Annotated in this window: 42 protein-coding genes and 1 pseudogene (1 of these 43 only partly in view); 14 read left to right on the top strand and 29 right to left on the bottom strand. The window is 61.9% G+C overall.

Annotated features, from left to right (window positions below; all coding sequences use genetic code 11):
* Positions 1-522: 522 nt before the first annotated feature.
* From GFM02_RS30585 to GFM02_RS30545, 9 genes are all read right to left on the bottom strand, one after another.
* A complete protein-coding gene (locus GFM02_RS30585; RefSeq protein ID WP_012756242.1) occupies positions 523-1,014 on the bottom strand; it encodes a F0F1 ATP synthase subunit B in 492 nt (163 codons plus the stop codon).
* Positions 1,015-1,017: 3 nt separating this feature from the next.
* Complete coding sequence (locus GFM02_RS30580) at positions 1,018-1,641, bottom strand: F0F1 ATP synthase subunit B (RefSeq protein ID WP_131666224.1); 624 nt, start codon at positions 1,639-1,641, stop codon at positions 1,018-1,020.
* Between the two features lie 77 nt (positions 1,642-1,718).
* Entirely contained in the window at positions 1,719-1,946 is a 228-nt protein-coding gene (locus tag GFM02_RS30575) for a F0F1 ATP synthase subunit C (RefSeq protein ID WP_003545854.1), read from the bottom strand.
* A gap of 67 nt (positions 1,947-2,013) precedes the next feature.
* A complete protein-coding gene (locus tag GFM02_RS30570) occupies positions 2,014-2,766 on the bottom strand; it encodes a F0F1 ATP synthase subunit A (protein WP_020048676.1) in 753 nt (250 codons plus the stop codon).
* Positions 2,767-2,828: 62 nt separating this feature from the next.
* Positions 2,829-3,161, bottom strand: coding sequence for an AtpZ/AtpI family protein (locus GFM02_RS30565; protein ID WP_020048675.1), 333 nt, complete (start codon positions 3,159-3,161; stop codon positions 2,829-2,831).
* A 271-nt stretch (positions 3,162-3,432) separates the two neighbouring features.
* Positions 3,433-4,662: a cell wall hydrolase gene (locus GFM02_RS30560; RefSeq protein WP_168323732.1), complete on the bottom strand. Its 1,230-nt coding sequence runs from the start codon at positions 4,660-4,662 to the stop codon at positions 3,433-3,435.
* 396 nt (positions 4,663-5,058) lie between these two features.
* Positions 5,059-6,957 (bottom strand): potassium transporter Kup, encoded by a 1,899-nt coding sequence (locus GFM02_RS30555; RefSeq protein WP_168323731.1) that lies wholly within the window; start codon positions 6,955-6,957, stop codon positions 5,059-5,061.
* Between the two features lie 18 nt (positions 6,958-6,975).
* Positions 6,976-7,953: a CorA family divalent cation transporter gene (locus GFM02_RS30550; protein WP_168323730.1), complete on the bottom strand. Its 978-nt coding sequence runs from the start codon at positions 7,951-7,953 to the stop codon at positions 6,976-6,978.
* 388 nt (positions 7,954-8,341) lie between these two features.
* Complete coding sequence (locus GFM02_RS30545; protein ID WP_168284070.1) at positions 8,342-9,520, bottom strand: Mrp/NBP35 family ATP-binding protein; 1,179 nt, start codon at positions 9,518-9,520, stop codon at positions 8,342-8,344.
* Between the two features lie 315 nt (positions 9,521-9,835).
* Here GFM02_RS30545 and GFM02_RS30540 point away from each other — a divergent pair, with 315 nt between their 5' ends.
* The gene (locus tag GFM02_RS30540; protein WP_168323729.1) at positions 9,836-10,147 is read left to right on the top strand and encodes a hypothetical protein; all 312 of its coding nucleotides are present in this window, start codon (positions 9,836-9,838) and stop codon (positions 10,145-10,147) included.
* Here the strand turns inward: GFM02_RS30540 and GFM02_RS30535 are convergent.
* The 3 genes from GFM02_RS30535 to GFM02_RS30525 are packed head-to-tail and all read right to left on the bottom strand — an operon-like array spanning position 10,140 to position 11,925.
* Positions 10,140-10,874 carry a helix-turn-helix transcriptional regulator gene (locus GFM02_RS30535; protein ID WP_168323728.1) on the bottom strand — a complete coding sequence of 245 codons (735 nt, stop codon included), beginning with the start codon at positions 10,872-10,874 and terminating at the stop codon, positions 10,140-10,142. The genes GFM02_RS30540 and GFM02_RS30535 overlap by 8 nt on opposite strands.
* Positions 10,874-11,131 carry a hypothetical protein gene (locus tag GFM02_RS30530; RefSeq protein WP_020048669.1) on the bottom strand — a complete coding sequence of 86 codons (258 nt, stop codon included), beginning with the start codon at positions 11,129-11,131 and terminating at the stop codon, positions 10,874-10,876. The genes GFM02_RS30535 and GFM02_RS30530 overlap by 1 nt, the downstream gene beginning before the upstream one ends.
* Entirely contained in the window at positions 11,128-11,925 is a 798-nt protein-coding gene (locus tag GFM02_RS30525; protein WP_168323727.1) for an IclR family transcriptional regulator, read from the bottom strand. The genes GFM02_RS30530 and GFM02_RS30525 overlap by 4 nt, the downstream gene beginning before the upstream one ends.
* Before the next feature lie 107 nt (positions 11,926-12,032).
* On the opposite strand from GFM02_RS30525, the gene GFM02_RS30520 reads away from it, so the two are divergent.
* The 5 genes from GFM02_RS30520 to GFM02_RS30500 all read left to right on the top strand — a co-directional run bounded on the left by GFM02_RS30520 (position 12,033) and on the right by GFM02_RS30500 (position 16,080).
* A complete protein-coding gene (locus GFM02_RS30520; protein WP_409999549.1) occupies positions 12,033-12,797 on the top strand; it encodes an SDR family NAD(P)-dependent oxidoreductase in 765 nt (254 codons plus the stop codon).
* Entirely contained in the window at positions 12,797-13,714 is a 918-nt protein-coding gene (locus GFM02_RS30515; protein WP_168323726.1) for a 2-dehydro-3-deoxygalactonokinase, read from the top strand. The genes GFM02_RS30520 and GFM02_RS30515 overlap by 1 nt, the downstream gene beginning before the upstream one ends.
* A 13-nt stretch (positions 13,715-13,727) precedes the next feature.
* Positions 13,728-14,369, top strand: coding sequence for a 2-dehydro-3-deoxy-6-phosphogalactonate aldolase (locus tag GFM02_RS30510; RefSeq protein WP_168323725.1), 642 nt, complete (start codon positions 13,728-13,730; stop codon positions 14,367-14,369).
* Positions 14,366-15,253: an SMP-30/gluconolactonase/LRE family protein gene (locus tag GFM02_RS30505; RefSeq protein WP_168323724.1), complete on the top strand. Its 888-nt coding sequence runs from the start codon at positions 14,366-14,368 to the stop codon at positions 15,251-15,253. Before GFM02_RS30510 ends, GFM02_RS30505 begins: the two co-directional genes overlap by 4 nt.
* A gap of 221 nt (positions 15,254-15,474) precedes the next feature.
* Positions 15,475-16,080, top strand: a complete 606-nt coding sequence (locus GFM02_RS30500; RefSeq protein WP_168323723.1) for a PRC-barrel domain-containing protein — start codon at positions 15,475-15,477, stop codon at positions 16,078-16,080.
* 53 nt (positions 16,081-16,133) lie between these two features.
* On the opposite strand, the gene GFM02_RS30495 is transcribed toward GFM02_RS30500, so the two are convergent.
* The 4 genes from GFM02_RS30495 to GFM02_RS30480 form a co-directional block, all read right to left on the bottom strand.
* Positions 16,134-17,498, bottom strand: a complete 1,365-nt coding sequence (locus tag GFM02_RS30495; RefSeq protein WP_168323722.1) for a putative bifunctional diguanylate cyclase/phosphodiesterase — start codon at positions 17,496-17,498, stop codon at positions 16,134-16,136.
* Positions 17,452-17,676, bottom strand: a complete 225-nt coding sequence (locus GFM02_RS30490; RefSeq protein WP_168323677.1) for a hypothetical protein — start codon at positions 17,674-17,676, stop codon at positions 17,452-17,454. The genes GFM02_RS30495 and GFM02_RS30490 overlap by 47 nt, the downstream gene beginning before the upstream one ends.
* A gap of 114 nt (positions 17,677-17,790) precedes the next feature.
* The gene (locus GFM02_RS30485; RefSeq protein ID WP_168323721.1) at positions 17,791-18,033 is read right to left on the bottom strand and encodes a transposase; all 243 of its coding nucleotides are present in this window, start codon (positions 18,031-18,033) and stop codon (positions 17,791-17,793) included.
* A gap of 66 nt (positions 18,034-18,099) precedes the next feature.
* The gene (locus GFM02_RS30480) at positions 18,100-19,842 is read right to left on the bottom strand and encodes a response regulator (RefSeq protein ID WP_168323720.1); all 1,743 of its coding nucleotides are present in this window, start codon (positions 19,840-19,842) and stop codon (positions 18,100-18,102) included.
* Between the two features lie 182 nt (positions 19,843-20,024).
* Between GFM02_RS30480 and mutL the strand changes: the two genes are divergently transcribed.
* Together mutL and GFM02_RS30470 are read left to right on the top strand one after the other, a co-directional pair.
* Positions 20,025-21,827, top strand: a complete 1,803-nt coding sequence (mutL, locus tag GFM02_RS30475) for a DNA mismatch repair endonuclease MutL (protein WP_168323719.1) — start codon at positions 20,025-20,027, stop codon at positions 21,825-21,827.
* A 170-nt stretch (positions 21,828-21,997) separates the two neighbouring features.
* The gene (locus tag GFM02_RS30470) at positions 21,998-22,228 is read left to right on the top strand and encodes a DUF2093 domain-containing protein (protein WP_003545832.1); all 231 of its coding nucleotides are present in this window, start codon (positions 21,998-22,000) and stop codon (positions 22,226-22,228) included.
* Between the two features lie 279 nt (positions 22,229-22,507).
* Here GFM02_RS30470 and GFM02_RS30465 read toward each other — a convergent pair whose 3' ends face one another.
* The 3 genes from GFM02_RS30465 to GFM02_RS30455 form a co-directional block, all read right to left on the bottom strand.
* Positions 22,508-23,425, bottom strand: coding sequence for a sugar ABC transporter substrate-binding protein (locus GFM02_RS30465; protein WP_168306392.1), 918 nt, complete (start codon positions 23,423-23,425; stop codon positions 22,508-22,510).
* A gap of 78 nt (positions 23,426-23,503) precedes the next feature.
* Complete coding sequence (locus GFM02_RS30460) at positions 23,504-24,268, bottom strand: ATP-binding cassette domain-containing protein (protein WP_168323718.1); 765 nt, start codon at positions 24,266-24,268, stop codon at positions 23,504-23,506.
* Positions 24,265-25,323: an ABC transporter permease gene (locus GFM02_RS30455; protein ID WP_205930530.1), complete on the bottom strand. Its 1,059-nt coding sequence runs from the start codon at positions 25,321-25,323 to the stop codon at positions 24,265-24,267. The genes GFM02_RS30460 and GFM02_RS30455 overlap by 4 nt, the downstream gene beginning before the upstream one ends.
* Positions 25,324-25,422: 99 nt before the next feature.
* Between GFM02_RS30455 and GFM02_RS30450 the strand changes: the two genes are divergently transcribed.
* Positions 25,423-26,307 carry a GntR family transcriptional regulator gene (locus tag GFM02_RS30450; RefSeq protein WP_168323717.1) on the top strand — a complete coding sequence of 295 codons (885 nt, stop codon included), beginning with the start codon at positions 25,423-25,425 and terminating at the stop codon, positions 26,305-26,307.
* Between the two features lie 50 nt (positions 26,308-26,357).
* Here GFM02_RS30450 and lpxK read toward each other — a convergent pair whose 3' ends face one another.
* The 6 genes from lpxK to GFM02_RS30420 form a co-directional block, all read right to left on the bottom strand.
* Positions 26,358-27,431, bottom strand: coding sequence for a tetraacyldisaccharide 4'-kinase (gene lpxK / locus GFM02_RS30445; protein WP_131624310.1), 1,074 nt, complete (start codon positions 27,429-27,431; stop codon positions 26,358-26,360).
* Between the two features lie 184 nt (positions 27,432-27,615).
* A complete protein-coding gene (locus GFM02_RS30440) occupies positions 27,616-28,338 on the bottom strand; it encodes an HAD family hydrolase (RefSeq protein ID WP_168323716.1) in 723 nt (240 codons plus the stop codon).
* Between the two features lie 9 nt (positions 28,339-28,347).
* Positions 28,348-29,667, bottom strand: a complete 1,320-nt coding sequence (waaA, locus tag GFM02_RS30435) for a lipid IV(A) 3-deoxy-D-manno-octulosonic acid transferase (RefSeq protein ID WP_020048653.1) — start codon at positions 29,665-29,667, stop codon at positions 28,348-28,350.
* A gap of 173 nt (positions 29,668-29,840) precedes the next feature.
* Entirely contained in the window at positions 29,841-30,089 is a 249-nt protein-coding gene (locus tag GFM02_RS30430; protein ID WP_020048652.1) for a DUF4170 domain-containing protein, read from the bottom strand.
* 62 nt (positions 30,090-30,151) lie between these two features.
* Positions 30,152-30,961, bottom strand: a complete 810-nt coding sequence (locus GFM02_RS30425) for a 3'(2'),5'-bisphosphate nucleotidase CysQ (RefSeq protein ID WP_168256737.1) — start codon at positions 30,959-30,961, stop codon at positions 30,152-30,154.
* A 78-nt stretch (positions 30,962-31,039) separates the two neighbouring features.
* Positions 31,040-32,386 carry a TldD/PmbA family protein gene (locus GFM02_RS30420; RefSeq protein WP_168323715.1) on the bottom strand — a complete coding sequence of 449 codons (1,347 nt, stop codon included), beginning with the start codon at positions 32,384-32,386 and terminating at the stop codon, positions 31,040-31,042.
* Between the two features lie 119 nt (positions 32,387-32,505).
* Here GFM02_RS30420 and GFM02_RS30415 point away from each other — a divergent pair, with 119 nt between their 5' ends.
* The 4 genes and pseudogenes from GFM02_RS30415 (at position 32,506) to GFM02_RS30400 (ending at position 36,743) form a co-directional block, all read left to right on the top strand.
* Positions 32,506-34,320, top strand: coding sequence for a monovalent cation:proton antiporter-2 (CPA2) family protein (locus GFM02_RS30415; protein ID WP_168323714.1), 1,815 nt, complete (start codon positions 32,506-32,508; stop codon positions 34,318-34,320).
* 91 nt (positions 34,321-34,411) lie between these two features.
* A pseudogene (locus tag GFM02_RS30410) lies at positions 34,412-34,818 on the top strand (DUF2946 family protein).
* Between the two features lie 85 nt (positions 34,819-34,903).
* On the top strand, positions 34,904-36,277 hold the full coding sequence (locus GFM02_RS30405; RefSeq protein ID WP_168323713.1) for a PepSY-associated TM helix domain-containing protein: 1,374 nt from the start codon (positions 34,904-34,906) through the stop codon (positions 36,275-36,277).
* 13 nt (positions 36,278-36,290) lie between these two features.
* Positions 36,291-36,743: a copper uptake system-associated protein gene (locus GFM02_RS30400; protein WP_168323712.1), complete on the top strand. Its 453-nt coding sequence runs from the start codon at positions 36,291-36,293 to the stop codon at positions 36,741-36,743.
* Positions 36,744-36,748: 5 nt separating this feature from the next.
* On the opposite strand, the gene GFM02_RS30395 is transcribed toward GFM02_RS30400, so the two are convergent.
* The 3 genes from GFM02_RS30395 to GFM02_RS30385 are packed head-to-tail and all read right to left on the bottom strand — an operon-like array spanning position 36,749 to position 40,262.
* Positions 36,749-37,630, bottom strand: a complete 882-nt coding sequence (locus tag GFM02_RS30395; protein ID WP_094086644.1) for a patatin-like phospholipase family protein — start codon at positions 37,628-37,630, stop codon at positions 36,749-36,751.
* A gap of 12 nt (positions 37,631-37,642) precedes the next feature.
* On the bottom strand, positions 37,643-38,203 hold the full coding sequence (gene rsmD / locus GFM02_RS30390) for a 16S rRNA (guanine(966)-N(2))-methyltransferase RsmD (protein ID WP_017959156.1): 561 nt from the start codon (positions 38,201-38,203) through the stop codon (positions 37,643-37,645).
* Complete coding sequence (locus GFM02_RS30385; RefSeq protein WP_168323711.1) at positions 38,184-40,262, bottom strand: pseudouridine synthase; 2,079 nt, start codon at positions 40,260-40,262, stop codon at positions 38,184-38,186. Before GFM02_RS30385 ends, rsmD begins: the two co-directional genes overlap by 20 nt.
* A 90-nt stretch (positions 40,263-40,352) precedes the next feature.
* Between GFM02_RS30385 and GFM02_RS30380 the strand changes: the two genes are divergently transcribed.
* Entirely contained in the window at positions 40,353-40,790 is a 438-nt protein-coding gene (locus tag GFM02_RS30380; protein WP_168323733.1) for a nucleoside deaminase, read from the top strand.
* A gap of 49 nt (positions 40,791-40,839) precedes the next feature.
* Here GFM02_RS30380 and GFM02_RS30375 read toward each other — a convergent pair whose 3' ends face one another.
* Positions 40,840-41,046, bottom strand: partial view of a hypothetical protein gene (locus GFM02_RS30375; RefSeq protein ID WP_168268799.1) — the end only. The gene runs 423 nt beyond the window's last position; only the last 207 of its 630 coding nucleotides appear in the window; its start codon lies beyond the right edge, outside the window; it ends in the stop codon at positions 40,840-40,842.

The following is a 41,046-nucleotide window of genomic DNA, read 5'->3' as shown; positions in this document are numbered from 1 at the left end:
CAGGCTCATCCACGGTTGTAACCGGAGGGGGTGCGGGCGACTTCGTCACGCCTCTGGCCGGGTGGCCACCCGGCCAGAGGCTCAATCGCTTCCATCGCACGAAATTCCTAACGTGCAGATACAAGGGGGCCGCACGGCACGTTCTTCACGCAAAACCTATTCCGGCACGCCGACGGTAACGCCGTTCCCCAGCGCCCTGAATACGGTCGAGACGATATCATCGCGGCAGAAACCTGCATGGACGCTATTGGGAAAGACCGGCTTCGCCGGCCCCCTCATCCGCCCTACGGGCACCTTCTCCCCGCTGGGGAGAAGAGGGAATCGAGACGTTGCGGCTGCCTTCGCTCTGTTTAAGACGGTCCGAAGGACGGCGAGAGACACGTGGCCCGGCCCAGACAGAGGTGGCAATGCCGGATCAACGGCACCACATTGTCCTCCGCACGAGGAGTAGAGACCAAGCCTTGCCAATAAAGAAAAGGCCGGGACATGCCCGGCCTTCCCTCTCAATCTTTTCGAAACCGCTCAGTTCAGCCGCGTCTTGACCTGGCCGACGGCATTGCCGAAGAGCTCGGACTGGATTTTGGTGTCGGCCCGCTTGGCAAGCACGGTTTCAGCGGCCGCGATTGCGAGATCGACAGCAGCGGAACGCACCGCCTTCATCGCCTCAACCTCGGCCTGCTTGATCTTCTGCTCGGACAGGGCCGTGCGGTTGGCGACGAATTCTTCCGTCTTCTTCTTCGCTTCAGCGGTCAGCATTTCGGCTTCGCGTTCGGCGGCGGCAACGATGTGGGCCGCTTCGGCTTCCGCTTCCTTGCGCTTGCGCTGGTATTCGGCAAGCAGGTGCTGGGCCTCCTCGCGCAGACGCTTGGCTTCGGCCAACTCGTTGCGGATCTGGTCGGCGCGGTCGTCGAGCGACCGTGCCATCATGCCCGGAACCTTCAGGTAAACGACCAGCGCCAGGAAGAGGACGAGGCCGACAAAGGCGAAGAAAGTCGCGTCAAAGGCAAATTCCATCGATCAAGCCTCCTTCTTGGCAGCCGCGACGGCGGCGGCGACATCGGCCTTGGCGACGGTGCCGCCGATCAGCTGATCGACCACGGCAGCCGCCGTTTCCTCGGCAATGGTGCCGACGTCGGCGAAGGCCTTGGCCTTGATCTCGCCGATACGCAGCTCGGCAGCCTTGATCTTTTCCGAAAGGCTCGCCTCGACAGCGCGGCGTTCCTCTTCGGCCTTGGCCTTGGCGGCGTCGCGTGCGGCAGAGCCGATCGCGTTGGATTTGGCGCGGGCGGCGGCCAGTTCACCTTCATAGGTCTGGACGGCGGCGTCGGCTTCGGCCTTCAGGCGGCCTGCCTCTTCCAGATCCTGGGAAATGCGCGTGTGACGCTGATCGAGGATGGTCCCGATGCGCGGCGCGATGACCTTTTGCATGAGCAAATAGAAGACGCCGAACGTGATCACCAGCCAGAGCAGCTGGGACGCGTAGGTCGTCGAATCGAAAGGCGGGAAAGGGCCGCGGGCGTGTTCGCCTTCGGCAACACCAGTCTCGGTATGGACCTCGCCTGCGGCCGGAGCGGCATGCGCATCCGTACCCGTCGCTGCCGCCGGTGCTTCCTCAGCGTAAGCCGGGGTCACAAAAAACATGCTCACCTCCAGGTGGACTGCAAATGCAAAGGATCACGGCTTGCGGTCGCAGGCCGTGATCCATCTATTCGCCGATATCAGACGGCGAAGAGGAGGAGGAGAGCAACGAGCAGCGAGAAGATGCCCAGAGCTTCCGTAACGGCGAAGCCGAATACCAGACGGCCGAACTGGCTGTCAGCGGCAGACGGATTGCGCAGAGCGCCGGAGAGGTAGCTGCCGAAAATATTGCCGAGGCCGAGAGCCGTACCGGCCATACCAAAGCAAGCCAGGCCTGCACCGATGTACTTTGCTGCTTCCGCTTCCATGTTGAACTCCTTTGAAATGGTTGTTGCGGCGAATGACTGACGCCCTTTGACGTCGATGTCGTTATCCTTAGTGCCCGCCCGGATGGATTGCATCGTTGAGGTACATGCAAGTCAGCACCGCAAAGACGTAAGCCTGAAGGAAGGCGACGAGGAACTCGAGACCGGTCAGGGCGACGGTCATGATGAGGGGAAGAACGGCGCCGCCGATACCCAGAGCACCCATGGTTCCGAGCGAGGCGACGAAGCCTGCGAACACTTTGAGTGTGATGTGACCGGCGAGCATGTTGGCGAAAAGACGAACCGAGAGTGAAATCGGTCGCGACAGGAAGGAGATGATTTCAATCGTGACGACCAGCGGCAGCAGAATGCCCGGCACACCCGAGGGCACGAAGACATTCAGGAAGTGGAAGCCGTGCTTATAGAAACCGTAGACGAGAACCGTACCGATAACCAGAATCGCGAGCGCGAAGGTGACGATGATCTGGCTCGTCACCGTGAAGAAATACGGGAACATGCCAAGCAGGTTGGCAGTTAGGACGAACATGAAGAGCGAAAAGACCAGCGGGAAGAACTTCATTCCCTGCTTGCCGGCGCCTTCCTTCAGCATGTTGGCGATGAATTCATAAGACATTTCCGCAACGGACTGCGAACGGCCCGGCACGATGGCGCGGTTCGAGGTCGCGAAATAGAGGAAGCCTGCGGCAGCGGCAGCCGAAACGGCCATGAAGAGCGATGCATTGGTGAACGAAAAATCAATTCCGCCGATTTCGATCGGCACAATCTTCTGGATCAGGAACTGATGAGTCGGATCGTTAGACACCGCTTGTTCCCTCTCTTTGGCCCGCAGGACGCGGGGTCATTGCACTGGACCGGGGCCGGTCCTTATTTCTTGTCGTCGTCCAGGGGATGGGCCACCACCCCCGCAGAACGCAGCACGTTCAGAACGCCGGCACAAAATCCGAGAAGCAGAAGAACAATCAAACCCCAAGGCGCCGTGCCAACAAAACGGTCGAGGAGATAGCCAAGGAGAGCACCGACGACGATTGCGGAAATGAACTCGCTGGAAAGCTTCATCGCCTGGGCATAACCTTTGCGGCTTACCTCGGCGCGGGCTTCCCTAGCCTCGTCCTGTCCCGTCTCGACGCGCTTGGTCGCGAGTTTCGCTTCCAATTGCGCACGGCGCTTCTCAAGACTTTCCTCGCGGTCATCCGCCATGGATCTCTCCTCGCCTGCCCGTCGCCCGCACTCCCGCTACCCCGGTCATTCGGACCCCGGACGCGAAGGTTAAGACCCTTCCGGCCCGTTCTGAAGTCGCGCGCAACATAGTTTTAGGGATTAGCATAGTCAAGGCGTAGACAGCTTCTGTCCAGCGAGAAAATAATTCCATCAAATCAAAGAGATAAATCGGTTCTGGGTCGATCGCGCAAATTCGACGGAAAGAATCCGCTTTTCCGGGCCGGAAATCGGCTTGCCCCAGCGATTTATCTCAGCTCCAGCCGCCGCCATAGGTGCGATAGAAGACATGAAGACCGATGCGGCCGACCTTTTCCATGGTCTTTGCCCATTTTGGTCTGACATAGACGGCATGGTAATGCGTCGCCGAACCCACCTGCGGCAGCCAGATCTTGCCTGATGTCACCGCCATCGCCACGTCGCGGGCGACTCGCCAGTGATATTCCGAGTTCACCCTGTCCTTGATGCTGTCGCAGGCGAAGGAAAACTGGCAGCGGTTGCGCCAATCCTCGTTCTGATAGACGACGCCGCAGATGGTCTTCGGATAGGAGGGGTTGCGGACGCGGTTGAGGATGACCTGGGCGACAGCCGCCTGCCCCTTCACCGATTCTCCCCGCGCCTCGAAATAGATGCCGGAGGCAAGGCACTGCTGTTCGCGAGCGGAAAAGACGCTCGGCGCCAGCACGCTTGCGGCCCAGGCATGATCGCGAGGGCCGATCTCCGGAACGAAGCGGCCGCTGTCCTGTTCGGCCAGGATGGAATCGAAGGGCGATTGGCGGGCATAGTCGGGTGCGGCCGGTGCATAGGCGGTGGCCAGCACATCGGCCTTGTTGCTGGTGACGAGGCTTGCGAGCATGGCCGGCACGCCATTATCGGTCACAACCGGCTGCGTCTTATAGAAAGATGTGGCGATCTCGATTTCCTTGCCCTGGATCTTCGGTTTGACGAACGCCGACCGGTCCTTGAGATCGAAGCTCGGGGTGAAGAGCATCTTGGTGCGCTCGAGGATCGAGCCGGCGGAAAAGTCCTTCGGCGGCTGCATCTTCTCGACGGCGACGACGCGGCCTTTCTTGCTGCCACGGTTGACGCGATCCTCGTCCGGCGTGTCCTCGTGGCCCCTATCCTTGGCAGTGCCCTTGTCCTTGGCATTGAAGGCGACCTTGCGGCCATCGGGCAGCACCATGCCAGCACCGGCGGAGATCGAACCCGTGACCATCGGCTCGGCGAAGGCGAGTTCGGCCTGGTGGATGGAGCCGGCCGGCGAATTGGTCAGCACCATGCGCCAGTTCCCACCCTCATGATCGAGGCCGGCGAGCATGGCGGCGAGATCGGCATGGGATACGGCGCTCGGGAAAAACAGCCAGCCGGCGAGACCGAAGATTACGGGCGACACCCAATTCTCGGGAATAAGACGCAGCTTGCTACGGGAAGGGCTCTTTCGACGCAACACGGACTCCGGGCATGGAACGCAGGAACATTCCATTAAAAATCCCGCATTAACCTTGATGTCCGGTTAACAGGCTGTGCCGAAATGTGAGCGTGAGAAGTTTTGGATGTTCTAATGTGAGGGATAATTTCGTGTGTTTGGGAACAGCGGTGCGGCACCTCCGGCCTCGATCCCAAGGGATGTCAATGATGAAGCAACAGCAACTTGGTCCAATCTCTCTTGCTCCGGCTACGGAGAAAGGGACCAAGGCGCCACGACCGTCCTCTTCTCCCCAGCGGGGAGAAGTGCCGGAGCGATAGCGAGGCGATGAGGGGGTGAGCGGCAAAGCCGCGAATGCGCTGAGCGCAAGCGAAGGGCAATGAATGGTGTACCGTGTGGCCCCCTCATCCGACCCTGCGGGCCACCTTCTCCCCGCTGGGGAGAAGAGGGAGCTCAAATAATAACGTGTGAGCCGAGTTCCACCACCCGGTTCGCCGGCAGGCGGAAGTAATCCGAGGGGTTGGCGGCGGCGTTGGCGAGCGCGATGTAAAGCCGGTCCTGCCAGTAGGGCATGCCCGACTTGGCGTCCGGCACCAGCTTGCGTCGGCCAAGATAGAAGGAGGTCGACATGATGTCGAACTTCAGTCCGGTCTTGCGCAGTGTCGCCAAGGCCTGCGAGACGTTTTGCGATTCCATGAAGCCGAACAGCAGTTCGACGCGGGAGAAACGCTCGGAAATCTGCTCGACCCTGTAGCGGTCGTGGCTCGGCACGCGCGGTTTGTTGACCGTGCGGATCGTCAGGATGACGTTGCGGTCGTGAAGCACATGGTTGTGCTTGAGATTGTGCAGCAAGGCGGCGGGGGCGGATTCCGGATCGCTGGTCAGGAAGATCGCCGTGCCCGGGACCTGGGCCGGCGAATGCTCGCTCTTGCGCTCGATCGAGCTGACGAAGGAGGCAAGCGGAATATCGGTATGGCGGGTCTTTTCCATCAGGATCGCCGTGCCGCGACGCCAGGTCCACATGACGACGGTAAAGGCCGTGGCGATCAGGATCGGGATATAGCCTCCGTCGTGGATCTTCAAAAGGTTGGCGCCGAGGAAGATCAATTCGAGCACGACCAGCGGCGCGAGCGCGATCACCGCAACCGGCAGCGACCAGTTCCAGCGGGCGCGGACGAATTCGAAAGCCATGATCGAGGTAACGACCATGGCGCCGGTGACGGAGATGCCATAGGCGGTCGCCAGCGCGTCCGATGTCTTGAAACTCAGGACCAGGAAGATGACGCCGATGAACAGCACGGCGTTGACCGAAGGCACGAAGATCTGCCCGGTATTGGTTTCCGAGGTGAAGAGGATTTCCATGCGCGGCAGGAAGCCGAGGTTGATGCCCTGGCGCACCATCGAGAAGGCGCCGGTGATGACCGCTTGGCTGGCGATGATCGTCGCGGCGGTCGCCAGGATGACGACCGGCAGCAGCGCCCATTTCGGATACATCAAATAGAAGGGATCGGACATCATCGCCGGATTGCCGAGAACGAGCGCCCCCTGCCCGAGATAGTTCAGCGTCAGCGCCGGGAAAACCAGCAGGAACCAGGCCCACTGGATCGGGCGGCGGCCGAAATGGCCGAGATCGGCGTAGAGCGCCTCAGCACCCGTCACCGTCAGGAAGACGGCGCCGAGCACGACGATGCCGTAGAAGCCCTCATGCAGCAGGAAGGCGACGGCATAATAGGGATTGAAGGCGGCAAGGATGCCGTAATCGTCGGAGATATGGGAAATGCCGGCGGCCGCCATGACGAGGAACCAGACGGCGGTGATCGGGCCGAAGAACTTCGCGACGGCGCCGGTGCCGCGCGATTGCACGACGAAGAGCAGTGCCAGGATCACCACCGAGATCGGCACGATATAGTCCGCGAGGCTGGGCGTGACGAGCTTCAGGCCCTCGACGGCCGACAGTACGGATAGAGCCGGCGTGATCATCGCATCGCCGAGGAAGAGGGCCGCACCCATTAAGCCAAGCAACATCAGCATGGCGGTATGGCCGTTGGCGGTCTTCATCAGAAGAGCAAGCAGCGACAGCGTGCCGCCCTCGCCGTCGTTGTCGGCGCGCAGCAGGAAGAGCACATATTTAATGGTGACGATAATCGTCAGCGCCCAGATCATCAGCGAGATCAGGCTGATGACTTCGAAACGGGTGAGGCCGTCATGGGCCACCGGTTTCAGCGCCTCGCGAAAGGCGTAGAGCGGGCTGGTACCGATATCGCCGTAGACGACACCGACGGAACCCAGCCCGAGATAGAACAGCTTTTTCGGCGTCATATGGCGTTCGTTCGGATGGCTATCTTCGGACATGAAGTTTTAACAGGCTCCTCAGAGCCAGCCTTTCCAGCGGAAAAAGAAAAAGGGGATGACGGCGGAGATCACCATCAGGGCCAGCGAATAGGGATAACCTGCGGCCCAGGTCAGCTCCGGCATGACCTGAAAGTTCATGCCATAGACGGAGGCAACCAACGTCGGCGGCAAGAACACCACCGAGGCAATCGAGAAAATCTTGATGATCGAGTTCTGCTCGATGTTGATCAGCCCGAGCGAAGCATCGAGCAAGAAAGTGATGTTGGCAGCGACGAAGGAAGCATGCTCCGACAACGACTGGACATCGCGGGAAACGGTGCGGCAGAGCTCCTTCGCCTCACGGTCCTGCTGGATCGCCGGGATGGTGTGAAAGAACGTCAGCAGGCGGGCAAGCGAACCGAGACTGTCACGCACCTTGCTGATCATCCGGTGATGGCCGGCGATATCCCTGAGCTTCTCCTCAAGATAGTTCGAGGGCTTGCGCACCTTCTTTGCCCGGTCGCCGAAGACATGCGTCGACAAGATGTCGATGCGCGAGACGGAGATCTCGAGGATCTCGGCAGTGCGGTCGACGATCGTCTCCAAGAGCTTGGCGAGAAGGGCAGCGCCGCTGCGCCAGTTTTCCGGCAAACGGTGGAGGGCGGCGATAAACAGTGCAAAGGACTTGGGATGGGCGTAGCGAATGGTGACCAGGCGGTTTCCAGCCAGGATGAAGGCCACATCGGTCAACGTCGGCACGTCGGTGTCAGCCTTCCAGAGCAGCGAGGCGGTCATGAAAACGGCGTCGTTTTCGACATAGAGACGGGCGGAAGGCTCTATATCCTTGAGGTCGTCGCGGGTCGGGACCTCTATGCCGAGAATCTTCTCGACATAGAGTTCCTCATCGCGGGTCGGCTCGATCATGTCGATCCAGACGACATCCTCGGGAAAGGACGCGGCATGCGACAGATCGCGGATCTCGACCGACCTGCAATTGGAACAGTAAGCGGTAATCACCGGTCGTCTCTCCGGCTGCATCCAACCTTAAAGGCCGGCATGCGCGTTGTGCTCAACCGCATCGCAGTTCCCAATCCTTCGATCGACAAGACAACTCCGAACTTGCAGGCGGGCCGGCCTCTTCGAAACGAAGACAACCGCCACTGAGCATCTGCAGCAAAACGCCATCATGGCGCCGCGCGCATATGAAGCAAAGCCGTGAAATAATCAAGACATCTTCCGCGAAGCGCGGCTTTTCACCACGTTTCCCCCACAATTTGGGGTATCCGCTGCGGTGATTCGGGCCTGTCAGCGACTGGCAGCGTACGTGATTCATACGGCGGGCTTAGCCCTTTGTTCCAAGCATGCCGTTATCCCGGAACCGCTTCACACTTCCGGGCGGCATGCATTATTCGAAGACGATCGCCGGCGCCGGGCGCTGGGACTGGCCCGCGACCTGCTCCCAGACCTTGGCGGCGATACCGCGATAGATGCCGGCGACGATGCCGTTCGGCTCGGAGGCGACGAGCGGCGTGCCGGCGTCGGAGGTTTCGCGAATATTCATCGTCAGCGGCACTTCGCCGAGGAAGGGCACGCCAAGGCGCTCGGCCTCCTTGCGGGCGCCGCCATGGCCGAAGATGTCGTAGCGGGTGCCGGTATCCGGGGCGATGAAATAGCTCATGTTCTCGACAATGCCGAGCACCGGCACCTCGACCTTGCGGAACATGTTGAGGCCCTTGCGGGCATCGATCAGAGCGAGATCCTGCGGCGTCGAGACGATGACGGCGCCGGCAAGCGGCACCTGCTGGGCCATGGTCAATTGGGCGTCGCCGGTACCGGGCGGCATGTCGACGACGAGGACGTCCAGTTCGCCCCAGGCGACTTCGCGCAGCATCTGCAGCAGCGCCGACTGGACCATCGGCCCGCGCCAGATCATCGCCGTCTCCTCGTCGACGAGGAAGCCCATCGACATGACCTTGAGGCCATAATTCTCCATCGGATTGATGATGCGGCCGTCGATCTGCGTCGGGCGGCCCGATATCTTCAGCAGCCGCGGCATCGAGGGACCATAGATATCGGCATCGAGAATGCCGACGCGAAGACCGTTGGCGAGCAGGCCGAGTGCGAGATTGACGGCGGTGGTCGACTTGCCGACCCCACCCTTGCCCGAGGCGACGGCGATGATGGCACCGATGCCGGGCACACCGATCTTGCCGGCGCGTGAAGGCTGTTGAGGAGCGTGGGCGTGGCCCGCATGATCATGTTGGTGATCGTGGCCGGCATGGCCGTGAGGCGGGTTCGGCGCAGGGCGGGCAGCCGGAGCGGCGGCGGCCGCCTTCTTGTCCGCTGTCAGGGTGACGAGGGCACCTTTGACGCCTGGCATTTCCTTGATGACGCGCTCGGCGGCGAGCCGCATCGGCTCCAGCTCCCTGGCGCGATCGGCCGGGACGGTGATGGAGAAATAAACCTTGCCGTCAGAGATGAAGACATCGGAGACCATGCCGAGCTCGACGATATCGTGCTCGAGATCGGGTCCACGCACGGTCTTCAGCGTTTCGAGAACCTGTTCCTTGGTGACGTCGGCCATTCCACCCTCAATGCTTCTTGCAGACTACAGCGCCGCGCGTCTCTCAAGACGCGCAAAGGACGCTGTAGCACTTTGAATTGCTGCATGACTTAGCCCAATCGATTCCGATTAGGCTAAGTCATGCAGTAGAAATAGTGGAGACGGGAGCCTTCGCCAAACAAAATCATCGGGCCAAAAAGAGCGCCGGGGAAAATTGGCAGTCCGTTGCGGCCATCAAGTCCGCCGGGCTTTCGCCCTGATGGCCGCAACGGTCTCCCCGAGAACCGGCGCAATCCGGGGCGAACTAGAGCAAGCCGAAAAAAAGACCAGCGAAAAGTGAACAAGGAAGACGAAATCGCCAACAGCCGGGAAAGAAGCGGTGCTAAAACGCAACAACCGCCGCCGACACCGAAGGGCCGGGAGAAAAACGGCATCGGCGTCGGGCAGCGGTGTGTCGGCCGCGCCATTTGCTGGCGCTGGTCTCAAAGTCCCCTCTGGACCTCTCGCAGAAGAGATGCAGAAAGCGTGCCAGATGGAAAATCAGGAAAAAGAGCGCAAAAGCGCTTGCGGCAGCCCCTCAGCGGGAAAGGTATGCCTACGCGCTGGGCGGCTTCGAAAGCAGTTGGTTGTTTTTTGCAACTTATTTGATCAGGCCGATGCGCAGCGCCTTGGCGACGGCCTGGGTGCGGTTGACCGTGTCGAGCTTCTTGGTGGCGCGGTTGAGATAGTGATTGACCGTGTGCTCGGACAGGGTGAGGATTTCGGCGATTTCAGCACTGGTCTTGCCGGCCGCCGTCCAGTTGAGGCAATCGATCTCGCGGTCGGTCAGCGTGTCCGTCATGCGCGTATCGAGGTTGCGGATCTCGGCAAGCCTGTCGAAAACGTGGATGGCGATGTAGGAGAGTTCGCGCATCTCTGCCGCGCTGAAGGGTTCGCGGTCGCCGGCAAAAGAGACGGCGCCGCGCAGGCCGGAGGGGTCATGTGTCGGGAAGTAGGCGCAGCGCATCATCTTAAAACGTTCGAACAGGGAGGCGACGAGAATGGACTTGCCGTCGTCCCGCGACAGGTTATGTCGTGACATGTCGTAGAAGAAGGGTCGCGCGGATGTTCTGAGCCGCCGGAGAACCGGGCTGTTCACCATCAGGCCTTCCTGGTCATAGAGGGCCAGAAGCTCGGCCGGCCAGCTGGTGATGACAGTGCTGCCCTGAAGATCGAAGGAAGTGATCGGCGGCAGGTTGAGAACCATGAAGGCGCGGCTGCGATAGGCTTCCGTCACCCGTTTCATGAAACGGAAAATATCGAACTGGGTCTTCAGGCCCGCTATTTCCTGAACATAATCGTCTTCTTCCGTGGATGTTTGCGACAAGGGTGCCATCACATTTCTTCATTTTCGGCACAGCGGCCGGCAAACCGTTTGCGAAACCTGCCCGCTATGGGTGTTTCGATTGCATCGGGGAACGACGATCGCTGGTTGGAATCGGCTTCGGCGTTGAGCGTTTCGGCCGGTGAATGGTTGTAGATTTCGCGGACCGTTCTAGTTGTGGTGATTCGCCGGAAAATCTCAATATCGCGCTTATCATAAGCATGCTCTGCGATGACGTCCAGCAGTGGCCGACGGCGATCTTCTGTCAACGGCGCGGACCGAGACGGACGCGCATGCCTTCCATGATACTCGCAGCCGCCAGTTGCACCGGAACGGACCATTGGTGCAGAAGTTCCATCGACAAGCGATAGGCCGGGCCGGTAATCGAAATGCCACCCATAAAGGTCCGATCCTCCGACCAGATGGGTGCGGCAACGCAGCGGATGCCGGCCTCATGCTCTTCGCGGTCGAAGGCATAACCCCGATCGGCAATCTCGCGGATTTCGGCAAGCAGCGTTTCGGCAGAGACATGGGTCGAGGCGGTAAAGCTGGTGAAGCTCAGGCCGGCAAGCAGATCGACGAGGCTTTCGGCCGGCAGCAGCGAAAGGGCGGCCTTGCCGACGCCGGTGCAATAACAGGGCGAGGCATTGCCGATCTGCGAATACATGCGTACCGGCTGACGACCTTCGACCTTATCGAGATAGATGATCGACTGCCCTCTCAGAACGCCGAGATGCACCGTCTCGCCGGTCGCCTGCTGCAGATCTCTAAGGTGCGGTTCGGCAATCAGGCGGAACTCGTTGCGCGCCCAGCTGCGCGCGGCGAAATCGAGCAGGCGCAGGCCAGGCGTATAACGGCCGTCGCCATCGAGCTCGAGCAGCCCCTCCTCGACCAGATGGGTGAGCTGGCGATGCAGCGTGCCGCGCGGCTGGCCGGCAAGGGCCAGGATATCGGTGAAACGCAGCGGCGCATCGGCATGGGTGACGAGATCGAGCAGAACCATCAGTTTGCCGAGCGTGCCGGTCTCGCGTGTCTGTGCCGTGCTTTCGCCGTTTGAATTCATCACCTTGTCCGCCCTTGACAGAAAGGGCAGTGTAATTCGATAATTCCATATAGTCAAATTAAGTTCCAAATAATGGAACATCAGACGTTGGGGAGGCGACGGTGACCATGATGGCAGCACAATTTCCCGAATTCAAAGACCGAGCCGTGCTGGTGACCGGCGGCGGATCGGGCATCGGCGCTGCGATCGTCGAAGGTTTCGCGCGCCAGGGCGCCAAGGTCTCGTTCATCGATATCGCCGAGATCGCGGGCCGCGAGCTTGCCGAAAGGCTGTCGCGGGAGACTGCGCATCCGGTCTCCTTTCACCATGCCGACCTGCGCGACATCGAGGCGATCCGGCGCACGGTCGATACCGTCATTGCCGATTCAGGGCCGATCCGCGTGCTGGTCAACAATGCCGCCTGGGACGACCGCCATGAATTCGACGCGGTGACCGAGGCCTATTGGGACAACAACCAGGCGGTCAACCTCAAGCATGTGTTCTTCACCTCGCAGGCAGTCGTGCCGTCGATGCGGACGGCCGGCGGCGGGGCGATCATCAATATGTCGTCAATCGCCTTCAAGCTGAACATGGGCGGTTTTCCCGCCTATGCGGCCGCCAAGGCGGCGGTCGTCGGGCTGACGAAGAGCCTGGCGGGCAGGCTCGGGCCGGAGAACATCCGGGTCAACTGCATCCTGCCCGGCATGGTGGTCACCGAGCGGCAGATGCAGCACTGGCTCACCGAGGAAAGCATTGCGCGCTCGGTCGAGGATCAGTGCCTGAAGGTTGCGCTCAAACCCGATGCGATCGTCGGCCCCTGCCTGTTTCTTGCATCCGACTGTGCGGCGGCGATGACCGCCCAGTCCCTGATTGTCGATGGAGGCGTTCTGTAATGACAAATCCCGCTTATGTCGCGGTGGACTGGGGCACCAGCAGTTTCCGGCTCTGGCTGATCGGCAGGGACGGCACCGTGCTTGCCGAACGCCGCAGCGGCGAAGGCATGACGAGCGCGGCAAAGACCGGCTTTTCCGCGGTGCTTGCCGGCCATCTCGCCGCCATCGAGGCGCCGGAAAACCTGCCGGTGATCGTCTGCGGCATGGCCGGCGCCAGGCAGGGCTGGGTCGAGGCCGGTTACATCGACGTGCCGGCGCCGCTCGCCTCGATCCTGACCGGGGCGGTCTCCGTGCCCGGCGAAAGCCGCGACATCCGCATCCTGCCGGGCCTTGCCCAACGGGATATGGCGAGGCCCGACGTCATGCGCGGCGAGGAAACCCAGCTTCTCGGCGCGCTCGGCCGCGCAAGCTCAGGCGCGCAGGCGGTCTGCATGCCCGGCACGCATTCGAAATGGGTGCATGTGACGGACAGCAAGGTGACCGGCTTTTCGACCTTCATGACCGGCGAGCTTTTCGACGTCATCAGCAAACACACGATCCTTTCGCATGCCGTGGCCGGTGCGGAAGAGCAGCCGGCGGATGCGGCGGCCTTCGAGGCCGCGGTCTCGGCCGCTTTCACACGCCCGGCCCTTGCCTCCAACCTGCTCTTTGCCGCCCGTTCCGGCCAGCTCCTGCACGGCATATCCGCCGCTGCCGCACAAGCCCGGCTTTCCGGCACGCTGATCGGCCTCGAAATCGCCGGGGCGCTGCAGGATGCGGCAAACGGCACCACCATCACCCTGGTCGCCTCCGGGCGCCTGCAGGCGCTCTACGAACAGGCCTTTAGAACCCTCTCCCTTGCCTTCACCGCCATCGACGCCGACGCCGCCGTGCGCCGCGGGCTTTCGGCCGCCGCCGAAGCCATCTGGCCGAATTGAGAAAGCTGACACGATGAACCGTATCCCCTTCCCCGACATGAAGCGTCCGCTGATCGCCATCCTTCGCGGCATCCGGCCCGACGAGACCGAAAGCGTCGTCGGCGCCTTGATCGAAAACGGCCTGACGGCGATCGAGATCCCGCTCAATTCGCCGGAACCGTTCAAATCCATCGAGATCGCCGCGAAGATGGCGCCGCCCGAAGTGCTGATCGGCGCCGGCACGGTGCTGACCGTCGAGGCGGTCGACAGCCTGCATGCGGCCGGCGGCAAGCTGCTGGTCACCCCGAATGTCGAGACCGAGGTGATCATCCGGGCGCGCGAATACGGCATGGTGACGATGCCGGGCGTCTTTACGCCGACCGAGGCGCTGGCGGCTGCGCGCGCCGGCGCCACCGGTCTCAAATTCTTTCCGGCCAGTGTGCTCGGTCCTTCCGGCATCACGGCGATCCGGGCAATCCTGCCGCCGGAGCTGACGATTGCCGCCGTCGGCGGTGTGTCGGACAAGAATTTCGGCGATTACACCAAGGCCGGCATCTTCGCCTTCGGCCTCGGCACCAGCATCTACAAGCCGGGAATGTCCGCGTCAGAGGTTGCCGAGCGCGCCAAGGCGACCATTTACGCCTATGATGCAGCCATTGGGAGCGTGAACGTATGACCGATATTTACGAGTTCGAGGGCAAGACCCTTTGCAACACGAATTCCGTTCTCGGCGAAGGCCCGACCTATGATCCGGACAGCAACACCGTCTGGTGGTTCAACATTCTCGGCAAGGAACTGCACGAGCTCAATCTTTCGACGAGCGAGAAAAAGGTACACCCGCTGCCTGTGATGGCGAGCGTGCTGGCCCGCATCGACGCCGGACGTCAGCTGATCGCGACAGAGGAAGGGCTCTTCGTGCGCGATGTGGCAAACGGCAACCTCACTTTCTACGCCGCGCTTGAAAACGACAGGCCGGAAAACCGTTCGAACGACGGCCGCACCCATCCTTCCGGTGCGCTCTGGATCGGCACGATGAGCAAACGGGCAGAAAATCAGGCCGGCGCCATCTATCATGTCGCGGGCGGCAAGGTGACGAAGATCTTCAACGGCATCAGCATCCCGAATTCGATCTGCTTCTCGCCTGATGGCACGATCGGCTATTATACGGATTCCCGCATCAACCGGCTGATGCGCGTCATGGTCGATCCGTTGACCGGCCTGCCCTCGGGCGAGCCGATCGTACTGGTCGACAGCATGAACGAACTCGGCGACATCGACGGTTCGGTGGTCGATGCCGACGGTTATATCTGGAATGCACGCTGGGGTGCGGGTGTCGTCGACCGCTATAATCCCGATGGCCTGCGCATCTCGCGCTACACGGTTCCCGCCGTCCAGCCCTCCTGCCCCGCCTTCATCGGCGTCAATGCAGACCGCCTGGCGGTGACGACCGCCTGGGAAGGGCTCGACGAGGATGCCCGTTCGGCGCAGCCGAGCGCCGGCGCGCTTCTGGAACTCGGTATCGACGTCAAGGGCGTGTTCGATCCGGTCTATGTGATCTGAACACGGGATGTCCGAGGCCATCTGAGGCGCTCCCCGACCGGGCGCCTTTTCTGGTTTTGGTGGCAGCTCTTCGATAAATGTTCCGTGAGAATCGAGAAATTTTCCGTGTTTTCAACCGGAACCAATCGGCCCACCACTCATTTTCCTTTCGAACCGGCGCGGCAATCAAACAGGCGTTGCCGGGTCAGCGATTACTCCAGGGAAATGAAAGTAGGTTCGAAATGACACGCAAACTCCTGACGACCGTTGCCGCTGGCGCACTGTTTGCCACGGCTTTCGCACCGGCGGCATTCTCGCAGACGGCGCCGCAGCCAGCGGATCCCGCCGCTCCGACCCAGACGGCTCCCGCCGATCCGGCAGCACCTAAGCCGATGACGCCCGATGTCACCAAGCCCGCAGGCGATGCCGCACAGGCTCCGGCCCCGGCACCGACGGCAGATACGGCTCAGGCCGGCTATCTGACGGAGCAGGCTCCGGACCAGATCAGTGCCAACACCTATATCGGCCAGTCGGTCTATAACGGCAACAATGAAAGCATCGGCAGCGTCAACGACCTGATCCTCAAGAAGGATGGCGGCATGGTTGCCGCAATCGTTGGCGTCGGTGGCTTCCTCGGGATCGGTGAAAAGAACGTCGCCGTGCCGATGGAAAAGATCACCGTCGCACAGAATACCCAGGACGGCAGCGTCAAGCTGACGACCAGCGAAACGGCTGAATCGCTGAAGGCCGCACCTGAGTTCAAGACGCTGGCAATGCTGGCGGCCGAAAAGGCTCCGGCTGCGACCGGTACCGACACCACGGCGACCGGCTCGACCACGCCTAAGTAATCCGTGCGCGGTAGTATAGCGTAGGCGATGGCGCTCCCAGGGGCGCCATCGTTTTATGCGCTGGCACGCTCCGCCATGGTTGGATCGTAATAGTTTTCGTGCAGGAAGCGCAGCGTGGCGATACTGTCGGCCGGACGGCCGAAGTGATAGCCCTGACCCATGCCGCAGCCGAGTGCGCGCAATTTCACCGCCTCGGCATAATCCTCGATGCCTTCCGCTACGACTTCCAGCTCCAAGCCCTCGCACATGGTGAGGATCGCCTTGATGATGTGTTCGGAGGCGCGATCGGAATTGATGCGCGAGACGAAGGCGCGGTCGATCTTGATCTTGTCGAAGATGAAGTCGCGCAGGCGCCCGAGGCTCGATTGGCCGGTGCCGAAATCGTCGAGCGAGATGCGTACACCGGCGGCGCGCAGATCGGCGATGATGCGGTGAGCGGTATCGGCCGAACTCATCACCGCCGTCTCGGTGATCTCCAGCTCCAGGCGATGCGGATCGAAGCCGACGCGGCCGAGGATCGACAGGACGCTGCTGCTCGTGCCCGGATCCATCAGCTGGGCCGAGGAAAGATTGAACGACAGGAAGAGTTCGCGCGGCCAAGAGAGCGCTGCCTCGGCGGCTTTGCGCAGCAGCGCCTCCGACAACGCGTCGATGAAGCCGCGCTCCTCGGCCAGCGGCACGAAGACGCCGGGCGAGACGAAGCCGAGATCCGGGTCGTTCCAGCGGGCGAGCGCCTCGAAGCCGACGACCTGATTATTGGACAGCGAGACGATCGGCTGGAAATGCACGTCGATCGCGTCGGAGATGATGGCGTTTCTGAGCGCCTGCTCCAGCTGTGTCGCGCGCTTCATTTCCTGGGCGATTTCGCGCGAATAGACGGTGATCTGGCCGCGGCCGCGGCGCTTGGAACGGTAGAGGGCGGTTTCGGCGCTCTTCAGCAGCTCCTCGCAATCCTCTCCGGCAAAGGGGTAGATGGAAAAGCCGAGGGAGGCGGAAAGACGGACGTTGCGGTCGCCGAGGTCATAAGGCGCCGACAGCACCTCGCGGATCATCTGGCCGAATTTCTCGGCACTCGCCCGCTCGAAGATCAAGGGCAGCACGAAGGCGAATTCGTCGCCATCGTGGCGGGTGACCAGTGCGCCGTCAGGAATGCAGGCCCTGAGACGATGGGCGACCTGGCAGAGGATTTCATCTCCGGCCGTCGAGCCGAACAGATCGTTGATCGGCTTGAAACTGTCGAGGTTGACGATGCCGATGGTGAAGGGGGCCGGATCGCTGGCGCGCTCAGCGGAGATCTGCAAGACCTTGTCCCGCATGCGATTGCGGTTGCCCAATCCGGTCAGCGGATCGGTATAGGCCATCGCCTGAAGCTCATTCTGACCGACGGTCAAGAAAGCTATGTCCGCCGATTTCATCATCCAAACCCGAGCTTTCCTCCGGAGCCATGCAGAAGAATGACCGGCAGATCTTAACAATTCGATAGTAAATCAGCGGCATAGCCGCCTGAACCTCCCTAAAATCTGGGGAGTTGACGGGTATTTTGGTGCCTGCACACTTTTGCGCGACATGCTTCAGTTTTGGGCCCGCATGGCTCATTCAGTAAGTATCCCCCGGCAAAGCCGGGGGCTTTAAAGATGTGAGCCGCTCAAAGCGGCTGGATGGGGACGCTGACGCGGCCCCGGTTTCAATGCGCCACCTGAAGGTGGCTGTTCAACGCCACAGGTTCAATTGCTCAAGCCTGTGGTCTTCCTTTTCTTGATTCCGGATGTATTCGCGGATCGTTTCTTCATCGCGACCAACCGTCGATACGAAGTACCCGCGCGCCCAAAAATGCTGCCCGGTAAAGCCCTTCTTCTTCTCGCCGTAAAGAACTTTCCGACGGTATTTCGGGATGAAAACGACGTGATATTTGCACTCCCATTTGCTGTGGCTTAAACTTTCAAACTCGTCCATCGTGACTTGACCCTTCGTGTGCTTGGCGGCTCACAAGGCAAAAGTCGCGGTGGGCTCCCGCAAATGTCAAACTGCTACTGCCACCCCGGCATAGCCGGGGGAACTCTCACGTTCGTTTAGATATTTCTGAAATACAGTTTCCAGCATGTCAGGGCTGACGGGTTTCATGATGACGTCGTCCATGCCTGATTTGACGCATTCGGCGCGGTCACGCTCGAAGGCCTGAGTGAGCACGCCGATGATCGGGGTGCGGGTGCCGCCGCCGGTTTCCTCCATCTGCCGGATGAGGCGGGCGGCCTCGAAGCCGTTGAAGCCAGGCAGGGAAATATCCATCAGCACGATCTGCGGCCGGTGCTCGGCCCAGAGGCGCACGGCCTCGTCGCCGGTCGCCGCAAGCATGTGGCGATAGCCGAGGCCTTCGAGGATCTGTGAAAAGACGATCTGATTGATATCATTGTCTTCGGCGACGAGAACCTGCAGGCCAACCGGATCGTCGGAAATGGTGATTTCCCAATCCGCATCCGAACCGGCGGCGCTGCGGCTGCTGCGATTGAAATGGCGGGCGATCTGGAAGGTGAGCTCGTTGGCGATCTGGAAACCGTCCATGACGAGCGCCGGGATGCCGTATTGCTCGGCAAGTTCGAGGCAGCGCATGCCCATCTGGTTGTCGATGATCAGGAGATCGAGCGAGATGCCGGAGGAGGTGGCGATTTCCAGGAACCGCTCCTCTTCGTCCTCGCCGCGGACCGAGCAGGATTCGAAGCCGTATTTCGTCAGCGTCCGCAGCGCGGCGGTCTCGGCGGCGAGGTCGGCCGTGACGACGAGGACCTTGCGGCCGGAGAAATTCTCCGGAACGATCGCTTCCATCGCCGCCGGTTCGCGCCGTGCGATGCCGGTTGGTATCGGCACATAGGCCCGTCGATAGCTTTGATTGCTGGAGGCGGTCATCGCGGACGCTTGGCCGAACTCGTCGAGATCGGCGCCGTCGCGCGGCAGGTCCTGCATGGTAGACACCAGGAAATAGCGGCCAGGCTTGCCGATGCGGTGCTTGCGGCTGACGATATCGCGCTCGATGCCGTCGCGGGAGATCTGCCGCTGGCGGGAGACGGACATCTCCCCGGTCTCCAGCACATGGCGGTCGCTTTCTTCGAAGCGCTTGGCGATCTCTTCTGAAAAAAGATCGCCGCTCTTGCGCCCAAGCACCTCGTCGGCGCTTGTCTGATATTTCTCGCAGAAGGCGAGGTTGACCGCGACATAGATGAGGTTGCGATCCTTGACGAAGAGCGGGAACGGCAGATTGTCGAGAATGTCCTCGGTGAGCTGCACCCGCTCCAGATCGGAGCGCCATTGCTCTTCGCGCTTCTTGTTCTCGGAAATGTCGGAGATGATGGTGACGCCGTAACCGCCGGGCAGCCTGCGCTTGACGAAGCGGACCCAGCTATCGGCACCGTGGCGCTCGACGGCGTCGAAGCGCTCGCGCCAATGCGAGGCGATTTTCTGCGACAGCCAGTCTTCGCGGCTGAGCGAACCACCCTGCCTGACATCATACTGCTGGCTAATGCCGGTGTCGTACATCGCGCCGAGGAAATCGCGAAGGCGCGTGCCCGGCTTCAGCATCTCGGCGGGCAGCGGAAAGAACTCGAGAGTCTGGCGGCTTGCAAAGATCAGATGATCGTTCTTGTCGTAGATAATGAAAGCCGCGGAAAGGCTGTCGCACACCACATCGAAAAGCGCCGTCTGCAGATCGGCCTCGGCGGGAGCCCCATCGATTTCTGATGATGTGTCCGCCTTTTCGAAGCCGGCACTCATTCTGTTGCGTCCCATATCTGTTCGATTTCGCAGCTTCCGGAGGTATGTGATTAGAAATGCCATTTTTATGTTAAAACCGGCTTAACATTACCTATCCCCCAATTTGGGGAGCCCCCGATCACACTTCGGCAAAACGCTTGGAAAGCCCTTCCCTCCAGCCTGCGAATCCCCGAAAATAGCTCATGGCCATCAGACAGCTTTCCGAAACGCTCATCAACCAGATCGCCGCCGGCGAAGTCATCGAACGGCCGGCGAGCGCTGCCAAGGAACTGATCGAAAACGCGCTCGACGCGGGCGCGACGCGCATTGAAATCGCCACATCAGGCGGCGGCAAGGCGCTGCTGCGCGTCAGTGACAACGGCTCGGGCATGGATGCGGCCGATCTGGAACTGGCGGTCAGGCGCCACTGCACCTCGAAGATCTCAGAGACGCTCGAGGATATCCGCACGCTCGGCTTCCGCGGCGAGGCGCTGCCCTCGATCGGCTCGGTCGCGAGGCTCAGCATCGCAAGCCGCAGACGCGACAGCGCCGGCGGCCACGAGATCGCCGTTGCCGGCGGCAAGATCGCGCATCTGCGCCCAGCCGCCGCCAATCCCGGGACGATCGTCGAGGTGCGCGACCTGTTCTTCGCCACACCCGCCCGGCTCAAATTCCTGAAGACGGAAAAAGCCGAGGCCGGCGCCATTACCGAGATCGTCAAGCGCATGGCGATCGCCTTTCCCGCCGTGCGCTTTGTGCTGTCGGGCTCGGACCGCACGACACTGGAATTCCCGGCGACCGGCGACGACCATCTTGCCCGCATGGCGCAGGTGCTCGGCAAGGAGTTCCGCGACAACGCCATTGCGCTCGACGCGGTGCGCGAAGAGATCGCGCTGACCGGCTTTTCCGGCGTGCCGACCTTCAATCGCGGCAACTCCGCCCATCAATACGCCTTCGTCAACGGCCGGCCGGTGCAGGACAAGCTGATCCTCTCGGCGATCCGCGGCGCCTATGCCGAGACGATCCCTTCCGGACGTCATCCGGTGGCGGTGCTATCGATCACACTCGATCCCGCTCTCGTCGACGTCAACGTGCATCCGGCAAAATCCGACGTGCGGTTCCGCGACCCGGGCCTAGTGCGCGGCCTGATCGTCGGCGCCATCCGCGAGGCCTTGGCGCGCGACGGCAGCCGGGCGGCGACGACCGGGGCGAGCGACATGCTGCGTTCCTTCCGCCCCGGCTTCCAGCCGAATAGCCAGCGACCGCAAACGGCATGGTCGGCCGAAACCTCGCCCTCCCGGCCCTATCAGCCGACAACGGGTTTCGGCGAGCGGCCCCAGGCATCCTTCGACGGACTTTCGATGCCGGCGGCGCGGGCCGAGCCGCAGTTTTCGCCGCAGCCGGCAGCGCCCGAACCAAACGCGCGGTATCCACTCGGCGCGGCACGGGCGCAGATCCACGCAAACTACATCGTCGCCCAGACCGAGGACGGGCTCGTCATCGTCGACCAGCATGCCGCACATGAGCGGCTGGTCTTCGAAGCGATGCGCAAGGCGCTGCATTCGAAGCGGCTGGCCTCGCAGGTGCTGCTCATCCCCGAGATCATCGATATTCCGGAAGAGGATTGCGACCGGTTGATGCAGCATGCCGCCGAGCTTTCCGAACTCGGCCTGGCGATCGAGCGTTTCGGCCCCGGCGCGATCGCCGTGCGCGAGACGCCGGCGATGCTCGGCGAGGTCGATGCGCATGGGCTGATCCGCCAGCTCGCCGACGAGATCGCCGAATGGGACACGGCGTCGGGCCTGTCGGCCAAGCTCGAATATGTGGCGGCGACCATGGCCTGCCATGGGTCGGTGCGCTCCGGACGGCGGCTGCGGCCGGAGGAAATGAACGCGCTGCTCCGGGAGATGGAAGTGACGCCCGGCTCCGGCCAATGCAACCACGGCCGGCCGACCTATATCGAATTGAAGCTCAGCGATATCGAACGGCTTTTCGGCAGAAGCTAAAAAAGCTGGAAAAGCAGCCCTTGCGGGAGTATGGCAGACTAAAGCGTGTCGCGATCTTTCAGATTCGCTTGTCACGCTTTAGGTCTTTGGTGTTCCGCATGTCGTGATCGCAAAACCGCGGCACAGTTTGCGCGACATGCTCTAATGACAGACGGCAGGGAACGGAGCGCATGAATTTGTTCGAAGGGCACGGAAACCGCGAGGCGAAGATCCGGTATCTCGATGGCGATTTCCAGATTCTCTCGCCCGGCTCCTATGTCGTCTGCGCGATGACGGGGAAACAGATCCCGCTCGACGAATTGCGCTATTGGAGCGTCGCCCGGCAGGAGCCCTATGCCGATGTGATCTCGGCCATCGATGCCGACAAACGCGCCGGCGTGCTGCCAAACCAGCGGCGCTAGAACTGGATGATTTTAGGCCGGGTCGGCCTAAAATCTGAATCCTGTTCTAAATTAAATAGTTAGAGCATGATGTCGTCCGAAAACCGCTCACACTTTTCGGCATCGTGCTTTAAAGCGCCGCGCGCCTCACCATCGATAACGATCAGCCAAGGCTTTGTTGAAGACGTGCCGGCCGTCCTGATAGAAGATTGAAATCTGGGCACAACGAGAGGTCACACGTCCGACCCGCCCACGAAGGACGGGCCGTTTGCGTGATCCGATCCCCACAGGGGCAACGGTTCACTTGAATTTCGCCATATTCTCTGGCGTCACGAGCGCAGCGCCGGAATCGATCAAAGACTCAACCTTCTCTCCGCGAATCGATTTTACCAGCGCATCCACACCGAGTTCGGCCATCTTGGTGGGGAACTGCGCCACCGACGCATCCTCGACCCCACTCTTCAGCGCCTCCTCTTCGCCGCAGCAGAAGTCGAAACCGACCAGCACAATCTTGTCATTGGCAATGCCAGCGTTCTTGATTGCGCGCGCCGCGCCAGCAGCGGGCGGGCCGCAAGCGGCATAAATGGCCTTGAGGTCTGGGTTCTTCGTCAGCAGATCCTCGGCGACACTGATCCCGAGCTCCTCGGTGCAGTTTGTCGCGCCTTTCCCGACGATCTTGACGTCAAGTCCCTTCAGCCCTTCAAGCATTCCCGTCACACGGTCATCAAGCGCTGGCACCCCGGGCACGCCCTCAAGAATTCCGAGCGTATCGCCGGCTTTAAGAACAGTTTTGAGATATTCGCCCGCGATTTTGCCGGCGGCGAAGTTATCAGTTGTGGCAAGCGCCGTCCTGCCTTTCCAATCCGGAATATTGTTATCCATCAGCACGACCTTGATACCGGCCGCCACCGCCTTGTCCAGGGCAGTGGAGACGGTGGGATCGACAGGCGTGAGGGCAATACCCTGCACGCCTCGTGTCACCATGGACTCGATCTGTGCAATCTGGCCCTCGATGTCGGTTGCGGACGTACCCTGCCCGTAGATGATCTCGACGCCGGGATTTCTCTTTGCATAATCTTTAGCGGCGTTCTCCATTGTTGCGAAGAACGGTACTGGGAATTTGGTTATAAAGCCGAGCTTGACCGGCTCCTGCGCCAAGGACGGGACTACAGCGACGGCCAGGAGCGCAAGGGCTCCCAGCAGGGATTGCAGTTTCATGATACACCTCCCATGTTTCGACCGCCCTCCTCTAGAGCGATCTCGTTGTCCGCTGCCCCAAAGAAGCAGCGATCTCCCTTAAGCCTCGGCCCCGACAATCATCGCGACAAGGTCCTGCTTGTTCGCTTGCGTTGGCTTCAGTTCACCCACCTTGCGCCCCTGCCGCAGCACAACCGCCCGATCGGCGATTTCGACGACATGCTCCATATTGTGCGTGATGATGATCACGGCATTGCCGTCGGCTTTGAGCTGATGGATAAGGTCAAGAACCTGGCGAGACTCGCGAAGGCCGAGGGCGGCCGTTGGTTCGTCAAGGACCACCAGCTTGCGCGCAAAAACAATGGCGCGCGCGACCGCGATCGCCTGTCGCTGCCCCCCAGACATCAGCGCGACCGGCGCATCGAATCTCGGCAGCTTAACCTTCAGGCGATCGATGACACTCGCCGCTTCCCGCTTCATCGCACCCGTGTCGAGGAAGCGGAGCGGACGCGGCAGCCAAGAGGGGAAAGAGATTTCTCGTCCGCAATAGAAATTCTGTACGGGGGTCAGGTTGTCGAAAAGCGCCAGATCCTGATAGACGGTTTCAATACCGGCGCGGCGGGCGGCCGCCGTTGAATGGAGCCATACAGGCGTCCCATCCACGAGGATCTCTCCTTCGTCGAGGCTATGAAGCCCGCTGATGCATTTGACGAGCGTCGACTTGCCGGCGCCGTTGTCACCCAAGAGAGCGGTTACCTCACCTCCGTAGGCATCAAAGCTTACATTTTTCAGGGCATGGATGGCGCCAAAGCGCTTCTGGGCGTTTCGAACCGAAAGTGCCGGTGTGGTAGATGCTGGGTTCATTGCACTCTCGCCGATTGAAGCACGCGTGCGCGCGCCTCGAGATGGTTACGAAGCACGTCGGCCTCTACGGCGATGACGATGACCAGCCCAATCGCGATCATTTGAAAGAACACGTCGACCCCGAGAAGGTTAAGGGCGTTGCGGATGACGCCGATCAGCACGGCGCCGATCAGGGCGTGGCCGAGATGGCCTCGTCCGCCAAGGAAGCTGGCGCCACCGATAATCACCGCAGCAATCGTGTCGAGCTCCAAAAGATTGCCGTAGATTGGCGAGGCGGCGGCGGTCCGTCCTGCGAGCAGCACCGCGCCGACACCTGCACAAAAGCCGCAAATAATGTAGGTTGCGAGCAGAACGCCCTTTACCGATATACCCATGCTTTTGGCGGCATTCGGGGCGCCGCCGACGGCATAGATCCATCGGCCAAAGACCATCGACTTCGTCAGGATCAGAAAAAGAAGCCCGAACATCGCAACGGCAAAGAAGGAATTGGGCACACCAAGCGTCGTACCGCCGCCGATCGCGGTCACTGCGTCGGGCATCCCGCGCATGGTGGTGTGGCCGGGCGCCAATGCAAGTGCCAGGCCACGGCAGATACTCAAGGTCGCAAGTGTAATGATAAAGGGGTGTGGCAGCCGGCCATAGACAAAGACCAAGCCGTTGACCGCACCGATAGCAGCGCCGGCAAGCAGCATGGCCATAATGACGACGATCGAGGAATCAATCTGCTGGTAGACAAGTCCGCCGATGACTGTTGCCAGCGCAAGATTCGAGCCGACAGACAGGTCGATGCCGCGTGTCAGGATAACGAGTTGCTGCCCCATTGCCACAACAGCAATCACTGCTGTCTGCGCCAGGATGTTCCCCAGGTTAACCGGCTTTAGAAAAGCCGGCGTGATCAAACTGACGACGGCGATGAGCATAATCAGGATCAATAGAGGGCCAAGGCTCAATAGCTTCAGCCCGAATGTGATGCCAGATTGTCTCGGCTGGAAGGTTGCATCTTGCGAACCACCAGGCCGGGACGAATTCTGAGGCAGAATCCCGGAGTCTTCCAAATTCCCCTAGCCTCCCCCGTTTTTTATACATAAGAAACATATGATACACGTGCGTCAAATTGTTTTTTATGGATATCTAATCATACCGGGAGTTGCGCCATGAGAACGGATACGACTTTCAAGCGGGCATTCAATGATATGATCGATATCATTCGGACGCTCGATCTTGGGGCGGAATTGCCGTCCGAAAATGCACTGCGCACCCAGCTTGGCGTGAGCAGAACAACGGTGCGGAAGGTGCTGGCGGGGATGTCCGCACGTGGGATCATCATATCTGAAGCGCACAGGCGGATCATAGGTGCGCAGCCGCGGCAGAAAGAGCGCTATCCGAAGGAAGAGACCTTGGCAATTTCGGAACAGGTCGAGACGAGCTTCATGGAATGGATGCTGCGCGGTGATGCCTGTCCGGGCACAGAAATCAATGAGACGGAATTAGCTCGGAAATTCGGCGTCGCGACAACGATTGTCCGTGAGTTTCTCAATCGATTTCAGAAATATGGGCTGATCGAGAAGCGTCAGAATGCAGGCTGGGTTTTTAAAGGGTTCACAGCCAGTTTCGCGCTCGAACTGTTTGAGATCAGAGAGATGTTCGAAATGCGCTCCGCACGGCTTTTCGCTGCCCTGCCCGACGGGTCGCCCGTCTGGAAACAGATCCAATCCATGCGGACGGCACATTTGGAACTGCTCGCGGATATCGACGCTCGGTTTCAGGATTTCTCGGAGCTGGACAGCCGTTTCCACCGGCTGATTACCGCAGTCGCGCCAAACCGCTTTATCGAAAGCTTCCAAGACGTGATAACCATGGTTTTCCACTATCACTATCAGTGGAACAAGCGTGATGAACGCGCGCGGAATGAGGTCGCCATCAGGGAACATCTCGCCCTGATCGAAGCCCTCGAAAGCCGCAATATCGCCTTGATCGATCGCGCATGCCGCTTGCATCTGACTTCCGCCCGCGAAACTTTGCTTCACTCGATCGCGTGATAGCGTTGCATGTACAGATGTGCGCAGAACGAGGCGTTTTGCAGCAGCCTTTAGAGCGGTTCAGCCTTTGCTGGAATCGCTTTAACCCCGGCCTTCATCTCCCGCAGCCGCCGCTCGCGGCAGGCGACGATCGCCCGGTCGATGATGAGGCTGGGGGCGAGGTGATCCTCGAAGACCATGTCGACCTCGATCACCCGGCTCTTTTCGGCGAGCCGCGCGGCCTTGCCGTGATGGCCGGAAAGGCGGACGAAATCCTTGGAGGTGGTGACGATCAGGAGACCTTGACGCTCGGCGGTCGTCAGGATGTCGTCGATCTCCTCCTCCGTCAGGTGCTCGTGATCGCCGAAAGATTTGGCGACAACGATCTCGGCGCCGCGGGATTCAACCGTGCGGAAGAATTTGGCGGGATCGGCAATGCCGGCAAAGGCGAGCACCTTGGTGCCGGCCAGCGTGTTGTCGCCGCGGACTTTCAGCGATGCGGTGAAATAGGGCTTTGCCGCGCGCGCCGCCATGCGGACGATCCTGTCGGCGGCATTGCCGCCACCGACCTTCAGCAGGGCAGTCGCAGAACGCAGCTGCTGGCGGATCGGCGCGCGGACCGGGCCACCCGGCACGATATGGCCGTTGCCGAGGCCGCGCGTCGCGTCGATGACCAGCAATGCATAGTCGATCGCCAGCCGGGCACTCTGGAACCCGTCATCCATGATGATGAGATCGGCGCCCTCCGCCACCAGGCGCTGAGCACCTTCGACGCGCCGGCGCGAAATCACCGTCAGCGCTTCCTGGGCAAGCAGCAAGGGCTCGTCACCGACGGCAATCGCCCGGTGATGATCGGGGTCGACGACGGTGGTCACATCGAGCGAGCCGCCGTAACCCCTGCTGAGAAAGCCGGGCTTCAGCCCCTTCGCCTTGGCGGCGCGGGCAATCGTCAGCGCCGTCGGCGTCTTGCCGGCGCCGCCGACGGTGAAATTGCCGACGCAGATAACCGGAACCGGAACCGAGGCGCGGCGCGCATGGGCCATGCGGTGGCCAGCGATACGGCCATAGAGAAAAGAAAGCGGCAGCAGCAGCCAGGCCCGCCAATCGGCTTTCCTCCACCAGAACGGTGGCGCTTCAGATATCATCTTGCCGTCCCGCTCCCCTGTCCGGCCTGTTCTCACGCAATCCCTTGGGAAAGTCGCTACGCGCTTTTCCCGGCAAAACCGCTGTGCACTTTTGCTGGAATTGCTTTAGCCACAGCCAGTCCCCTGCTTTTCGACCGGCCCGGATTGAGAAGCCAAAACCTGAAAAAATGCAAGCCCTTACCCGTCAGGCCGGCTGCAGGTCCGGCAGCAGGGTCTCGATGGCGGTGATATCGTCGAGCACGTGATCGGCCGCGGCGGCAAGCGTCTCCCGCGAACCGGTGCCGGTCAGCACCGCGATCCTCAGGCCGGTGCCGGCATTCAGACCCATGTGCAGATCGTGATTGTTGTCGCCGACCATGGCGACCTCGGCCGGCGAAAGACCGGTCGCAGCGCAGAAGCCGAGCACCATGCCCGGCTCCGGCTTGACGCCGAAACCGCTGTCATAGCCGGCGATGTAATCGATATAGCGGGCGAAACCGAAACGTTCCGCCGTCTGGCGGATCGACCGCTCATTGTCGCTGGAGGCGACACCGAGCTTGAAGCCGCGCCGATGCAGCCGGGCGAAGAAGCCGGCGAGGTCGGTCACCGGCACGGAAAATTCGGCGGCGTTGGAAAAAAGGTCGTCGAGGCGGATCGTCAGTTCGCCGACATCGACCATCGAGCCCGCCGCAACGAGACCCTCGGCGATCTGACGGGTATTGCCGGCGGCAAGCAGGCTGTCGGGAACGATGTGGCCGGTCAGCGGATCCATGCCGCAGGCCGAAAGCAGCCGGTTGGCGAGAAGCTCATCCCCTTTGGCGGCGATGCGGGCAAGCTCGCGGTTTACCGGCAGCCAGCTCTCGTCATAATCGAGCAGCGTGCCGTCCTTGTCGAAGAGGATGCCTTTGATAGGGGACGCTGCCGACATCTTCGCTCCTCAGACCTGGGCCACGGCCTTGGGCAGCAGCCGCGCCTTCACCGTCAGCGGATTGATATAGGGTTCCAGCCCCTTTACCGTCGCCGTCAGCGCGCCGCGCATCTCGTGCACGGCGGTGATGCCGGCCTCGATCATGTTGCGGCGGGCGTCGTCGTTGATCAGCAGATAATGCACGCCCTTGGCCAGCATTTCAGTATCGCGCACCATGCGGGCGCTGCCGCTGCGGGCAAGCTTCTGATAGGCATCGCGGAAATTCTGCACATGGCCGCCGGAGAGAATGGCGCAGCCGAGCATGGCGGGCTCCAGCGGGTTCTGGCCGCCTTCGGCAAAGAGCGAACGGCCGACGAAGGCGATTTCCGTCAGGCGGAGATAGAGGCCCATTTCGCCGATCGTATCACCGAGGAAGATATCGACATCGGCGGACAGGACATCGTCGCGGGTGCGGCGGGCGACCTTCAGCCCCTGCTTGACGAGCGCTGCCTCGATCTCGTCGCTGCGCTCGGGATGGCGCGGCACGATAATGGTCAATTGATGGTCGCGCTCCCTGAGCGCCCGGTGAACGATGGCGGCGGCATTCTCCTCGCCGTCGAAGGTCGAAATCGCCGCCCAGGTCTTGCGCTCGCCGATCTGCTTCTTGTAGCGGGCGAAGACAGCGCTGTCATAAGGCGGCGCGTCAGTATCGACCTTCAGATTGCCCGAAGTGATGACGGGGACGGCGCCGAGATCGCGGAATCGTTCGGCATCGACATCCGACTGGGCGATGACGAGGGCAAGATTCTCGAACAAGGCTTCGGCGATCGCCGGGCGGCGGCGCCAGCGGGCAAAGGAGCGGTCCGACATGCGGGCATTGATCAGGATCTGCGGAATGCGGCGGCGGCCGAGCTCCAGTACCGTTGCCGGCCAGATCTCGGATTCGGCGATGATGGCGCAATCGGGCTGCCAATAATCGAGGAAGCGGCTGACGGAGGGCTTCAGGTCGAGCGGCACATATTGATGGATCGCTTCCTGGCCGAGGCGCTCGGCGGCGAGCTTGGCCGAGGTGATGGTGCCGGTCGTCAGGATGACATGGATGTCACGGCGGCGGATTTCACGGATCAGCGGGATGACGGCGTTGGTTTCACCGACGCTTGCGGCGTGAAACCAGATGAGCGGGCCCTGCGGCCGGTTGGCGCTCGGATAGCCGAAGCGCTCCAGGCGGCGGGCCCGATCTTCCTTGCCCTTGGCCGTGCGGTAGGTAATATAGAGGCCGACGACAGGAGAGGCCACGGTTCCCGCCAGACGGTATGCGCTCAGACCGAACCGCGCCATCCGGGAACTCATCGCGCCAGCCTCCGATCAAAACCGATCGACATCAAACCCATTCCCTAATTATCGTTGCGGCCGCAATGGCCGATTAATTTGTTCAGAATGCGTCAAACAATCCGGATCGACGGGCGCGCCCGATGCAGCAAAGCCCGCTCGACGAGCGGCCGGCCGGCGGCACATGCTAGGGATCAGTTGCCCCTGGCCTTTTCCTGCGGATCGAGCAAACGATGCATGTGGACGATGAAGTAGCGCATATGCGCATTGTCGACCGTCTGCTGCGCCTTAGACTTCCAGGCCGTCAGCGCCGTGGCATAATCCGGGAAAATGCCGACGATATCGAGACCCTGCAGGTCACGGAACTGGACGTCATCGAGGCTTTCCAGTTCGCCGCCAAAAACGAGATGCAGAAGCTGCTTCTTGTCACCGGAGTCAGTCATTTTTTTCTTCTCTTTCTGCCTATTCTCCTCCGCCACCCATCTGCGGGATTTTGACGGAAACGTCAACTGTCTCGTCGTCCCGCAAAGGCGGTGAGGAATTCCTCGAGGCGGGGCGTTGGCGCCGCGCAGAGGACCTTGTGGGTGACCTCAGTGCGATTGTAGACGATCGGCCGGCCTTCGATGTCGACGAGCCCGCCACCGGCACAGACAAGGATCAGATCGGCAGCGGCAAGGTCCCAATCATGTGAATTGCCCTTGACGAAGGTGCCTTCGAGACGACCGTCCGCCACCATGGCGATGCGATAGGCGAGCGAGGGAATGTATTTCTCGCGCGTCACCCGGTCGCGGAATTCCGGTGGAAAGGTCTTCAGCAGGTCGTCACCGATCGCAAGGCGGCTCATCTCTTCCGGTCCGGCCGCCGAGACGGTGAAGGGGACGCCGTTCTTCAGCGCCACGCCGCCCTCGACCGCCTCATAGAGCTCTTCGAGCGCCGGGGCATAGAGCACGCCGGCGACCGGCCGGCCGCGATGAACCACCGCGACGCTGACGCACCAGACCTTCTGCCCGCCGAGGAAGGCGCGCGTGCCGTCGATCGGATCGATGATGAACAGCGTCTCGCGTGAGAGACGGTCGGCATCGTCGTCGGTCTCTTCCGACAGCCAGCCATAATCCGGCCGGGCCTTGCGCAGAATGGTCTCGAGCGTCTTGTTGGCGGCGAAATCGGCGGCGCTGACGGGAGACCGGTCCTCGTTCTTCCACCAGACCTCGGGAGACTGGTTGAAGAAGCCGAAAGCGACGGCGCCCGCCTCTCTCGCAGCCTCGGCGATCAGCGCGAGATCGCTCTGCCAGCGGGCCTTTTCCTTATCGCTCATCCCCGTCAATCCGTTTCTCAATTCAACAGTGGGAGCATGATGTCGTCCGAAAACCGCTCACACTTTTCGGCATCATGCTCAGCGCCCCGCGAGCGTCATGCCTTCGATGGCGAAGGTCGGAGCTGCAACGCCGAATTTGCGATCGATGTCGTTTGCCGGCGTCAGGCGCATGAACATCTCCTTCAGGTTCGAGGCGATCGTCACCTCGGAGACCGGGAAGGTGAGTTCACCATTCTCGATCCAGAAGCCGGTGGCGCCGCGGCTGTATTCGCCGGTGATCATGTTGACGCCGTGGCCGATCAATTCGGTGACATAAAAACCGTTGCCGACGCTGCGGATCAAATCCTCCGGCGAGATATCGCCGGGTTCCAGGGCAAGGTTGGTGGAGGAAGGCGAGACGGCGGTGCCGCCGCGCACGCCGCGGCCGTTGGTTTCGAGGCCGAGCTCGCGCGCCGTCGAGGTCGAGAGGAACCAGTGCTTCAAAACACCATCCTCGATCATCACCAGCCGCTCGCCGGAGACGCCTTCGCCATCGAAGGGCCGCGAGGAAGGGCCGCGTACGATCAGCGGATCATCGGTGATCGACAGGCCTGACTTCAGGATCTGCTGGCCCATCTTGTCGCGCAGGAAGCTGGACTTGCGAGCGACGGCAGCACCATTGATCGCACCGGCGATATGGCCGACGAAGCCACGGGCGACACGCGGGTCGAAAATGACCGTGACGTCCTTGTCGGTCGGTACCTGGCGCGGATTGACGCGCTTGATCACCCGTTCGCCGGCGCGGCGGCCGATTTCATCGGGATCGTCGAGTTCGGCATAATAGAGGCGGCTGTCGAAATCATAGTCGCGCTCCATGCCGGTGCCTTCGCCCGCGATGACGCTGACGGAATGGCCGAAACGCGAGGCCATGTAGCTGCCCTCGAAACCGTGCGAAGTGACAAGGACGAGGCCGCCCATGCCGGCGGAGGCGCCGGCGCCGGAGGAATTGGTGACACCCTTGACCGCAAGGGCTGCTGCTTCAGCGGCAAGAGCCGCCTCGCGCAGCATCTCGGAGGAGACCTCGGTGGTATCGAGCAATTGCAGGTCCGGATAGGATTTCGCAAGGCTCGCCTCATCCGCCAGGCAGGCGAAGGGGTCTTCCGGGGAAACCTTGGCCATGGCGACGGCGCGTTCGGCCAGCGCCTGAAGATCGAAGCCCGGATTGGCCGAAACGCTGGCGACCCGCTGGCCGATGAAGACGCGCAGGGAAAAATCGTCATTTTCGGAGGATTCCGTTCCCTCGACCTTGCCGAGGCGGACGCTGACCGATTGCGAGCGCGACCGGACGACGACGGCATCGGCGGCATCGGCCCCTGCCTTCCTTGCCAGATCGATCAATTGACTTGCGCGGGAAAGAAGTGTCGAGGAATCAATTTCAGAGGACATGATTTGGCCTTTCCTTCGGCTTCCATTTATTGTGCACTCTCCCAAGCATCAAGGCCGCCGCCTCCGATTCTTTACCGGGGCTGCCTGCGTGCTCCCCGCCGTTGAAAGAAATTGTCAGCATGTCAGCGCCCAATGCCCTTTTTTCCGAAACGATCCTGCTGCTTGGCGGGGCGGTGGTCGCCGCTCCGATCTTCAAGAAACTCGGGCTCGGCACGGTGCTCGGCTATCTCGCCGCCGGCATCGTCATCGGCCCAGTCTTCCACGGCATCACCGATGGCGAACAGATCCTCGCCGTCGCCGAACTCGGCGTCGTCTTTCTGCTCTTCATCATCGGACTGGAGCTGAAACCCACCCGCCTCTGGCAGATGCGGCGCGACATCTTTGGCCTCGGCACGGCGCAGGTGGTGCTGACGGGGCTGGCGCTGACCGCGCTTGCCTGGTTTTCCCAGGTGCTCGATTGGCGCGGCAGCATCGTTGCCGGATTTGGCCTGGCGCTATCTTCGACCGCCTTCGCCATGCAGATCCTCGAGGGCGACGGAGACGTCAATACGCGATACGGGCAGCGCTCCTTTTCGATGCTGCTGTTCCAGGACCTGGCGATCGTGCCGCTGCTGGCGCTGATCACCATCCTCGACGGCGGCGACAAGGGCAGCAACGCGCCGCTGTTGGATTTCGCCATCGCCGTCGGCGCGGTTGCGGCGATGATCGTCATGGGACGCTACCTGCTGACGCCACTCTTCCAGATTATCGCCCGGACCGGCGCGCGCGAAGCAATGATCGCGGCTGCCCTCTTCGTCGTCATGGGGTCGGCGAGCCTGATGCAGTTGGCCGGGCTTTCGATGGCGATGGGCGCCTTCCTATCCGGCGTGATGCTTGCCGAATCCTCCTACCGGCACGAGCTGGAGGCTGATATCGAGCCCTTCCGCGGCGTGCTGCTCGCTATCTTCTTCATCGCCGTCGGCCTGTCGCTGGAGCTCGACGTTCTTGCCGACAATGCGCTCTTCGTCATCGTCGCCGTGCCGATCGTCATGGCCGTCAAGGCGATCGTCATCTATGGGCTCTGCCGGATCTCCGGCTCTCCGCACAACGATGCGATCCGCATCGCCTTCCTGCTGCCGCAGGGCGGTGAATTCGGCTTCGTGCTGTTCACCACCGCCGGGGCGGCCGGGCTGATGTCGACGAGCACGGCCTCGCTGCTGGTCGCGATCGTCACGCTATCCATGGCGCTGACGCCGATCGGTTCGGCCCTTTCGAAGCGGCTGCTGAACGGCGATGAGCAGGAGGAGCTGGACGAGGATTTCGAGGGAGCCGGCGCCGACGTGCTGATGGTCGGCTTTTCGCGTTTCGGCCAGATCGCCGCCCAGATCCTGCTTGCCGGCGGGCGCAGCGTCACCGTCATCGATTTTTCGGCCGACCGCATCCGCCAGGCTTCCTCCTTCGGCTTCCGTATCTATTTCGGCGACGGCGCCCGCAAGGATGTGCTGCGCTCGGCCGGCATCGACAGGGCGAAGATCGTGCTCGTCTGCACGCAGAAGAAGGAAATCACTGACAAGGTGGTGGAACTGGTGCAGGCGGACTATCCGCGCACCCGGCTCTACGTGCGTTCCTACGACCGCATCCATTCGATCGAGCTGCGCAACAAGGGCGTCGACTACGAGTTGCGCGAAACGCTGGAATCGGGCCTGCTCTTCGGACGGCGAACGCTGGAGGCGCTCGGCGTTTCCGAGGTCGACGCCTATGAAATCGGCGAGGATATCCGCAAGCGCGACGAGGCACGCCTGGTGCTGCAGGTGTCCGAAGGGCTGCAGGCTGGGCGCGACATGCTGTTTTCCCACCCCGTCCGCCCCGAACCGCTGGTCAAGCCGAAACGCGCCGCCGATCCCTTCGAGGACGATCCGCTGGCCGGAACCGCGGATGCGACGGCGGATGCCTGATCGGCCCTGACCGGCTTGCGAAATTGACGCATTGAATATCAAGGGGACGGCGTTTATCAAACGCGCGATCGGAGCGATCCAAGAGGGAAACTTGGTTAGACGGACGACACAGATCGAACAATGGCGCTCCGCATCCTGTGTGCGGTCGCACTGGTGTTCGTCGGCTTCGCCCACCAGGTGCCTGCCGCATCTGCCGGCGAATTCGATCCGGCTGAACTCGCTCAATATGTGCTTCCGGACGGGACGCTGCCGACGCTTTGCGTCACCACAACGGACAAATCCGGTCAGGACCAACACGACAAGGCGCATTCGCATGGTTGCGAAGCCTGCCGGATCAGCACTTCCATCCTCCTGCCGGCACCGACGGACATCGCCGGTGCTGCCATACCCTTTTCGGCCGCGGTTGAACTGCCGATCCGGACCGAGGCCTACCATCGCCAGCTTTTCCCGCCCAATACCGGTCCCCGAGCTCCTCCTTCCGATCCGATCCCTGCCTGAACTTCGCGTTGCGGCAGGCGCCGTGACGCGCCTTTCAACGCCGACCTGCATGCGTGCTGTCGGTCGCGGATACGGATCCATTCTCATGTCGACTATTACTGCTGCCGAACCGGCAGAGGACGCCGCAAACGGCGTTTCGCTCTACCGTGCCATCTGGCGCTGGCATTCCTTTGCCGGGCTTCTCGTCATACCCTTCCTGCTGAATCTGGCCGTTACCGGATCGCTCTATCTCTTCAAGGACGAGATCAACAGCACCTTCTTCGGCTACCGCTACAGTGTCCAGCCGGCTGGCGAAGCGCTGTCGGCGGAGCGGATCGCAGAGATCGCCGCCTCCGCCGTGCCGGGCTCAACCGCAACATCCTACAAAGACCCGGTCCTGCCCGAGCGATCGGCCATCGTCACCCTCTCCAGCGATGCCGGCTCGATGCTGGTCTTCGTCAACCCCTATGACGGCAAGGTGCTCGATGTGGTCGGATCGACCGACGAGTTCAATTATGTCGTCAAGCGCATCCACAGCCTCGCCTATTTCGGCACCATGACGAACCGGCTGATCGAAATTACCGGCGGCTTTGCCATGGTGCTCGTCGTCACCGGCATCTATCTCTGGTGGCCGCGACGCCAGACGGGCGGCGTTGTCAGCGTGCGGGGAACGCCTGGCCGCCGCGTTTTCTGGCGCGACCTGCATGCCGTGACCGGTGCCCTCGCCGGTGTCCTGATCTTCTTCCTTGCGATGTCAGGCATGCCATGGTCGGCCTATTGGGGTGTGAACGCCAATGCCTGGCTGACCGAACATGGCCTCGGCTATCCGGTCCAGCTCTGGGACGATGTGCCGAAGTCGCGAAAAGTCACCGAGGATATCCTTCCGAACAGCGGCTGGATCGTCGAGAAGGCGCCCGTTCCGCTTTCCGATATCGCCGCCGCGCAATCAGCCAGGCCAATCGGCCTCGACAAAGCCGTCGAGATCGCCAAACGGCTGGGCATGGCGCCGGGCTTCGACGTGGCGATCCCCTCCAACGAGACGGGCGTCTATACCGCTTCGCTCTTTCCCGACGATCTTACCGACGAACGCACGCTCCATATCGACCAATACTCCGGCAAACCACTGATCGATATCGGCTTCGATCAATATCCGTTCCTCGGCAAAGCGATCGAATGGGGTATCAATGTCCACCAGGGACAAGAATGGGGGCGTTTCAACCAGCTGCTGATGCTCGCAACATGCCTTGCAATTGTGCTGAGCTGCGTGACCGCTATCGTCATGTGGTGGAAACGTCGCCCGATCGGCCGCCTCGGCGTGCCACCCATGCCGCCGAAGCCTTCGATCTATTACGGCCTGTGGGTGATTGTCGGGATCTTCGCGGTCACCTTCCCGATGAGCGGGCTCGCGATTGTCGCCATGATCGCCTTCGACCAGATCGTCGTGCGGTTCGTACCGCTGCTGAAACGCGTTCTCGCCTGAGGGAGGCAATCAGATGAAGAAGATCATCGCTATCGTTGCCGGCGTGCTGCTTGCATCCATAGCATCTGCGACCGACGACCCGCAACAGGCGATCCCGGCGAGGCTGAAGGTGATGTTCGAAAGGCCAGACAAGCCGCTCGATATCGCGCCGGTCGTCGTTCAGGCCGATTGGGCGATCGTCGGTTGGCGGCAGGACGGACGCGGCGGACGGGCCCTGATGAAGAAGACGCATCACGGCTGGAGCATCTATCTCTGCAGCGGCGACAGCCTGAAGGATGCCGGGACACTGGAGACAATCGGGCTCTCCGCAGATGACGCCGCCGGGCTGGCTGCGAAACTGAAGGATGCCGAGACCGGCCTCGATTCTTCCGCGCTTGCGCTCTTCTCGACCTTCGAGGGCACGGTGATGATGAATGAGGCTTCAAACGGCGCGGGTCATGGTGGCCATGAAGGCCATGCCCAATGAAGCAGCTAGCGCTTCAGCCGAGCCTCAATTTCCCGGTCAAGGGCGAATTTCAGGTCGTCCTTGACGCCGACGGACATGGCAAGGACTTCGCGGGCCTTGAGGAAATCCATGACGCCGGTGCGGCCGACGGTCGGACGCAGGAAGATATGCGGCGGGCGAAGCTTCAGCTTCAGTGAGATCGCCGTCTGCATCATCAGTTGACCGGAACCGAAGATGCTCTCCATGCGGTTCGGAATATGCGTTCCGTCACCTTCCGGCGCGCCGACGACATCGATGCCGACGACGATGTCGGCAAGATCCATCAGGCATTCATAGGGTACCGGATTGCTGATGCCGCCGTCGATCATCACGCGGTCGCGCAGACGCACCGGCATGAAGACGGCGGGAATGGCGGAAGAGGCGGCGAGCGCCGGGAACAGTTCGCCGTGTTCGATGATGACTTCGCACTGCCCGTAATAATCCGTGGTGATCACCTTCATCGGGACCAGCAGATCCTCGAAGCGGGCCGGCAGCTCGGACGGCAGGAAGGCCTTGAGAATCCGCTCCAGATTGAACTGGCCGATGCGGATACCCTTGGCCACCGCATCGCGCACCGTCGCCGGCCTCAGGCCCCAGATGCGGGCAACGACCGCCGTCTTGTTGCCGACGGTCGTCAGCGCATGTTCGCGGATTTCGGCGCCGGACATGCCAGCCGCCATGCCGGCCGCCATGATCGCGCCGATCGACGAGCCTGATACCGCCACCGGGCGGATGCCGAGTTCATCGAGCGTCTCGATGACATGGATATGGGCAAGTCCGCGCGCGCCGCCGCCGCCGAAAGCGACGGCGACCGTCGGCACATCGCTGATCGCAGGCAATTTCGGGCTGATGATCTCTGCCTGCTGCACGCCTGCCCCCGCTTATTGCGGCTGATATCGGAAGAAATGCACCCTCGTATCGCCAAAGATGCGGCTTTCGAGGAAAACATAGGAAGGATGCACGGAAACGACAATATCGGCGCGTTCTTCGAGCACTGCGATTGCGCCAGGCCGCAGCCAGCCGCCCTCAGCCGCCGCCGCCATCGCCTTTTCGCCGAGACCCTTGCCATAGGGCGGGTCGGCAAAGAGCACGTCGAAGGGTTCGAGATTGCCGACGCTGCCGAGATCGGTCGCATCCCGGCGCAGGATGCGCGTGCGGCCATGCAGGCCAAGCGCATCGATGTTCTCCCAAAGCAGCGCCCTGCCCTCGACGCTGTTTTCGACGAAGAGCGCATGGCGACAGCCGCGTGAAACCGCTTCGAGGCCGACGGCGCCGGTGCCGGCAAAGAGGTCGAGAATCCGGGTGCCATCGACGCATTCCGGATAGGCATGGCTCAATATATTGAACAGGCTCTCGCGCGTCCGGTCGGCAGTCGGCCGGATCTCGTTGGATTTTGGCACGGCGAGAGGCCGTCCGCGAAACTCACCGCCGACGATCCGCACCGCGCGTCATTCCTTTTCCTTTAGCACCACCTCTGGACGGCCCGCCCGCAGGCCTATCGCCGCCCGGCCTGTCACCGCCTGGCTTGGCGCCTTTCGGCTTGCCGGAGAAATTCTTAGGCCCGCCGGGCTTGCCCGCGAAGCTCTTGCCGCGGGGCTTGTCACCCGCAGGCTTGTCGCCGAACGATCTTTCGCCGCGCGGACGCTCGGAGCGGCCCTCACTGGCAAAACTTCTGGCTGCTCGCGGACGTTCGTCACCGTCCTCGCGCGGCCTGCGATCACCACGCGGCTTGTCGCCGAAGGGCCGGTCTCCACGCGACGGACGATCGCCGAACGGCCGGTCACCGCGCGGACGCTCCGAACGGCCCTCACCGGCGGAGCTTCTCGCGGCCCGAGGACGCTCGTCACCTTCCGCACGTGGCTTACGGTCACCGCGCGGCTTGTCGCCAAAGGGGCGATCTCCACGTGACGGACGATCGCCGAACGGCCGGTCGCCGCGCGGACGCTCCGAACGGGCCTCACCGGCGGAGCTTCTGGCGGCACGAGGCCGCTCGTCGCCATCCGCACGCGGCTTGCGATCACCGCGCGGCTTGTCGCCGAAGGGCCGATCCCCACGCGAGGGACGATCACCGAACGGCCGTTCGCCGCGCGCCGGGCGGTCGCCAGAACCGCGGTCTTCGCGGGCGGGGCGATCACCAAAGCCGCGCTTGCGGCCGAAGCCCTCGCCCTCATCCTTGCGGCGGGGCTCTTCGCTCGAGCGGATCCACTCGCCATCCTCTTCGCGCACGCGGTTCACCTGGGTGCGCGGGCGATCTTCGATGCGATCGAAACCAGGGCCTTTTGCCGGCGACTGCTCGCCGCGCTTGCGTGCGGTCTGCGCATTCTTGGCAGCTTTCGCCGCGGCCTTTTCGCCGAGCGGCCGGGCGCCCGGCGCCATCCAGACATTGGCGCTGCGGCGCTGGCCGAGCGGCTGGGGACGCTTCGGCTTCTCGTCGTCCCTGCGGCCGCCGTCGCGGCGATCATCATCTCTGCGCGCCCCACCGTGGCGGTCGTCGCGCTTGGTGTCGAGGCGGCTCAGCGCCCGTTCGCGCTTGTCCTCGTCACGGCGCGGACGCTCGCGCTTTTCAGGTGCTGCGGGCTCTGCCTCTTCCTCGGCAGCGACCGCCGCCGCATTGTAGATCGGCGCGTCGAAATTCGCCTTGGCTTCCTCGATGAGGCGCGGGCCGAGCTGGTCGCGCAGCGTGCGACCGCGCACTTCGACGACATGGCCTTCCGGCAGGTCGCCGAGCTGGAACGGGCCATAGGAAATGCGGATCAGGCGATTGACGTCGAGGCCGAGCGCGCCGAGCACGTTCTTGATTTCGCGGTTCTTGCCTTCGCGAAGACCCATGGTGATCCAGACGTTCGAGCCTTGCGTGCGGTCGAGCGTCGCCTCGATCGAGCCGTAGAGCACGCCGTCGACGGCGATGCCGTCCTTCAGCTTGTCGAGCGCGTCCTGATCGATCTCGCCATGGGCGCGGACGCGGTAGCGCCGCAGCCAGCCGGTCGCCGGCAGCTCGAGCGCGCGGGCGAGACCGCCGTCATTGGTCAAGAGCAGCAGGCCTTCGGTATTGATGTCGAGGCGGCCGATCGACATGACGCGCGGCAGTTCTTCCGGCAGGTTGTCGAAGACAGTCGGCCGGCCTTCCGGATCGGCATTGGTGGTCACCAGCCCGGTCGGCTTATGATAAAGCCACAGCCTGGTGCGTTCGATGCCGCGGATCGGCACGCCGTCGACTTCGATGCGGTCGGCGAGCGTGACGTTGACGACGGGGGTTTCGAGAACCCTGCCGTTCAGCGTCACACGGCCTTCCATGATCATGCGTTCGATGTCGCGGCGGGAGGCGACGCCGGCGCGCGCCATCACCTTGGAAATGCGTTCGGCCTTGGCCTCACCGTCAGTTTCGGCGGCGATCGGACGCGCGGCTGCAGCCTTTGCCGGCTTCGCATCGCCCGGCTTCGGCCCGGTGCCCCGTGAAAAGGGCTTTGCGCCCGGGCGTTTTGGCTTGTCTTTGGGTGTCATTTGTTGTTTGCCTGCCTTTTCGGCCTGTCTATCAGGTCACGCATCTGCGGTTAAGTGGAAATTCTTGCGATCGTGAAGACAAATCGTTTCATGGAGATGGCGCTCGAAGAAGCGCGTGCCGCCGGAGAACGCGGCGAGGTGCCGATCGGCGCCGTCGTCGTTGTCGACGATATTGCCGTTTCACGCTCGGGAAACCGCACGCGCGAGCTCAAAGACGTGACCGCGCACGCCGAAATCGCCGCAATCCGGCTCGCCTGCGAAGCGCTCGGGCAGGAACGACTCGCCGGCGCCGATCTCTATGTGACGCTGGAGCCTTGCACCATGTGCGCGGCAGCCATCTCGTTTGCGCGTATCCGCAGGCTCTATTACGGCGCCGAGGACCCGAAGGGCGGCGCCATCGATAATGGCGTGCGCTTCTATGCGCAGCCGACCTGCCACCACGCCCCGGAGGTCTATTCTGGCTTCAACGAGGTCCAGTCGGCCGATCTGCTACGAAGATTCTTTTCGCAAAGGAGAGAGGCGCCGTAATCCCAGCGCCGGTGCGCGGCGCCGTCATCCTTGCCGGCGCGCCGAAAAGCTATTGCAGGAAGTTCCACCACTGCTTGCCGGTGTTGGCGACAGCCGCATCCTTCTTGCGCTTTTTCTGCTTCTTGAGTTCGGGCTCGCCGACATCATCGAGCTTGGCCGGATCGTCGACAGTGCGGTAACCCGGCGGCGGGTCGGAGATATAGCGGCGCTGATCGATATAGGAGCCCTTCTGCAAAGCGCGGGCCTCGCGATAGGC

The organism is Rhizobium leguminosarum bv. viciae (genome assembly GCF_012276115.1).
Taxonomy (GTDB): domain Bacteria; phylum Pseudomonadota; class Alphaproteobacteria; order Rhizobiales; family Rhizobiaceae; genus Rhizobium; species Rhizobium leguminosarum_T.
This window is presented reverse-complemented; position numbering and strand designations above follow the sequence as displayed.

What these genes read in the sequence shown, in the direction of transcription:
- GFM02_RS30485 (WP_168323721.1), bottom strand. Translation starts at nt 18,033, where the DNA reads ATGGACGAGTTTGAAAGTTTAAGCCACAGCAAATGGGAGTGCAAATAT.
- GFM02_RS30470 (WP_003545832.1), top strand. Translation starts at nt 21,998, where the DNA reads ATGAATTTGTTCGAAGGGCACGGAAACCGCGAGGCGAAGATCCGGTAT.
- mutL (WP_168323719.1), top strand. Translation starts at nt 20,025, where the DNA reads ATGGCCATCAGACAGCTTTCCGAAACGCTCATCAACCAGATCGCCGCC.
- GFM02_RS30425 (WP_168256737.1), bottom strand. Translation starts at nt 30,961, where the DNA reads ATGAGCGATAAGGAAAAGGCCCGCTGGCAGAGCGATCTCGCGCTGATC.
- GFM02_RS30400 (WP_168323712.1), top strand. Translation starts at nt 36,291, where the DNA reads ATGAAGAAGATCATCGCTATCGTTGCCGGCGTGCTGCTTGCATCCATA.
- GFM02_RS30520 (WP_409999549.1), top strand. Translation starts at nt 12,033, where the DNA reads ATGATGGCAGCACAATTTCCCGAATTCAAAGACCGAGCCGTGCTGGTG.
- GFM02_RS30405 (WP_168323713.1), top strand. Translation starts at nt 34,904, where the DNA reads ATGTCGACTATTACTGCTGCCGAACCGGCAGAGGACGCCGCAAACGGC.
- GFM02_RS30510 (WP_168323725.1), top strand. Translation starts at nt 13,728, where the DNA reads ATGAACCGTATCCCCTTCCCCGACATGAAGCGTCCGCTGATCGCCATC.
- GFM02_RS30500 (WP_168323723.1), top strand. Translation starts at nt 15,475, where the DNA reads ATGACACGCAAACTCCTGACGACCGTTGCCGCTGGCGCACTGTTTGCC.
- GFM02_RS30450 (WP_168323717.1), top strand. Translation starts at nt 25,423, where the DNA reads ATGAGAACGGATACGACTTTCAAGCGGGCATTCAATGATATGATCGAT.
- GFM02_RS30505 (WP_168323724.1), top strand. Translation starts at nt 14,366, where the DNA reads ATGACCGATATTTACGAGTTCGAGGGCAAGACCCTTTGCAACACGAAT.
- GFM02_RS30575 (WP_003545854.1), bottom strand. Translation starts at nt 1,946, where the DNA reads ATGGAAGCGGAAGCAGCAAAGTACATCGGTGCAGGCCTGGCTTGCTTT.
- waaA (WP_020048653.1), bottom strand. Translation starts at nt 29,667, where the DNA reads ATGAGTTCCCGGATGGCGCGGTTCGGTCTGAGCGCATACCGTCTGGCG.
- GFM02_RS30495 (WP_168323722.1), bottom strand. Translation starts at nt 17,498, where the DNA reads ATGATGAAATCGGCGGACATAGCTTTCTTGACCGTCGGTCAGAATGAG.
- GFM02_RS30420 (WP_168323715.1), bottom strand. Translation starts at nt 32,386, where the DNA reads ATGTCCTCTGAAATTGATTCCTCGACACTTCTTTCCCGCGCAAGTCAA.
- GFM02_RS30440 (WP_168323716.1), bottom strand. Translation starts at nt 28,338, where the DNA reads ATGTCGGCAGCGTCCCCTATCAAAGGCATCCTCTTCGACAAGGACGGC.
- GFM02_RS30525 (WP_168323727.1), bottom strand. Translation starts at nt 11,925, where the DNA reads ATGAATTCAAACGGCGAAAGCACGGCACAGACACGCGAGACCGGCACG.
- GFM02_RS30385 (WP_168323711.1), bottom strand. Translation starts at nt 40,262, where the DNA reads ATGACACCCAAAGACAAGCCAAAACGCCCGGGCGCAAAGCCCTTTTCA.
- GFM02_RS30380 (WP_168323733.1), top strand. Translation starts at nt 40,353, where the DNA reads ATGGAGATGGCGCTCGAAGAAGCGCGTGCCGCCGGAGAACGCGGCGAG.
- GFM02_RS30430 (WP_020048652.1), bottom strand. Translation starts at nt 30,089, where the DNA reads ATGACTGACTCCGGTGACAAGAAGCAGCTTCTGCATCTCGTTTTTGGC.
- GFM02_RS30515 (WP_168323726.1), top strand. Translation starts at nt 12,797, where the DNA reads ATGACAAATCCCGCTTATGTCGCGGTGGACTGGGGCACCAGCAGTTTC.
- GFM02_RS30535 (WP_168323728.1), bottom strand. Translation starts at nt 10,874, where the DNA reads ATGGCACCCTTGTCGCAAACATCCACGGAAGAAGACGATTATGTTCAG.
- lpxK (WP_131624310.1), bottom strand. Translation starts at nt 27,431, where the DNA reads ATGATATCTGAAGCGCCACCGTTCTGGTGGAGGAAAGCCGATTGGCGG.
- GFM02_RS30555 (WP_168323731.1), bottom strand. Translation starts at nt 6,957, where the DNA reads ATGTCCGAAGATAGCCATCCGAACGAACGCCATATGACGCCGAAAAAG.
- GFM02_RS30465 (WP_168306392.1), bottom strand. Translation starts at nt 23,425, where the DNA reads ATGAAACTGCAATCCCTGCTGGGAGCCCTTGCGCTCCTGGCCGTCGCT.
- GFM02_RS30480 (WP_168323720.1), bottom strand. Translation starts at nt 19,842, where the DNA reads ATGAGTGCCGGCTTCGAAAAGGCGGACACATCATCAGAAATCGATGGG.
- GFM02_RS30585 (WP_012756242.1), bottom strand. Translation starts at nt 1,014, where the DNA reads ATGGAATTTGCCTTTGACGCGACTTTCTTCGCCTTTGTCGGCCTCGTC.
- GFM02_RS30415 (WP_168323714.1), top strand. Translation starts at nt 32,506, where the DNA reads ATGTCAGCGCCCAATGCCCTTTTTTCCGAAACGATCCTGCTGCTTGGC.
- GFM02_RS30565 (WP_020048675.1), bottom strand. Translation starts at nt 3,161, where the DNA reads ATGGCGGATGACCGCGAGGAAAGTCTTGAGAAGCGCCGTGCGCAATTG.
- GFM02_RS30545 (WP_168284070.1), bottom strand. Translation starts at nt 9,520, where the DNA reads ATGGCCGACGTCACCAAGGAACAGGTTCTCGAAACGCTGAAGACCGTG.
- GFM02_RS30460 (WP_168323718.1), bottom strand. Translation starts at nt 24,268, where the DNA reads ATGAACCCAGCATCTACCACACCGGCACTTTCGGTTCGAAACGCCCAG.
- GFM02_RS30580 (WP_131666224.1), bottom strand. Translation starts at nt 1,641, where the DNA reads ATGTTTTTTGTGACCCCGGCTTACGCTGAGGAAGCACCGGCGGCAGCG.
- GFM02_RS30560 (WP_168323732.1), bottom strand. Translation starts at nt 4,662, where the DNA reads ATGGAATGTTCCTGCGTTCCATGCCCGGAGTCCGTGTTGCGTCGAAAG.
- GFM02_RS30490 (WP_168323677.1), bottom strand. Translation starts at nt 17,676, where the DNA reads ATGAGCCATGCGGGCCCAAAACTGAAGCATGTCGCGCAAAAGTGTGCA.